This window comes from Pantoea sp. X-Soil-ISGK-355 (genome assembly GCF_059730805.1).
On the sequence record NZ_AP035971.1, the window covers coordinates 3,617,428 to 3,670,764 of the forward strand.

Consider the following 53,337-nt stretch of genomic DNA (forward strand, 5'->3'; position numbering starts at 1 on the left):
TGGCAGCACTGACGCTGGCACTGTCGATCTATACCTCGTCGTTTATTGCTGAAGTGATCCGATCCGGGATTCAGTCGGTGCCACATGGTCAGCACGAAGCTGCACGATCGCTGGGTCTGCCGAATCCGGTGACGCTGCGTCAGGTGATTATTCCACAGGCCATGCGCGTCATTATTCCGCCGCTCACCAGCCAGTATCTGAACATCGTGAAGAACTCCTCACTGGCCGCTGCTATCGGTTATCCCGATATGGTGTCGCTGTTCGCGGGATCGGTGCTGAATCAGACCGGTCAGGCTATTGAGACAATTGCTATCACAATGGGCGTTTACCTGATTATCAGTCTGCTGATATCGCTGCTTATGAACTTCTACAACCGCAAAATTGCGCTGGTTGAGCGTTAAGAGAACGGGATAACTATGTCTGTCACTACGCATGAAACGCCCCCCATCCCGACGACGCCTGTCAGTCGCGCCTGGCTTTGGGCTCGTAAGAATCTGTTTTCCAGCTGGTTTAATACGTTACTGACGCTGTTTTGCATCTTGGTCATCTGGCACGTCATTCCGCCTGCGCTGAACTGGCTGATCTTTCAGGCTAACTGGATCGGTACGACACGCGCCGATTGCACTAAAGAAGGTGCCTGTTGGGTCTTTATCCATGCTCGTTTCGGTCAGTTCATGTATGGGCTTTATCCACATGAGCTGCGCTGGCGTATTAACCTGGCGCTGGTGATTGGCCTGCTGTCGATTGTGCCGATGTTCCTCAAAAGCCTGCCCTACCGTGGACGCTACATTGCGGCCTGGGCCGTCATCTATCCGGTGATTGTCTGGTTCCTGCTGTATGGCGGCTATCTGGGACTGGAACGTGTGGAAACACGTCAGTGGGGCGGGTTAACGCTGACGCTGATTATCGCGTCGGTGGGGATTGCTGGTGCGCTGCCGCTGGGCATCCTGCTGGCGCTTGGCCGTCGCTCACGGATGCCGGTTGTGCGTACGCTGTCGATTATCTTTATCGAGTTCTGGCGCGGCGTTCCGCTGATTACCGTGCTGTTTATGTCATCGGTGATGCTGCCGCTGTTTATGTCTGAAGGTACGACTATCGACAAGCTGGTACGTGCGCTGGTCGGTGTGATCCTGTTCCAGTCTGCTTATGTGGCGGAAGTGGTGCGCGGTGGCCTGCAGGCATTACCGAAGGGTCAGTATGAGGCTGCAGAATCGCTGGCGCTGGGCTACTGGAAAACGCAGATGTTGGTCATTCTTCCCCAGGCACTGAAGCTCACCATCCCTGGCCTGGTTAACACCATCATCGCGCTGTTTAAAGATACCAGCCTGGTCATCATCATTGGTCTTTTCGATCTGTTCAGCAGCGTCCAGCAGGCAACGGTCGATCCAACCTGGCTGGGCATGTCGACTGAAGGTTATGTCTTTGCTGCACTGGTCTATTGGATTTTCTGTTTTAGCATGTCGCGCTACAGCCAGTATCTGGAAAAGCGCTTTCACACCGGGCGTACATCGCACTGAGGTTTTACATGACTGACTCTATAACACACTCTTCCGACGCGTTGATGATTTCGCTTGAGAACGTGAATAAATGGTACGGGCAGTTTCACGTACTGAAAGACATCAACCTGCAGGTTAAACCCCGTGAGCGCATCGTGCTGTGCGGCCCTTCCGGCTCCGGCAAATCGACCACGATCCGCTGCATCAACCATCTGGAAGAGCATCAGCAGGGACGCATTATTGTTGACGGTATCCATCTTAATGACGACGTACGTAACATTGAGCGCGTACGCACAGAAGTGGGGATGGTATTTCAGCACTTCAATCTCTTCCCGCATCTGACTGTTTTGCAAAACTGCACGCTGGCACCTTCCTGGGTGAGAAAGATTCCAAAGAAGGAAGCGGATGAACTGGCCATGCACTATCTGCAACGCGTGCGCATTGCAGAGCATGCACATAAGTTTCCGGGTCAGCTTTCCGGCGGACAGCAGCAACGCGTCGCTATCGCTCGCTCACTCTGTATGAAACCAAAAATTATGCTGTTTGATGAGCCAACCTCAGCGCTGGATCCGGAGATGGTTAAAGAGGTGCTGGACACGATGATTGGTCTGGCGGAGGATGGGATGACCATGCTTTGCGTCACCCACGAAATGGGCTTTGCCCGAACGGTTGCTGACCGGGTGATCTTTATGGATCGGGGTGAGATCGTCGAAGTTGCCCCACCGCAGGAGTTCTTTTCTAATCCAAAATCGGAGCGTACCCGGGCGTTTTTATCGCAGGTTATTCACTGATTACCGACCCCGTTATCTTACCACCCGGCCTGGTGCCGGGTTTTTTATGGCATTTATACACTTTAATCAGCTGAATGAGCCGATGCGGTGATAAAGGCACAGAAAACCGGGCTGATATGAGGGAGTTTTAGTGCGGATTATCGGATTGCCACAACGAAAAAAGCCCTTCGCATACGCGAAGGGCTCTCTCTTATTTGATGCCTGGCAGTTCCCTACTCTCGCATGGGGAGACCCCACACTACCATCGGCGCTACGGCGTTTCACTTCTGAGTTCGGCATGGGGTCAGGTGGGACCACCGCGCTACAGCCGCCAGGCAAATTCTTTTATTTACCGAACTCGTGTCTTAACTGGTGCTGATACCCAGAGTCGAACTGGGGACCTCACCCTTACCAAGGGTGCGCTCTACCAACTGAGCCATATCAGCACACTAAATTTGATGCCTGGCAGTTCCCTACTCTCGCATGGGGAGACCCCACACTACCATCGGCGCTACGGCGTTTCACTTCTGAGTTCGGCATGGGGTCAGGTGGGACCACCGCGCTAAAGCCGCCAGGCAAATTCTGTCTCCGCGCCGCCCGTAAGGCCACGCAGAATATCCGGAACAGGGCTGAAAATCGTGTCTCTCAAAAACGCCTCTGGCGTTGTAAGGTTAAGCCTCACGGGTCATTAGTACCGGTTAGCTCAACGCATCGCTGCGCTTACACACCCGGCCTATCAACGTCGTAGTCTTCAACGTCCCTTCAGGACTCTCAAGGAGTCAGGGAGAACTCATCTCGGGGCAAGTTTCGTGCTTAGATGCTTTCAGCACTTATCTTTTCCGCACTTAGCTACCGGGCAGTGCCATTGGCATGACAACCCGAACACCAGTGGTGCGTTCACTCCGGTCCTCTCGTACTAGGAGCAACCCCCCTCAATTCTCCAGCGCCCACGGCAGATAGGGACCGAACTGTCTCACGACGTTCTAAACCCAGCTCGCGTACCACTTTAAACGGCGAACAGCCGTACCCTTGGGACCTACTTCAGCCCCAGGATGTGATGAGCCGACATCGAGGTGCCAAACACCGCCGTCGATATGAACTCTTGGGCGGTATCAGCCTGTTATCCCCGGAGTACCTTTTATCCGTTGAGCGATGGCCCTTCCATTCAGAACCACCGGATCACTATGACCTGCTTTCGCACCTGCTCGAGCCGTCACTCTCGCAGTCAAGCCAGCTTATGCCATTGCACTAACCTCACGATGTCCGACCGTGATTAGCTGACCTTCGTGCTCCTCCGTTACTCTTTAGGAGGAGACCGCCCCAGTCAAACTACCCACCAGACACTGTCCGCAGCCCGGATAACGGGCCTACGTTAGAACATCAAACATTAAAGGGTGGTATTTCAAGGTTGGCTCCACGCAGACTGGCGTCCGCGCTTCAAAGCCTCCCACCTATCCTACACATCAAGGCTCAATGTTCAGTGTCAAGCTGTAGTAAAGGTTCACGGGGTCTTTCCGTCTTGCCGCGGGTACACTGCATCTTCACAGCGAGTTCAATTTCACTGAGTCTCGGGTGGAGACAGCCTGGCCATCATTACGCCATTCGTGCAGGTCGGAACTTACCCGACAAGGAATTTCGCTACCTTAGGACCGTTATAGTTACGGCCGCCGTTTACCGGGGCTTCGATCAAGAGCTTCTCCTTGCGGATAACCCCATCAATTAACCTTCCGGCACCGGGCAGGCGTCACACCGTATACGTCCACTTTCGTGTTTGCACAGTGCTGTGTTTTTAATAAACAGTTGCAGCCAGCTGGTATCTTCGACTGGCTTCGGCTCGGGGAGCAAGTCCCTCCACCTACGCGCCAGCGTGCCTTCTCCCGAAGTTACGGCACCATTTTGCCTAGTTCCTTCACCCGAGTTCTCTCAAGCGCCTTGGTATTCTCTACCTGACCACCTGTGTCGGTTTGGGGTACGATTCTGTGTTACCTGATGCTTAGAGGCTTTTCCTGGAAGCTGGGCATTTATCACTTCAGCACCGTAGTGCCTCGTCGTCACGCCTCAGCGTTAATAAGGGACCGGATTTACCTGGACCCTCCGCCTACACGCTTAAACCGGGACAACCGTCGCCCGGCTGATATAGCCTTCTCCGTCCCCCCTTCGCAGTAACACCGAGTACAGGAATATTAACCTGTTTCCCATCGACTACGCCTTTCGGCCTCGCCTTAGGGGTCGACTCACCCTGCTCCGATTAACGTTGAACAGGAACCCTTGGTCTTCCGGCGAGCGGGCTTTTCACCCGCTTTATCGTTACTTATGTCAGCATTCGCACTTCTGATACCTCCAGCATGCCTCACAGCACACCTTCGACGGCTTACAGAACGCTCCCCTACCCAACAACACATAAGTGTCGCTGCCGCAGCTTCGGTGCATGGTTTAGCCCCGTTACATCTTCCGCGCAGGCCGACTCGACCAGTGAGCTATTACGCTTTCTTTAAATGATGGCTGCTTCTAAGCCAACATCCTGGCTGTCTGTGCCTTCCCACATCGTTTCCCACTTAACCATGACTTTGGGACCTTAGCTGGCGGTCTGGGTTGTTTCCCTCTTCACGACGGACGTTAGCACCCGCCGTGTGTCTCCCGTGATAACATTCTCCGGTATTCGCAGTTTGCATCGGGTTGGTAAGCCGGGATGGCCCCCTAGCCGAAACAGTGCTCTACCCCCGGAGATGAATTCACGAGGCGCTACCTAAATAGCTTTCGGGGAGAACCAGCTATCTCCCGGTTTGATTGGCCTTTCACCCCCAGCCACAGGTCATCCGCTAATTTTTCAACATTAGTCGGTTCGGTCCTCCAGTTAGTGTTACCCAACCTTCAACCTGCCCATGGCTAGATCACCGGGTTTCGGGTCTATACCCTGCAACTTAACGCCCAGTTAAGACTCGGTTTCCCTGCGGCTCCCCTATACGGTTAACCTTGCTACAGAATATAAGTCGCTGACCCATTATACAAAAGGTACGCAGTCACCCCCGTAAAGAGGGCTCCCACTGCTTGTACGTACACGGTTTCAGGTTCTGTTTCACTCCCCTCGCCGGGGTTCTTTTCGCCTTTCCCTCACGGTACTGGTTCACTATCGGTCAGTCAGGAGTATTTAGCCTTGGAGGATGGTCCCCCCATATTCAGACAGGATACCACGTGTCCCGCCTTACTCATCGAGCTCACAGCACGTGTGCTTTTGTGTACGGGAGTATCACCCTGTACCCTGCGACTTTCCAGACGCTTCCACTAACACACATGCTGATTCAGGCTCTGGGCTGCTCCCCGTTCGCTCGCCGCTACTGGGGGAATCTCGGTTGATTTCTTTTCCTCGGGGTACTTAGATGTTTCAGTTCCCCCGGTTCGCCTTGCAGCACTATGTATTCATGCTGCAATGATGCACAGAGTGCACCGGGTTTCCCCATTCGGACATCGACGGCTGTAGCGGTTCATATCACCTTACCGTCGCTTTACGCAGATTAGCACGTCCTTCATCGCCTCTGACTGCCTGGGCATCCACCGTGTACGCTTAGTCGCTTAACCTCACAACCCACAGGCGTTTTGCAACGCTGCAGACTGCAGGGATTTGAGAGACTCGAACGTGCCGCATTTTTCATTCTTATTACGGAGAATGAAAGCGACACGTCGTTTCAATTTTCAGCTTGTTCCGGATTGTTAAAGAGCAATATCTTAAACATGACTCGTAAGTCATCTTTAAGATATGTGGGCAACATCTTTCACCTGTCACCAAGCTTTGGCGTCCCCTAGGGGATTCGAACCCCTGTTACCGCCGTGAAAGGGCGGTGTCCTGGGCCTCTAGACGAAGGGGACAATTAAGTCTGTCTTCGAAAGACACTTTGCTCGTTATTTTCTATCAGACAATCTGTGTGGACACTGCGCGGGAAGGTATCTTCAGGTAAGGAGGTGATCCAACCGCAGGTTCCCCTACGGTTACCTTGTTACGACTTCACCCCAGTCATGAATCACAAAGTGGTAAGCGCCCTCCCGAAGGTTAAGCTACCTACTTCTTTTGCAACCCACTCCCATGGTGTGACGGGCGGTGTGTACAAGGCCCGGGAACGTATTCACCGTGGCATTCTGATCCACGATTACTAGCGATTCCGACTTCACGGAGTCGAGTTGCAGACTCCGATCCGGACTACGACGCACTTTGTGAGGTCCGCTTGCTCTCGCGAGGTCGCTTCTCTTTGTATGCGCCATTGTAGCACGTGTGTAGCCCTACTCGTAAGGGCCATGATGACTTGACGTCATCCCCACCTTCCTCCGGTTTATCACCGGCAGTCTCCTTTGAGTTCCCGACCGAATCGCTGGCAACAAAGGATAAGGGTTGCGCTCGTTGCGGGACTTAACCCAACATTTCACAACACGAGCTGACGACAGCCATGCAGCACCTGTCTCACGGTTCCCGAAGGCACTAAGGCATCTCTGCCAGATTCCGTGGATGTCAAGAGTAGGTAAGGTTCTTCGCGTTGCATCGAATTAAACCACATGCTCCACCGCTTGTGCGGGCCCCCGTCAATTCATTTGAGTTTTAACCTTGCGGCCGTACTCCCCAGGCGGTCGACTTAACGCGTTAGCTCCGGAAGCCACTCCTCAAGGGAACAACCTCCAAGTCGACATCGTTTACGGCGTGGACTACCAGGGTATCTAATCCTGTTTGCTCCCCACGCTTTCGCACCTGAGCGTCAGTCTTTGTCCAGGGGGCCGCCTTCGCCACCGGTATTCCTCCAGATCTCTACGCATTTCACCGCTACACCTGGAATTCTACCCCCCTCTACAAGACTCAAGCCTGCCAGTTTCAAATGCAGTTCCCAGGTTAAGCCCGGGGATTTCACATCTGACTTAACAGACCGCCTGCGTGCGCTTTACGCCCAGTAATTCCGATTAACGCTTGCACCCTCCGTATTACCGCGGCTGCTGGCACGGAGTTAGCCGGTGCTTCTTCTGCGGGTAACGTCAATCGGCGCGGTTATTAACCGCACCGCCTTCCTCCCCGCTGAAAGTACTTTACAACCCGAAGGCCTTCTTCATACACGCGGCATGGCTGCATCAGGCTTGCGCCCATTGTGCAATATTCCCCACTGCTGCCTCCCGTAGGAGTCTGGACCGTGTCTCAGTTCCAGTGTGGCTGGTCATCCTCTCAGACCAGCTAGGGATCGTCGCCTAGGTGGGCCATTACCCCGCCTACTAGCTAATCCCATCTGGGTTCATCCGATAGTGAGAGGCCCGAAGGTCCCCCTCTTTGGTCTTGCGACGTTATGCGGTATTAGCCACCGTTTCCAGTGGTTATCCCCCTCTATCGGGCAGATCCCCAGACATTACTCACCCGTCCGCCACTCGTCACCCAAGGAGCAAGCTCCTCTGTGCTACCGTCCGACTTGCATGTGTTAGGCCTGCCGCCAGCGTTCAATCTGAGCCATGATCAAACTCTTCAATTTAAGTTTGATTTGCTTAAACAAGTTAAGCGGTGCTCATCTGTAAAACGTCATAATGAATTTCATTATGTGTTCACTCGTGAGGCTTTGATATTTTTGTGCGTCCAAAGACGCTGATATCAATCCTGCGAGTGCCCACACAGATTGTCTGATAAATTGTTAAAGAGCAGTGCGAACAGTGCGTTAGCGTCCTGTCGCGAGGTGGCGTATATTACGCTTTCCTCCTGCAGAGTCAACCTCTATTTCAGAAGTTTTCTCCGGCGGGTCAGTCTCCTGAACCTTCAACCCGTTTCCCGTTGCCGGTGTGCCGTGTCGATGGAGGCGCATTATAGGGATATCCCGTTTCAGAGCACAACCCTTTTTTAGGATCTTTTATCTGAACGGTTATAAATGATCCAGATTGATGAGATCGCCAGCGATCCGGGTCAGAATTGGCTTGTCAGCTGGCTAAAATGGCATCAGGCTGCAGTGAAAACAGAACAAAGGAGAACAAGATGACTTCCGCCCTACGTCCCTATAAAAATCTTTTCCCGCAAACTGGCCAGCGCGTGATGGTCGATCCAAGCAGTGTTGTCATCGGTGATGTGATTATGGAGGATGATGTGAGCATCTGGCCGCTGGTTGCGATCAGGGGTGATGTGAATCAGGTCCGCATTGGTGCCCGTACTAATGTGCAGGACGGCAGTGTTCTGCACGTCACACATAAATCAGCCGCCAACCCCCTGGGCTTTCCTCTTATTATTGGCGAGGACGTCACCGTCGGGCATAAAGCGATGCTACACGGCTGTACCATTGGCGATCGCGTGCTGGTCGGAATGGGATCGATTCTGCTGGATGGCGTAATAGTAGAAGAAGAGGTGATGATTGGTGCCGGAAGCCTGGTGCCGCCCGGTAAAAGACTGGAGAGCGGCTATCTCTATCTGGGTAGCCCGGTAAAGCAGGTCAGGCCGCTGAATGACAGTGAGAAGGAAGGTCTGCGCTATTCCGCCAATAACTATGTTGGCTGGAAAGAGGATTATCTGGCGGGAGATAGCCAGACCCAGCCCTGAGCATCCACGTTATCCTGACGAACAGCCGCTTCGGCCTCATCTTCCAGATCCCAACGATGGTGCCGAAACAGCGCCATCGCCTCCCCTTTACCAAAACGTGAAGCCAGCGAATCGCGGCTGATTGCACAATTCAGCCGCATGCCATTGACCAGTACTGGAAAACAGACTGCGTTTAGTTCAGCGTCATAGGTTTCCTCATCCGGGAACTGTATCGCCTGATTCATGGCTGCATGTTCTGCTTAAGCTGAGCAATCACCGGCGTGATTTCCGGCATCACACCGTGCCATAGATAGAAGGAATGCGCAGCCTGCCCCACCAGCATCCCCAGTCCATCGGCCAGATGACGAGTCCCCTGCGCCTGACACCCGCGTAAAAAAGGCGTTAGCCCGCTTTGGTAAAACATGTCATAACAGCGCACATCTGAATGGATTACTTCTGCAGGTAAAGGAGGCGTTTCTCCATTCACACCACTTGACGTGGCGTTGATGATCAGATTAAAGCGCTGATCCGTCAGTTGCTCAAAACCAGATGCCCGGATACTCCCGCTCGCGCTAAACAGGTTCGCCAGCTCTTCAGCGCGCGCGGCTGTACGATTGACGACGGTAAGCGTCACGCCTGCTGAAAGCAGCGGCAGAATGACACCGCGAGCGGCCCCGCCCGCTCCCACCAGCAAGACATTATCGCCAGCGTTGATCATATTTAGCCGTTCAAGATCGCTTAACAAGCCGATACCATCCGTGTTGTCTCCCAGGATTTGCCCATCACTGAGCTTTTTGACGGTGTTTACCGCACCGGACAGAGCTGCACGTTCGCTGAGCTGATCGGCAAATTCCCATGCCTGCTGTTTGAAAGGTAATGTCACGTTGGCACCACGACCTCCCTGCTCGAAAAAAGCAGAAAGCGATTGAGGAAAACCATCAACCGGGGCACAGATGCGACCATAGCGATGTTCAATGCCCGTCTGCTCAGCAAAAGCCTGATGGATTAGCGGCGATTTACTGTGGCTGATCGGATTACCGAAAACGGCGAAGTGATCCATAAATTAACCCTGACGTATAAGTTCGCCGCTGATGACATCGCGGATTTCAGAAGGATTGAGTCGTCCACCCGTTTTACCCGCCAGAACCGGGAACGGCTCACCAAACTGCTGCTTCACTTCTTCTGCTGTGCGGCAGGGAGGGAGGCCTGACAGATTTGCGCTGGTCGAGACCAGCGGTTTGCCAAACGCGCGGCATAGCGCCTGAACATCCGGATGATCACTGACGCGAATGGCCAGTGAATCAAACTGTCCGGTAAGCCAGCGAGGCGTTTGTGGCGGTACCGGTACGACAAAAGTCACCGGGCCGGGCCAGCGGGCAAACATCCGCTCCCGCTGGATTACAGAAAGTTCGCGCGCCGAGATGTAAGGCTCAAGCTGACTGTAATCAGCCGCAATGAGGATGAGCCCCTTCTCTACCGGGCGCTGTTTGAGTGCCAGCAGGGCCATAACGGCAGATTCACTGTCAGGGTCACAGCCCAGACCAAATACGGCTTCCGTAGGATAGGCGATGACCGCCTGACGATTCAGATGCTCTAAACAGGTCTCAAGTGAATCGGCGAGGTGTTGATTTTCCATGGTCTATGAATTCTCTTCAGCGATGGCTTTGCCACAACTCTTACTGGCGCAGAAGCGCTTAACGCCCTGAGCCGTCTTTTTCTCAACTAACAGCGGATACTCACAATAAGGACAGATTCCGGCAACGGGTGTCAGATTGACGACAAACTGACAGGCCGGATAACGATCACAGGAGTGAAACGTTTTGCCATAACGGGAACGCCGCTGAACTAACCGGCCTTCATGGCACTGTGGGCAGGCCAGCGAGGTTTCATCCGGTTTATCGATGGTTTCTGTGTATCCGCATTCCGGATAGAGGCTGCAGCCGATGAACATGCCAAAACGCCCCTGCCGCAACACTTTATCCGCACCGCATTCAGGACAGGCATGGCCTTGCAGCACTTTGACCACATGGCCATCGGCCTGACCTTTTAAAGGTCGGATGTAGTCACAAGCCGGGTAGTTCGTGCAGCCCAGAAAAGGACCGTGTTTACCGGAGCGGATAACCAGTTCTGCCCCGCAAGCGGGGCAGGGATCCTGTTTACGCACGGTGAAGAGTGCAGCTTTACTCATAGCGATCAATGCATGAAAGGAAATTTAATGCAGCATACCTTCATTGGCGTCGAATAGCAGTTCTTCCATCTGCTGATAGGCATTTTCACATCCCGGGATGTTGAACAACACCATCAGCACCACCCATTTGAGATCCTCAAGGTCAAACTCAGAGGTATCCAGCGCCATGATACGTTCGATGACCATTTCACGGGTTTCCAGGTTCAGCACCTGAATCTGCTCCAGGAACAGCAGGAAACCACGGCTGTCAGCATCTAAACGTTTGCTCTCTTCATCGGTATAAATACGCATGGAGAGCGGATCATTTGTCAGTAAAATTGGTTCTACCAGTCCTTCCTGATAGTCAGCCAGTCTTTCTAACCAGTTCAGCGCACTGTAAACATCTTCACGATGGAACCCGGCATCCGTCAGGTCGTCTGTCAATCTGTCCTGATCAACACCCATTTCTGCTTCGTTGTGGATATATGTTTCAAACAAGTACATCAGTACGTCGAACATGGCATGCCCTCCTCAATCGGACATAGCCGCCGGGTACAGCTGCGATCCATCCTGCTAACTCCAGTTCCAGCAACTGAGCTGAGATAACTGGCACAGATTGGCCGGCACGTTCAGCGACAACGTCAACAGGTGTAACATCATCTCCTACGTTAGCCAACACATCAGCAAATGGCAATGGAGCATCGTCCCTCACCTCAGAATAAATTTCATCCGCCTGAGCCACAGGTAGCCAGTTAAGTGCATTTGCCAGATCTTCTACGATGTTATTGGGATGAGCCACCAGCAGCGCGCCCTGCTGAATCAGCCAGTTTACGCCTTCGCTTAACGGGTTGCCGAGTGCGCCAGGTAAAGCATAGACATTGCGATTTTGCTCCAGCGCATAACGGGCCGTCACCAGTGAGCCACTTTTCAGCGAGGCTTCTACCACCAGCACACCGTGGCTCAGGCCGCTAATGATACGATTGCGGCGTGGAAAATTAAGGGGATGCGGTATGGTCGTCAGTGGAAACTCAGAAACGATAGCACCGCCCTGCTCGACGATCTCGGCGGCAAGGCCTGTATGGTTTTTGGGATAGAGACGCTGCAATCCGCTTCCTAACACTGCCACCGTTTTACCGCCCACGTTGAGTGCGGCCTGATGTGCAACGCCATCAATACCCCGCGCCAGTCCGCTGGTGATAGTCAATCCGCCCGCGCTTAAATGCTGGGTAAACCAGTCACACCAGTAACGACCATAGTGGGAGCTGTTTCGGCTCCCCACAATGGCTAACTGTGGTGTAGTGATAACGGCAGGATCGCCATCAATATAGAGCAGGGGCGGAAAACGATTGGTTTCTTTAAGACGGGCTGGATAAGCTGCATCCAGAGCGGTAATCAGATGATGAGCCGGACTCTGCGCCAGCCAGGAACAGACTTGCTCAATATTTTTTTCATTAAATTCATAATATTGCTGCCGCTGGCTGGCGTCTAACCCAAGCCGGATAAGCTGCTCATCGTCTGCCGGTCCGGCACCTGTCTGCTGCGCCACGTCAACCCAGCGTTTCCCTGTCATTCCGGTGACGGCAGCCAGCCGCACATACTGCCCTATTTTGTCCATCTCCTGCTCCCTGATCGCCCTTGCTTCCTGCCGCACAATGCTGTCAATCAGGCCTCGAAAAGTCTACAATATGAGGCAGTAATCTTTTCTTAACCGAATACAGATCTGGATATTTATGTCAGTTTTGCAGGTATTACATTTCCCTGACGAGCGTCTTCGCAAAGTCGCCGCGCCCGTTAAAGAAGTTAACGCAGACATTCAGCGTATCGTTGATGATATGTTCGAGACGATGTATGCCGAAGAAGGTATAGGTCTTGCGGCTACGCAGGTCGATATTCATCAGCGCATTATCGTGATTGATGTCTCTGAAAGTCGTGAAGAGCGTTTAGTCCTGATCAACCCTGAGCTGCTTGAAAAAAGCGGCGAAACCGGTATTGAAGAGGGTTGCCTCTCTATTCCGGAACAGCGCGCATTTGTTCCACGTGCCGAGCGGGTAAAGGTTCGCGCCCTTGATCGTGACGGTAAAAGTTTCGAGCTGGAAGCCAGCGAGTTACTGGCCATCTGCATCCAGCATGAGATTGATCATCTGGAAGGCAAACTGTTTATTGATTATCTGTCGCCTCTGAAGCGGCAACGAATCAAAACTAAATTAGAGAAACTGGCGCGTCAGAACGCGCAGGCTTCCTGAGAGCTTAAGAAGGGATAAACGTGTCTGCCCCGCTAAAAATCATCTTTGCCGGCACACCTGACTTCGCAGCGCGTCATCTTGACGCGCTGCTTGCTTCTGAACATCAGGTTATCGGCGTATTCACCCAACCTGATCGTCCTGCGGGTCGCGGTAACAAACTCACCCCAGGCCCGGTCAAAACGCTGGCGCTGTCACATGACATTCCGGTTTATCAGCCGAAGTCTCTGCGACCTGAAGAAAATCAGCGACTGGTCGCTGATCTGAAGGCCGATGTGATGGTAGTTGTGGCCTACGGATTGATTCTGCCCAAGGCCGTGCTGGATATGCCACGTCTCGGCTGTATCAACGTTCATGGTTCGCTGCTGCCGCGCTGGCGCGGAGCCGCGCCTATTCAGCGCGCTCTGTGGGCTGGCGACAGTGAAACCGGCGTGACCATTATGCAGATGGACGTCGGTCTGGATACTGGCGATATGCTGCATAAGCTCGCTTGTCCGATTACTGCCCACGATACCAGTGCAACGCTCTATGACAAGCTCGCGCAGCTTGGTCCACAGGGGCTGCTGGATACGCTGACCTTACTGAGCACACAGCAGGCTTCACCTGAAAAACAGGATGAGACTCTGGCCAACTATGCTGAGAAGCTTAGTAAAGAGGAGGCGCGTCTTGACTGGACACTCTCAGCAGAACAGCTCGAGCGCTGTATTCGCGCGTTTAACCCGTGGCCGATGAGCTTTTTCACCATTGATGATCAACCCGTGAAAGTCTGGCAGGCAAGTGTCCTGCCTCACTGCGATCGTTCGCTGGGTGAAATAATCAGTGCGGATAAGCATGGCATACAGGTAGCGACGGCTCAGGGTGTACTTAATCTGCTGCAGTTACAGCCCGCCGGTAAAAAGCCGATGTCGGCTCAGGATCTTCTCAACTCGCGCCGGGAATGGTTTGAACCTGGAACCCTTCTGGACTGACTCTCAGGCCCGGTCACTCACCGGGCCTTTTGTTTGATGACAAAACCTTATGACTAAATCAATCAACCTGCGTAGCCTCTCCGCTCAACTTATTGAGCGCGTTGTCGACAAGGGCGAATCCCTGAATACGGCACTCCCCGCCGCCCAGAAAAAACTCTCTGACAAAGATAGCGCGTTAGTGCAGGAAATCTGTTTTGGCGTATTGCGCACATTGCCGCAGCTGGAAGCGCTAATCGGCAAACTGATGGAGCGTCCACTGACAGGCAAACAGCGGGTTCTGCACTATCTGATGATGGTCGGTCTTTATCAGCTGGAATATACCCGCGTACCTGCCCATGCCGCACTGGCAGAAACCGTCGCGGGCGCCGAAGTCCTGAAGCGTACCAGCCTGAAAGGCTTATTAAATGGTGTATTACGCCAGTTTCAGCGCCAGCGGGAAGAGCTGCTCGCCAGCATTCAGGATGGCCCACAGCGTTATCTGCATCCGGGATGGCTGCTAAAGCGATTGCAGCATGCCTGGCCGGAACAGTGGCAACAGATTGTGGAAGCCAATAATCTGCGTCCGCCGATGTGGCTGCGGATTAACCGTCAGCACCAGGATCGTGACGCGTGGCTGCACAAGCTGGTTGAAAGTGGCAGGAATGCACAACCGGCTGACGACGTGCCGGATGCGCTGCGGCTTGACGCCCCTGCCCCCGTCAGTCAGTTACCTGGGTTTGATCGGGGTTGGGTAACCGTGCAGGATTTGTCCGCTCAGCGCTGTGCGTTACTGCTTGAACCGCAAAACGGCGAACAGATCCTGGATTTATGCGCGGCTCCCGGCGGCAAAACGACCCACATCCTTGAAATCGCGCCGGAAGCCCATGTAATGGCCGTCGACGTGGATGCGCAACGCCTTAAACGCGTGGAGGAGAATCTGCAGCGACTGGGCATGAAAGCAGACATTAAACAGGGTGATGGACGGACGCCGCAGCAGTGGTGCGGTGATCGTCAGTTTGACCGGATTCTGCTGGATGCGCCCTGCTCTGCAACCGGTGTTATCCGACGCCATCCCGACATTAAGTGGCTGCGTCGCGATCGTGATATCGCTGAGCTGGCAAAGCTTCAGAGCGAAATTCTTGATGCTATCTGGCCACACCTTAAACCCGGCGGTACGCTGATTTATGCGACCTGCTCTATCCTGCCAGAAGAGAATCATCAGCAGATAGACGCTTTCCTGCAACGCCAGCACGACGCCCAGGCGGAACCGTTGTGGGATGCGTCCGCTAACGGGTTGCAGGTATTCCCGGAAGCCGAGGGCGGAGATGGTTTCTTCTACGCTAAGCTGATAAAGAAATCGGGTACAAACTGAGATGAGTATTGATAAGCGATGAAAATAATCATTCTGGGTGCAGGACAGGTTGGCGGAACCCTGGCAGAAAATCTGGTAGGTGAGAACAACGACATCACGGTTGTCGATACTGACTCTTCGCGCCTGCGTCATCTGCAGGACAAATTCGATCTGCGCGTGGTTCAGGGTCATGGTTCCCATCCGAGAATTTTGCGTGAGGCGGGTGCAGAAGATGCCGACATGCTGGTTGCTGTAACCAACTCGGATGAAACCAACATGATCGCCTGCCAAATTGCTTATTCGCTTTTCAATACGCCGAATCGCATCGCCCGTATCCGTGCGGCCGACTATCTGCGTGATGCAGACAAGTTGTTTATACCTGAAGCAGTGCCTATCGATCATCTGATCTCCCCTGAGCAGCTGGTCATCGACAACATTTACCGTCTGATTCAGTATCCTGGCGCATTGCAGGTGGTTAACTTTGCTGAAGGAAAAGTCAGTCTGGCAGTGGTAAAAGCCTATTATGGCGGGCCGCTGGTGGGAAATCCGCTATCGATCATGCGTGAGCACATGCCACACATTGATACGCGCGTAGCCGCTATATTCCGCCAGGATCGCCCTATTCGTCCGCAGGGTTCAACCATCGTAGAAGCCGGTGATGAAGTGTTCTTCATCGCTGCCAGCCAGAACATTCGTGCGGTGATGAGTGAAATGCAGCGGCTGGAGAAACCTTATAAACGGATTATGCTGGTCGGTGGCGGCAACATCGGTTTCGGTCTGGCGCAGCGGCTTGAGAAGCACTACAGCGTTAAGCTGATTGAGCGGAATCCCCAGCGCGCAGCGGAACTCGCAGAACATCTGCATGACACCGTGGTGTTTTATGGCGATGCGTCCGATCAGGAGCTGCTCGCTGAAGAACACGTTGAGCAGGTCGATCTGTTTATCGCCGTCACCAACGATGATGAAGCCAACATCATGTCTGCCATGCTGGCGAAAAAGATGGGTGCAAAAAAAGTGATGGTACTGATTCAGCGCCGCGCTTACGTCGATCTGGTCCAGGGCAGCGTCATCGATATCGCTATTTCCCCTCAGCAAGCCACGATCTCGGCTCTGCTGGGTCATGTGCGCAAAGCGGATATCGTGGGCGTTTCATCTTTACGACGCGGTATTGCAGAGGCGATCGAAGCGATAGCGCATGGTGACGAGTCGACGTCACGCGTTGTGGGTCGTTCGATTGATGACATCAAACTGCCGCCAGGGACCATTATTGGCGCTGTTGTTCGTGGTGATGATGTGATGATTGCCAATGATAACCTGCGTATTGAACAAGGCGATCATGTCATCATGTTCCTGACCGACAAGAAATTCGTGTCAGATGTGGAACGTCTCTTCCAGCCGAGTCCGTTTTTCCTTTAAATGCCGCGTTTACAGGCTGACTCAGCATACGGCATACAAAACCGCTGCTTAATTGGCTGTGTTGATGGCAAAAACAGTGAGGTTTGTTAGACTTTATGGCGTTAGCTTGGGCAAGGAGAGAAGTATGAGTTTAATCAAAGAGTTTCGTGATTTCGCAATGCGCGGCAACGTAATGGATTTAGCCGTGGGTGTTATCATCGGTGCGGCATTCGGCAAAATCGTTTCATCATTAGTCGCTAATATCATCATGCCACCATTAGGCCTGCTGATCGGTGGAGTCGATTTCAAATCATTCGCCTGGGTTCTTAAGCCCGCAACTGGCGATGCGCCAGCTGTTGTTATGCAGTACGGTATCTTCCTTCAGACCATCTTTGATTTCGTCATTATCGCTTTCGCGATCTTTATGGCGATTAAGTTGATGAATCGTCTGTACAAGAAAAAGGAAGTGGAGAAGCCGGTTGCTAAACCGTCAAATGAAGAAGTTTTACTGACTGAAATCCGCGATCTGCTGAAACAGCAGAACACCCGGGTATAGTGAATAAGCCGCCTCAACGGCGGTTTTTTTACTGAAAAAGTAGAAGGGCAGTGATAAGACGCTTTCTTATCACTGCCCTCCCATCCCGTCCCCTTACCATGTTTCTCTTTCCGCTTAAAACTGCCCTTACCCTTTTGCTTCTGTTCAATACGTTGTCGAAATAACGGGTCGTGCAGCAGAGCCTGAATCGCGTTATCGCGTATTTGCCCTTTAGTGTGCTGATATTTACTCATGACGCCTCCTGTTGAGATGGTCTGATACTCTATTCCTTTGCAGCAAAATAACAAGATGCTTATTTACTCAACGCCTCTCCCCGCTCAAGTGCCTCAAGAATTGAGCACGAAATGCTACTGTGACTGTCACCACAACACGCGTCCGAGAGGTGACGCAGAGAACGTTGCATCGTTTCCAATTCTGCGATCATCTGAGCCACTTCACTTAGCCGTTTTTCAACGATCGCTTTCGATTCCTGACAGGTATGATGCGCAGGATCGACCCTTATAGAAAGTAGCTCTCTGATGGCTTCAAGGCTAAATCCGAGTTTACGACCGTAGCGAATAAATTTCAGACGCTGAAGATCGGCCTCGGTATAAAGGCGAAATCCCCCTTCCGTACGACCGTCATGATCCATCATCTGCTGTTTTTCATAAAAACGGATGGTGTCTGGCGTCACCTCTGCAAGCTTAGCTAACTGACCGATGCGAAACATTTACTCCTCCTCGCGGAAACGATGCTGAATAGCAGTAGAATAACTGCCATGAAGAAAATCGGTACTGATACCCGCCTGGCGTAATCTTAGCTCCAGCACCTGAAGCCGATGACAATGATCCTGATAGTGTTGATCCGCAGGATCGAGGTTGCGAATAAGATCGTTAACTTCCAAGGCTTCACGTCTGAGCTCAAGCTCCGGCGGCAGAAAGCCCGAATTTTTCAGCAACCGGTAGCCCGCTCTTAACTCAGGCGGAACATGACTGTCATCATCCAGCTGCAGTGGCTTACCAGAGCCGGGAAGATTACTCAGCTCGCCTTTTTCCAGCGCCGCTTTGATGTGCTGTTCAGCAAGTTCATCAACCAGCCACATAGTTAGCTCCTTTGAACATGAAAAGAGTAAGTTCTAAGGTAGTAAATTTCAGGCAATAAAAAACCCGCCGAAGCGGGTTTTTTACGTTGCTACAGATTACTCTGCGGCTGCTTCTGCTTGAGCTTCTGGACGATCAACCAGCTCGATGTAAGCCATCGGAGCGTTGTCACCAGCACGGAAGCCACACTTCAGAATACGAGTGTAACCACCGGCACGGCTCGCGAAACGCGGGCCCAGCTCATTAAACAGTTTTGCCACGATCTCGTTATCACGAGTACGGGCGAATGCCAGACGACGATTAGCTACGCTGTCGGTCTTGGCAAGAGTAATCAGCGGCTCAACTACGCGACGCAGTTCTTTGGCTTTCGGCAGAGTCGTTTTGATGATCTCATGACGAACCAGAGAACCGGCCATGTTGCGGAACATAGCCTGACGATGGCTGCTGTTGCGGTTCAGTTGACGACCACTCTTACGATGGCGCATGACCTTATCCTTCTCAGTGAAACCTTAACCTGTGATCTGATTATTCATCAGCAATGCTTGCTGGCGGCCAGTTCTCAAGGCGCATACCCAGAGAAAGACCACGCGAAGCCAGCACATCTTTAATCTCAGTAAGAGATTTTTTACCAAGGTTAGGCGTTTTAAGCAGCTCAACCTCGGTACGCTGTACCAGATCACCGATGTAGTGGATAGCTTCTGCCTTAAGGCAGTTAGCAGAGCGGACAGTCAATTCCAGATCGTCAACAGGGCGCAGCAGGATCGGATCGAATTCTGGTTTCTCTTCTTTAACTTCCGGCTGACGTACATCACGTAAGTCAACGAAAGCTTCAAGTTGTTCTGCCAGAATGGTTGCCGCACGACGAATCGCCTCTTCAGGATCGATTGTGCCGTTGGTTTCCATTTCGATGACCAGCTTGTCCAGGTCGGTGCGCTGCTCTACTCGCGCTGCTTCAACATTGTAGGCGATACGGTCTACAGGGCTATAGCAAGCGTCAACTAACAGGCGGCCGATTGGGCGCTCATCTTCTTCCGAATGAATTCGGGCAGAAGCCGGCACATAGCCACGTCCACGCTGAACTTTGATACGCATGCTGATAGCCGCGTTCTCATCGGTCAGATGGCAAATGACATGCTGAGGCTTGACGATTTCGACATCACCATCATGGGTAATGTCGGCTGCAGTCACAGGGCCAATGCCAGATTTATTCAGGGTCAGAATAACTTCATCTTTACCCTGAACTCTTACCGCCAGCCCTTTCAGGTTGAGCAGGATTTCCAGGATATCTTCCTGTACGCCCTCTTTGGTGCTGTACTCATGAAGTACACCATCAATTTCAACCTCGGTCACCGCGCAACCCGGCATGGATGAAAGCAGAATACGGCGCAGTGCGTTACCAAGAGTATGGCCAAAGCCACGCTCTAAAGGCTCAAGGGTCACCTTGGCGTGCGTCGAACTCACTTGCTCGATATCTACCAGGCGCGGTTTTAGAAACTCTGTCACAGAACCCTGCATTGTGTCCTCTCTTTGGTACTAAGCTTTACTTGGAGTAAAGCTCGACGATCAGGTGTTCGTTAATGTCCGCAGACAGATCAGTACGTTCAGGAATACGCTTGAACACACCTTCCATCTTAGTCGCATCAACTTCCAGCCAGGTTGGCTTTTCACGCTGCTCAGCCAGCTCCAGAGCGGCCTTCACGCGAGATTGCTTTTTGGCTTTCTCACGGATGCTAACGACATCATTCGGAGATACCTGATAAGAAGCGATGTTAACAACGCGGCCATTTACCAGAACAGACTTATGGCTTACCAGCTGACGTGCTTCCGCACGAGTGGCACCAAAGCCCATACGATAAACTACGTTGTCCAGACGACCTTCCAGCAGAGCCAACAGGTTTTCACCGGTGTTGCCTTTCAGACGAGCTGCTTCTTTATAATAGTTACGGAACTGACGCTCCAGCACGCCGTAGATACGACGAACTTTCTGCTTTTCACGTAACTGACCGCCGTAATCAGACAGACGCGGTTTACGCGCACCATGCTGACCAGGGGCTTGTTCAATCTTACACTTGGAATCAATCGCGCGAACGCCAGACTTAAGGAATAAGTCAGTGCCCTCACGACGGCTCAGCTTGAGCTTAGGACCCAAATATCTTGCCATTTTCTTTCTCCAACTATCCTAAAAAAACGGGCGTTATACGCGACGTTTTTTCGGCGGACGACAACCGTTATGAGGGATCGGAGTCACATCAGTAATATTAGTGATGCGGAAACCAGCGGCGTTCAAAGCACGAATCGTAGATTCGCGACCTGGACCCGGACCCTTTACCATAACTTCCAGGTTCTTAATTCCGTAATCTTTTACCGCTTCTGCACAGCGCTCTGCAGCGACCTGAGCAGCAAACGGAGTGGATTTACGTGAACCGCGGAAACCGGAACCACCGGCGGTTGCCCAACCCAGTGCGTTACCCTGACGATCAGTAATGGTAACGATGGTGTTGTTAAAAGAAGCATGGACATGAGCCACGCCATCTGAGACTTGTTTTCTTACACGCTTGCGTGCACGAACTGGTGCCTTTGCCATTATTTACTCACCCCGATTATTTCTTGATCGGTTTACGCGGACCCTTACGGGTACGTGCGTTGGTCTTAGTACGCTGACCGCGAACCGGAAGACCACGACGATGGCGCAAACCACGGTAGCAACCAAGGTCCATAAGACGCTTGATGCTCAGGGTGATTTCACGGCGCAGATCACCTTCTACAACGAATTTCGCAACTGCATCACGCAGCTGATCAATTTGTTCTTCAGACAGCTCACTGATCTTAACATTTTCAGCAATACCCGTAGAAGCGCAGATGGCTTTTGAACGGGTTTTACCAATACCGAAGATCGAAGTTAATGCGATAACGGTATGTTTTTGATCAGGAATGTTAATGCCTGCTATACGGGCCACTATGCACTCCTATAATTAAACAAGCACGTCCCATGCTGAAAAGCCCGTTTTCAGGATACTCAAATGGAAACGTACTGACATACAAAAGATTGGCTGGCTAATCTAGCCAGCTCAACCCGACTTTGCAAGAAAAATATGTGACAAAATCAGCCTTGGCGCTGTTTATGCTTTGGCTCGGCGCTGCAGATCACACGTACGACACCGTCGCGACGAATGATTTTGCAGTTACGACATAATCTCTTGACGGAAGCACGAACTTTCATTTTTACTCTCCGTAACTTCTCAACCAACTGAATTAACGGCCGTAGCCTTTCAGGTTAGCTTTCTTCAGTGCCGACTCATACTGACTAGACATCATCAGAGTTTGCACTTGAGCCATAAAGTCCATGATGACGACAACTACGATGAGCAGTGAAGTACCGCCAAAGTAGAAGGGAACCTTCATCGCATCACGCATGAACTCCGGGATAAGGCAGATAAAAGTAATATACAGCGCGCCGATTAAGGTCAGTCGCGTCATCACTTTATCAATATACTTCGCCGTTTGCTCTCCCGGACGAATTCCCGGTACGAATGCACCAGACTTCTTCAGGTTATCTGCTGTTTCACGTGGGTTGAAAACCAACGCCGTATAGAAGAAACAGAAGAAGATGATTGCAGTCGCATAGAGTAGCACATAAAGCGGCTGTCCTGGCTGCAAATACAGCGAAATTGTTGTCAGCCAGTTCCAACCGGTACCGCCCCCAAACCACGATGCAATCGTTGCCGGGAACAGAATAATGCTGGAAGCAAAGATGGCTGGAATAACACCCGCCATATTCACTTTCAACGGTAAATGTGTGCTCTGTGCAGCGTAAACGCGACGACCCTGCTGACGTTTTGCGTAGTTCACCACAATGCGGCGCTGACCACGTTCAACGAAGATAACAAAGAAGGTCACTGCGAATACGAGTACTGCAACCAACAGCAACAGAAGGAAGTGCAGGTCGCCTTGCCGCGCTTGCTCGATGGTATGGCCAATGGCCGGCGGAAGACCCGCAACAATACCTGCGAAGATAATGATCGAAATACCGTTACCGATACCACGCTCAGTAATCTGTTCGCCCAGCCACATCAGGAACATTGTTCCTGAGACCAGACTCACAACAGCGGTAAAGTAGAAAGCAAAGCCTGGATTCATGACCAGGCCTTGCATCCCTGGCATATTCGGCAGACCGGTAGCAATACCGATCGACTGAAATATGGCCAATACCAACGTACCGTATCGGGTGTACTGGCTAATCTTACGACGGCCAGCCTCACCTTCTTTCTTAATTTCCGCTAACGCTGGATGAACCACCGTTAATAACTGAATGATAATTGATGCCGAAATATACGGCATGATACCCAGTGCGAAAATAGAAGCACGGCTGAGAGCACCACCAGAGAACATGTTAAACATTTCAATGATGGTGCCACGCTGTTGCTCAAGCAGTTTGGCAAGTACAGTGGCATCAATACCAGGGATTGGAATAAAAGAGCCAATACGGAAGACAATGAGTGCGCCGATTACAAACAGCAGTCTGCGTTTCAGCTCACCAAAGCCACCTTTGGCACTTTGAAAATCTAATCCCGGTTGTTTAGCCATCTGCTACTTATTCCTCGATTTTACCGCCAGCAGCTTCGATTGCAGCACGAGCACCTTTGGTGACACGCAGGCCGCGAACCGTTACCGGTGTAGATACTTCACCAGACAGAATTACTTTAACGAATTCAATCTGAACACCGACAATGTTGGCTGCTTTCAGCGCGTTCAGGTCGACGATACCGCCTTCAACTTTCGCCAGATCAGACAGACGAATCTCTGTGGTGATCATTGCTTTGCGAGAGGTGAAACCGAACTTCGGCAGACGACGGTACAGAGGCATCTGACCACCTTCGAAACCGCGACGTACGCCACCGCCAGAACGTGAGTTCTGACCTTTGTGACCACGACCACCGGTTTTTCCGAGGCCAGAACCGATACCACGACCCAGACGCTTGGTAGCGTGCTTAGACCCTTCGGCCGGAGACAGAGTATTTAAACGCATCTCTTACTCCTCCACTTTAACCATATAGGAAACCGCGTTAACCATACCGCGTACTGCAGGCGTGTCTTCACGCTCAACGGTGTGGCCAATACGACGCAGACCCAGGCCAACCAGAGTGGCTTTATGCTTAGGCAAGCGGCCGATTGAACTACGGGTTTGAGTGATTTTAATAGTCTTAGCCATCGTGATTACCCCAGAATTTCTTCAACGGATTTACCACGCTTAGCAGCGACCATTTCCGGAGATTTCATATTGCCCAGGCCGTCGATAGTTGCACGAACCACGTTAATCGGGTTAGTAGAACCATAGGCTTTTGCCAGTACGTTATGAACTCCAGCGACTTCCAGAACGGCGCGCATTGCACCACCGGCGATGATACCGGTACCTTCTGAAGCCGGCTGCATGAACACGCGGGAACCCGTGTGTGCACCTTTAACAGGGTGCTGCAGGGTGCCGTTGGTCAGCGCGACGTTAACCATGTTGCGACGGGCTTTCTCCATCGCTTTCTGGATCGCTGCTGGAACTTCACGCGCTTTACCGTAACCAAAACCTACGCGACCATTACCATCGCCTACCACAGTCAGTGCTGTGAAGGAGAAGATACGACCACCTTTAACAGTTTTAGAAACACGGTTTACCGCGATCAGTTTTTCCTGCAGTTCGCCAGCTTGTTTCTCGATGTGTGCCATCTTAGACCTCTACCTTAGAACTGAAGGCCAGCTTCACGGGCAGCATCTGCCAGTGCCTGGACGCGACCATGATATTGGAAACCGGAACGGTCGAAAGAAACACCAGTGATGCCTTTTTCGATTGCGCGTTCTGCGATAGCTTTACCTACTGCAGCTGCGGCTTCTTTATTACCGGTATACTTCAGTTGTTCAGTGATAGCTTTTTCTACAGTAGAAGCAGCGACCAGAACTTCGGAACCATTCGGGGCGATTACCTGTGCGTAAATATGACGCGGGGTACGATGTACCACCAGGCGAGTAGCACCCAGCTCTTTGAGCTTGCGACGTGCACGGGTCGCACGACGGATACGAGCAGATTTCTTATCCATAGTGTTACCTTACTTCTTCTTAGCCTCTTTGGTACGCACGACTTCGTCGGCGTAACGGACACCCTTGCCTTTATAAGGCTCAGGACGACGGTAGGCGCGCAGGTCCGCAGCAACCTGACCAATCAGCTGTTTATCAGCGCCTTTCAGCACGATCTCAGTCTGAGTTGGACATTCTGCAGTGATACCCGCGGGCAGCTGGTGATCGACTGGATGAGAAAAGCCCAGAGACAGGTTTACCACGTCGCCTTTAACGGCTGCACGATAACCTACACCAACCAGCTGCAGCTTCTTAGTGAAGCCTTCGGTAACACCGATAACCATTGCGTTCAGCAGCGCGCGAGAAGTACCCGCCTGCGCCCAGCCGTCAACGAAACCTTCGCGCGGAGCGAAAGTCAGAGCGTTGTCAGCATGCTTAACTTCAACAGCATCATTGATAGTACGAGTCAGCTCGCCGTTTTTACCTTTAATCGAAATTACCTGACCGTCGAGTTTTACCTCTACGCCGGCAGGAACAACGACAGGTGCTTTAGCAACACGAGACATATGTATCCTCCGATTACGCTACGTAGCAGATAATTTCGCCACCAAGACCTGCCTGGCGCGCTGCACGATCAGTCATGACACCTTTAGATGTAGAAACTACAGCGATGCCCATACCAGCCATTACCTTTGGCAGCTCATCTTTTTTCTTATAGATGCGCAGGCCAGGACGGCTTACTCGCTGAATGCTTTCTACAACAGCTTTGCCCTGGAAATACTTGAGAGTAAGTTCCAGTTCCAGCTTGATGTCGCCTTCGATTTTGAAATCTTCAATATATCCTTCTTCCTTCAGAACGTTGGCAATTGCCAATTTCAGCTTGGAGGAAGGCATGGTGACCGCAACTTTGTTCGCGGCCTGACCGTTACGGATACGGGTCAGCATATCCGCGATCGGATCTTGCATGCTCATCTGTGTTACTCCCGTGATTCAATTGGTGACAATTACCAGCTAGCCTTTTTCAGACCCGGAATTTCACCGCGCATGGCGGCTTCGCGGACCTTGATACGGCTCAACCCAAACTTCCGCAGGAAACCGTGCGGACGACCTGTTTGACGGCAGCGGTTACGCTGACGTGAAGGGCTGGAATCACGCGGCAGACTCTGCAGCTTCAGAACAGCATCCCAACGGTCTTCGTCGGAAGCGTTCACATCAGAGATGATCGCTTTCAGTTCAGCGCGTTTAGCGAAGAATTTGTCTGCTAATTTTGCACGCTTAACTTCGCGTGCTTTCATAGATTGCTTAGCCATTAAGTAACCCTACCTTACTTACGGAACGGGAAGTCAAAGGCAGCCAGCAGAGCACGGCCTTCATCATCAGATTTCGCAGTAGTGGTAATGGTGATATCCAAACCACGAACGCGATCGACTTTGTCGTAGTCGATTTCTGGGAAGATGATCTGCTCACGTACACCCATGCTGTAGTTGCCACGACCATCGAATGACTTAGCGGACAAGCCACGGAAGTCACGGATACGTGGAACTGCAATGGTGACCAGACGCTCAAAGAACTCCCACATGCGCTCGCCACGCAGAGTTACTTTACAGCCGATCGGATAGCCCTGACGGATTTTGAAGCCTGCAACTGATTTGCGTGCTTTGGTGACCAGCGGTTTTTGACCGGAGATTGCTGCCAGGTCTGCTGCTGCATTATCCAGCAGTTTCTTGTCAGCGATCGCTTCACCAACACCCATGTTCAGGGTGATCTTCTCGACCCGAGGGACTTGCATGACAGAATTGTAGCCAAACTCTGTCATGAGTTTCTGGACTACTTCGTCTTTGTAGTAATCATGCAGTTTCGCCATCGTACTACTCCAAATTACTTGATAGTTTCGCTGTTAGACTTGAAGAAACGGACTTTTTTGCCGTCTTCGAATCTAAAGCCTACACGGTCAGCCTTACCAGTTGCCGCGTTGAACAGTGCAACGTTAGAAACCTGAATAGCAGCTTCTTTTTCAACGATGCCACCTGGTTGGTTCAGAGCCGGAACCGGCTTCTGATGTTTCTTAACCAGGTTGATACCTTCAACGATGACCTTACCAGAAGACAGGACATTCTTAACTTTACCGCGCTTACCTTTATCTTTACCGGTTAACACGATAACTTCGTCGTTACGACGGATTTTAGCTGCCATTGTTCGCTCCTTAGAGTACTTCTGGTGCCAGAGAGATAATTTTCATGAACTTTTCAGTACGAAGTTCACGAGTTACCGGCCCAAAAATACGCGTACCGATAGGCTGCTCACTGTTATTGTTCAGAATAACGCATGCATTACCATCGAAGCGAATGACAGAACCGTCCGGGCGACGAACACCCTTCCTGGTGCGCACCACTACCGCCTTCAGGACATCACCTTTTTTGACTTTACCACGAGGAATTGCTTCCTTGATGGTAACTTTGATGATGTCACCGACGCCTGCGTAGCGACGGTGCGAGCCACCCAGAACCTTGATACACATTACGCGACGTGCACCGGAGTTGTCGGCGACGTTCAGCATAGTCTGTTCTTGGATCATTTTAGTGCTCCGCTAATGTCAACTACTACTTCGGGACCTAAACCTCAGGTCGTTAGAAAGCCCCATAATTGAGGGCGCGGCATTGTAACACCGGTTCTCACAGATGGGTAGAAAAAATAAACGGCTCTCAATCGAGCCGCTGATTTTCCCTGATGACAGGGAGGGCGTATTCTAGGGAATAGTGCGAACAGTAGCAAATGTAATCTGCCTTATTTTTCGTCGCCTCCCTAATAAAGTGCCCTTATGACTCAACTAACCAGTTTTCTGGCCAGTTGGTTATGCTGATGCAGCACGGCTGGCAGTTCAATTCCGGCCAGTTGTCCGTTTCGCACCCTGACTTTTCCGTTGATGATGCTGTAAGCGACCTGCCCCGGATTACAGAACACCAGGGCGGCGACAGGATCGTGCCCCGCCCCGGCAAGACCAATGCGATTCAAATCAAAGATGGCCAGATCAGCCATCATGCCCGGCGCAATGGCGCCCACGTCATCGCGATTCAGCACTTTTGCTCCACCCAGCGTCGCCAGCTCCAGAGCCTGACGAGCCGTCATCGCATCCGGGCCGAAACCCACGCGTTGTAACAGCATTGCCTGACGTACCTCCGCTATCATGTCTGAGCTGTCATTGGAGGCTGACCCATCTACGCCCATACCGACATGGACACCGGCATCGCACATGTGGCGTATTGGTGCAATGCCCGAACCGAGCCGCATGTTTGAACAGGGACAGTGTGCGACGCCGGTTCCGGTGCGTGCAAAGAGCTCCATACCATACTGATCCAGTTTAACGCAGTGTGCATGCCAGACATCCGGCCCTACCCAGCCGAGGTCTTCAACGTACTGTGCTGGCGTCATGTGGAACTTTTCGCGGCTATATCGGATATCGTTGTCGTTCTCCGCCAGATGAGTATGCATCGAGACGTTGAAGCTGCGTGCCAGTGCAGCGGATTGTTTCATCAGTTCACGACTGACTGAGAACGGTGAACATGGGGCCACCACGATGCGTAACATCGAGCCGTGGCTGTCATCGTGATAGCGTTCAATCACACGCTGCGTATCCTTGAGGATGGCGGCTTCATTCTCAACCAGCGAATCGGGCGGCAGGCCTCCGAGGGATTTGCCCACACTCATGCTGCCCCGGCTGGCATGGAAACGCATGCCCATCAGTGCTGCAGCCTCAATGCTGTCGTCAAGCTTACAGCCGTTAGGGTAGACATAGAGATGGTCACTGGTGGTGGTGCAACCGGAGAGCATTAACTCAGCCATCGAAATCTGCGTTGAGATATGAATCATCTCAGGCGTCAGGTTCTGCCACAGTGGGTAGAGGTGGGTCAACCAGTTGAACAGTTCGCCGTTTTGTACCGCAGGAATAGCCCGGGTCAGGCTCTGATACATGTGATGATGCGTATTGATCAGCCCGGGGATAACAATGTGTCCCTGAAGGTCAATCATTTCATCCGCGCTATCAGGTAACGATCCTGCTTCCCCGACCGCAACGATTTGGTTCCCTTTAATCAGAATACTGGCGTTACGTATTTCCCGACGCTCGGCATCCATGCAGACCACGCATTCAGCGTTCTTTAGTAATAACGTTCGTTCCATGCTATTGCCTGTGGGTTGTGGGTGTGTACTACCCGATAATAGCGGCAGGCTTTTGGCAGAGCTAATAGCTGGTAACGCAGCTAACAGTGGTAATTTTAACAGTGACCGGCGTAAGCGATCATGATTCTCCATTTCCACGGCACATTTCCTTGTACAGTTATGATAACTCCGGCCTCAACAGACTGGAGCTTTCAGGTCACATCGCCTGAAGAGTCGCAGCTTAATCCTCGCCATTCCCTAAATTTGTGAGCGCCATCAAATCTGCTCTGCCGCAGGCACAAATGGATCAAGTCAGAATAAAAGGTAAAAAAAAACCCCCTGCCGAAGCAGAGGGTTTCCTCAGAAAAAACAATTCTTATTACAGAACCGCTTTCTCGATTACGCGAACCAGGGTCCAGGATTTAGTCTTGGACAGTGGACGGCATTCGCGGATTTCTACCACGTCACCAATTCCACATTCATTGTTCTCGTCATGGATGTGCAGCTTGGTCGTACGTTTGATGAATTTGCCGTAGATCGGGTGTTTCACGAAACGTTCGATAGCGACAACTGCAGATTTCTGCATTTTGTCACTTACTACACGACCCTGCAGAGTACGGATTTTATCGGTCATTACGAACCCGCCTTCTCAGTCAGTAAAGTCTTAACGCGTGCAACATCACGGCGAACCTGTTTCAGCAGATGAGTCTGCTGCAGTTGGCCAGATGCTGCCTGCATGCGCAGGTTAAATTGCTCACGCAGCAGATTAAGCAGCTCAGTGTTCAGCTCTTCAACGCTTTTTTCACGCAGCTCAGTTGCTTTCATTACATCACCGTCTTAGTTACAAAGGTGGTTTTGATAGGCAGTTTTGCTGCTGCCAGCTTGAATGCTTCACGGGCCAGCTCTTCTGGTACGCCGTCCATTTCATACAGGACTTTACCAGGCTGGATCAGGGCAACCCAATACTCTACGTTACCCTTACCTTTACCCATACGCACTTCCAGCGGCTTCTCGGTGATCGGTTTGTCCGGGAATACTCGGATCCAGATCTTACCTTGACGCTTAACTGCACGGGTCATAGCACGACGTGCTGCTTCGATCTGACGAGCAGTCAGACGACCACGGCCAACAGCTTTCAGACCGAAAGTACCGAAGCTGACATCCGTACCCGCAGCCAGACCGCGGTTACGGCCTTTGTGCACCTTACGGAATTTCGTACGCTTTGGTTGTAACATCAGCGACTCTCCTTACTTACGGCCTTTACGCTGCTGCTTTTTAGGTTGAGCAGCCGGTTCCGGTTGTTCAACAGCAGCCATACCACCCAGGATCTCACCTTTGAAGATCCATACCTTAACGCCGATTACACCATAAGTGGTGTGCGCTTCAGAGGTGTTGTAGTCAATGTCAGCACGCAGTGTGTGCAATGGCACGCGACCTTCACGATACCATTCGGTACGTGCGATCTCAGCGCCACCCAGACGGCCGCTAACTTCAACTTTAATACCCTTCGCGCCAAGACGCATGGCGTTCTGAACTGCACGCTTCATAGCACGACGGAACATCACACGACGCTCCAGCTGTGAAGTAATGCTGTCAGCTACCAGTTTCGCGTCCAGTTCCGGTTTGCGGACTTCGGCGATATTGATCTGTGCAGGAACGCCAGCGATTTTCGCGACGACCGTGCGCAGTTTTTCTACATCTTCGCCTTTCTTACCGATAACGATGCCCGGACGAGCGGTGTGAATAGTCACACGGATGCTCTTCGCTGGACGCTCGATAACGATACGAGAGACAGATGCTTTAGCCAGTTCTTTAGTCAGGAACTGACGTACTTTAAAATCGCTGTCCAGGTTGTCAGCGAATTCGTTGGTGTTCGCAAACCAGGTAGAGTTCCATGGTTTTACAATACCCAGGCGAATACCATTAGGATGTACTTTCTGACCCATTGCTAGTCTCCAGAGTCTCAGCGATCGGACACAACCACAGTAATGTGGCTGGTGCGCTTCAGGATGCGATCTGCACGACCTTTGGCACGCGGCATAATGCGTTTCATGGTCGGACCTTCATCAACGAAAATTTTCGTGATTTTCAGATCGTCGATATCAGCGCCATCGTTGTGTTCGGCGTTAGCAATGGCAGATTCCAGAACTTTTTTGACCAGTACAGCCGCTTTCTTGTTGGTGTAGGTCAAAATGTCCAGTGCCTGCGACACTTTCTTACCGCGAATCAGGTCAGCAACAAGGCGAACCTTCTGAGCAGAAGAACGAGCGTGGCGATGTTGAGCTAAAGTTTCCATCTCTTCCTCCTACTTATTTCTTCTTGGCTTTTTTATCAGCCGCGTGACCGCGATAAGTACGTGTCGGCGCGAATTCACCCAGTTTGTGACCAACCATTTCGTCGGAAACAAAGACAGGAACGTGCTGACGACCATTATGGACAGCGATGGTCAAACCGATCATGTTAGGAAAGATCGTTGAACGACGGGACCAAGTGCGCAAAGGCTTCTTGTCACCGCTTTCCACCGCTTTCTCTACCTTCTTCAGCAAGTGCAGGTCAATAAAAGGACCTTTCTTGAGAGAACGTGGCATGGCTTATCCTCTAATATTATTTGCTACGGCGACGTACGATAAATTTATCAGTACGCTTGTTGCTACGGGTCTTCTTACCTTTGGTCTGAACGCCCCACGGAGTTACCGGGTGCTTACCAAAGTTACGACCTTCACCACCACCGTGCGGGTGATCAACTGGGTTCATCGCGGTACCACGAACGGTCGGACGAACACCACGCCAACGGGCTGCACCAGCTTTACCCAGAACGCGCAGCATATGCTCAGCGTTGCCGACTTCGCCCAGTGTTGCGCGGCAGTCAGACTCGACTTTACGCATTTCACCTGAACGCAGACGCAGGGTAACGTAAGAACCTTCACGCGCAACGATCTGCACGTAAGCACCAGCTGAGCGAGCAATCTGACCGCCTTTGCCTGGTTTCATTTCTACGTTATGCACGGTTGAACCCACCGGGATGTTACGCATCGGCAGAGTGTTACCTGCTTTGATCGCAGCATCAACGCCAGATTGGATCTGGTCGCCGGCTTTCAGGCCTTTAGGGGCCAGGATGTAACGGCGCTCGCCGTCTTTGTACAGAACCAGTGCGATGTTCGCAGAGCGGTTCGGATCGTACTCAAGACGTTCAACAACTGCCGGGATACCATCTTTGTTGCGTTTGAAGTCAACAATACGGTAAGCCTGCTTGTGACCACCACCGATATGACGGGTAGTGATACGACCATTGTTGTTACGGCCACCGGATTTGCTGTTTTTTTCTACCAGCGGGGCAAATGGTTTGCCCTTGTGCAGCTCCGCGTTTACCACTTTAACTACATGGCGACGACCCGGAGATGTCGGTTTACATTTAACAACTGCCATTGTCTTTCTCCTCCGACTTACTCAGCGCCGCCAGCGAAGTCCAGATTCTGGCCTTCTTTCAGGGTGACGTAAGCTTTTTTCCAGTCGCTACGACGACCGATACGCTGTCCTTGACGCTTAACTTTGCCCTTAACTACCAGGGTGTTTACGTCTTTAACTTCTACTTCGAACAGTTTCTCAACAGCAGCAACGATCTCTGCTTTGGTCGCGTCATTAGCAACTTTGAGAACGATGGTATTGGTTTTTTCCATCGCGCTAGATGCTTTTTCAGATACGTGCGGCGCGCGCAGTACTTTCAGCAGACGTTCTTCACGGATCATGCCAGCATCTCCTCAACTTGCTTAACTGCATCAGCAGTCATAACGACTTTGTCGAAGGCGATCAGGCTAACTGGATCGATACCGGATGCATCACGCACGTCAACCTTGTACAGGTTACGCGCAGCCAGGAACAGATTCTCATCCAGTTCACCGGTGATGATCAGCACGTCTTCCAGAGCCATGTCTTTCAGTTTCTGTACCAGCAGCTTGGTTTTCGGTGCTTCTACAGCAAATGATTCGACAACGATCAGACGATCTTGACGTACCAGTTCGGACAGGATGCTTTTCAGCGCGCCGCGGTACATCTTTTTGTTAACTTTTTGACTGTGGTCCTGCGGCTTCGCAGCAAAGGTCACGCCACCTGAACGCCAGATTGGGCTCTTTACAGAACCTGCACGCGCACGGCCGGTGCCTTTTTGACGCCATGGCTTTTTGCCTGAACCGGTTACTTCGGCGCGAGTTTTCTGCGCACGAGTACCCTGGCGGGCGCCAGATGCGTAAGCAACAACAACCTGGTGAACCAGCGCTTCGTTGAAATCACGACCGAAGGTAGTTTCGGAAACAGTCAGCGCGCTCTGCGCGTCTTTCAATACTAATTCCATTGCTATCCCCTTACGCCTTCACAGCTGGTTTAACGATCAGGTCGCTACCGGTAGCACCGGGAACTGCACCTTTAACCAGCAGCAGGTTGCGCTCAGCGTCAACACGTACTACGTCCAGACTCTGAACGGTTACGCGCTCATTACCCAGCTGACCTGCCATTTTCTTGCCTTTGAACACTTTGCCCGGAGTCTGGTTCTGACCGATAGAACCCGGAACGCGGTGAGACAAGGAGTTACCGTGAGTAGCGTCCTGGGTACGGAAGTTCCAGCGCTTAACGGTACCGGCGAAACCTTTACCTTTAGAGGTACCGGTTACGTCAACTTTCTTAACTTCAGCGAAAATCTCAACGCTGATGCTCTGACCTACAGAATACTCTTCACCTTCAGCGGTGCGGAATTCCCACAGGCCACGGCCAGCTTCAACGCCAGCTTTAGCAAAATGACCAGCTTCAGGTTTGGTCACACGGTTTGCTTTTTTAGCACCGGTGGTAACCTGAATTGCCTGGTAACCGTCGTTTTCCAGGCCTTTGACCTGAGTAACGCGGTTCGCTTCAACTTCGATTACGGTGACGGGGATAGAAACGCCATCTTCAGTGAAGATGCGGGTCATGCCCACTTTTTTACCGACTAAACCAATCATTGTTTCAACCTCTCAATCGCTCGATGACCTGATTAACCCAGGCTGATCTGCACGTCAACACCGGCAGCCAGATCCAGACGCATCAGAGCATCAACCGTTTTTTCAGTTGGCTCAACGATGTCTACCAGACGCTTGTGAGTGCGGATTTCGTACTGATCACGCGCATCTTTGTTAACGTGCGGAGAGATCAGAACAGTAAAACGCTCTTTGCGGGTTGGCAGCGGGATTGGACCACGAACCTGCGCACCAGTGCGCTTGGCGGTCTCAACGATTTCCGCGGTTGATTGATCGATCAGACGATGATCAAACGCTTTAAGACGGATACGGATTCTTTGGTTCTGCATGAGACCAGAGCTCCAAACTTTTTATAGACGAAAAAAATTACTACTCGAACCCATTACGATTGATGGGAGAGTGTAATCGTTCAGCATATAACTCCCCAATTGGGAGTATTGTCAGGCGGCCTATATTTCAGCCGTCTGCGATTCTGCTCGAATCGCGCCTGCAATATCTGCAGGCCCGCGCATTATACGTAAATCTGTTCAGGAAGCAACCCGTGTTGCGGTTTTCCCTGTTAAATAGTGGCCGGTTCTTGCGGCACGCGTCGCGTCGCAGTGCTGCAGAGCGGTTAAGTCACAAATTTTTTTGTGAGCACTTTTCCGCCGTTATTTATCCATAGGTGACACAGAATGAGAAGCCGATGAAAGTGCTTTTAACTTCTCATCCGGAGCAACATCATGTCACTGATTACTCAATTCGTAGCACTTGCTGGCGGAGGCGCACTGGGAAGCTTTCTTTCGCTGGCCTGGGTACGCTTCTCACCCGCCCTCTCACCCGCTCAGTGGTTTATCGCACTCTGCTTTCCCGGTTCACGGTGTGATTGTTGTCAGCAACGCCTGCTATGGCGTGATGCGCTGCCACTGATTAGCTGGCCACGGTTAAGAGGTTGGTGCCGCTTCTGTCATCATCCGTTCGGTGCGGAAAGCTTTATCAGTGAATGGCTAGTTGCAATGCTTTGCCTGCTGGTACTGAATAGTTTTGACAGGGCTGCAGACGCTACTTTTGTTATCACTGCCTCCAGCCTGCTGCTACTGATAGCGGTTATTGACCGTCAGCACTTCTGTATACCTGACCCGCTCAGCTATCTGCTGCTCTGGCTGGGGTTACTACATGCAGCCATCTTTGGGACAGAGAGTGCGGCGATATGGGGTGCCTTGTCGGGCTACTGTACATTGTGGCTGCTCGCCTGGAGTTATCGGCAGGTTCGGGGGCATGAAGGATTAGGTTATGGTGATATGAAGCTTTTCGCGGCATTGGGCGCATGTTGTGGATGGCAGGCGCTACCCTGGATTGCACTGGGTGCCACTTTTCTGGCGCTGACGGCAATCGTGATGCTGAAACTACGCGGTTTAATTCAGGTGAACAGCCCGCTGCCGTTTGGCCCTTTCCTGGCCATTGCGGGCTGGGTAATGATCGTGTTGCAGACCCGATTCACTCTTCTTTGATTTGAGCCTGCAGATAGTTCTGGATACCCATCTTCTGGATTAGCTCAAGTTCCGTTTCAATCCAGTCGATGTGATGCTCTTCATCAGCCAGGATTTCAATCATCATGTCACGACTGACATAGTCATGTACCTTGTCAGCATAGGAAATGGCCTCACGCAGATCTTTAGCGCCTTCCAGCTCCAGATTCAGGTCTGAACTTAGCATCTCCTCAACGTCTTCGCCGATACGCAGACGTCCCAGATCCTGAAGATTTGGAATTCCCTCAAGAAAGAGAATGCGTTCAATGTACTTGTCCGCATGCTTCATCTCGTCGATCGATTCGTGGTACTCCACATCGTTGAGGCGCGTTAGCCCCCAGTTTTTAAACATGCGTGCATGCAGAAAATACTGATTGATGGCAACCAGTTCATTTCCAAGCAGTTTATTGAGATGACTGATAACTTTGATATCGCCCTTCATTGTTAACCCTCCGCGTCTGATTTATTAGAGCGTAGATGTGGTTAAAAAGAAGTCAAAAAAACGCGACAGATATTGTGGGTATTCACACATCCAGGGTCAGTCAGGCTATCTCTTTATAGAGCGGGGCATGCTGCATCTCTTCATCCATAATCTCGCGCGCAGCACGAACGCATTTGCCACACTGTTTGCCTACCGGTACAAACTGGCGCAGTTGCTGAATAGATTTGGGCTGATAGCGACGCACAACTTCACGAAGGGTTTTATCACTGATGGCATTACACAGGCAGACGTACATTGATTCATCACTCGGGTACATTTTCTGTACACAGTGTAAATGCGAATCGTTTTTATTTCAAACCCACGCTTTACAGGGTTATGTCGATTTCTGAGCAAAAAAAAGAGCACCGAAGTGCTCTTTTTACTGTGTTGCAGTGGCCGTTTGCACGACCACAGCAGATAGCACAATTAAGCGATAACTTTAGCAACAACACCCGCGCCAACGGTACGGCCACCTTCGCGGATTGCGAAGCGCAGACCTTCGTCCATCGCGATTGGGTGGATCAGGGTAACAACCATTTTGATGTTGTCGCCTGGCATGACCATTTCAACGCCTTCTGGCAGCTCTACTGAGCCGGTTACGTCAGTTGTACGGAAGTAGAACTGTGGACGATAGCCTTTGAAGAACGGAGTATGGCGACCACCTTCGTCTTTAGACAGAACGTAAACTTCTGACTCGAACTGGGTGTGTGGCTTGATTGAGCCTGGCTTAGCCAGAACCTGACCACGCTGGATGTCTTCACGCTTGATACCGCGCAGCAGAACACCACAGTTTTCGCCTGCCTGACCCTGGTCCAGCAGCTTACGGAACATCTCAACACCGGTACAGGTTGATTTCGCAGTATCTTTGATACCTACGATTTCAACTTCGTCGCCGACTTTAACGATGCCGCGCTCAACACGACCGGTAACAACAGTACCACGGCCAGAGATTGAGAAGACGTCTTCGATTGGCAGCAGGAACGGCATGTCGATCGCACGCTGTGGTTCTGGGATGTAGTTGTCCAGATGCTCAGCCAGTTCGATGATTTTCGCTTCCCACTCAGCTTCGCCTTCCAGCGCTTTCAGCGCAGAACCACGAACGATTGGGGTGTCGTCGCCTGGGAAGTCATATGCTGACAGCAGGTCACGAACTTCCATCTCTACCAGTTCCAGCAGCTCTTCATCATCAACCATGTCACATTTGTTCAGGAACACGATGATGTAAGGAACGCCAACCTGACGACCCAGCAGGATGTGCTCACGGGTCTGTGGCATCGGGCCATCAGTCGCAGCAACAACCAGGATCGCGCCGTCCATCTGCGCAGCACCGGTGATCATGTTTTTCACATAGTCGGCGTGGCCTGGGCAGTCAACGTGTGCGTAGTGACGAGTCGGGGTTTCATACTCAACGTGTGAAGTGTTGATGGTGATACCACGAGCTTTCTCTTCTGGTGCGTTATCGATCTGATCGAATGCACGAGCCTGGCCGCCGTAAGTTTTAGACAGTACGGTGGTAATAGCTGCAGTCAGGGTGGTTTTACCGTGGTCGACGTGACCGATGGTGCCCACGTTTACGTGCAGTTTGTTACGCTGAAATTGCTCTTTCGCCATGGCGATAATTCCTTACGTTGTGCCTTCACCATCTGGGTGAAGGCATCAGTTCAAATTTAAACCGTAGCTTATTTGCTACGAGCTTCAATAACGGCCTGCGCTACGTTGTTCGGCGCATCGTCATACTTCAGGAACTCCATGGAGTAAGAAGCACGACCTTTGGTCAGAGAACGCAGCTGAGTTGCGTATCCGAACATCTCAGACAACGGAACTTCAGCGTGAATCTGAACGCCAGTAGCGTTAGATTCCTGCCCTTTGAGCATACCACGACGACGACTAAGGTCACCGATGACATCGCCCGTGTTCTCTTCTGGCGTTTCAACTTCAACCTTCATGATAGGCTCAAGCAGAACAGGTGTCGCTTGTTTAAAGCCTTGTTTGAAGGCAATAGACGCGGCCAGTTTAAACGCCAGCTCTGAGGAGTCGACATCATGGTAAGAACCGAAGTGCAGACGCACGCCCAGATCCACCACCGGATAACCCGCCAGAGGGCCTGATTTCAGCTGCTCCTGGATACCTTTGTCAACCGCAGGGATGTATTCACCAGGAATCACACCACCTTTGATGTCGTTGACAAATTCATAGCCTTTCGGATTCGAACCTGGCTCCAGTGGGTACATGTCGATAACAACATGACCGTACTGACCACGACCACCAGACTGCTTGGCGTGTTTACCTTCAACATCGGTAACTTTGTTACGAATCGCTTCACGGTAAGCAACCTGTGGTTTACCCACGTTTGCTTCAACGTTGAACTCACGCTTCATGCGGTCAACGATGATGTCGAGGTGCAATTCACCCATACCGGCGATGATGGTCTGGTTAGATTCTTCATCAGTCCATACACGGAATGATGGGTCTTCTTTCGCCAGACGGCCCAGAGCCAGACCCATTTTTTCCTGGTCAGCTTTGGTTTTTGGTTCAACGGCGATAGAGATTACCGGCTCCGGGAATTCCATGCGCTCAAGGATGATGACGTTCTCTGGGTCACACAGGGTGTCACCAGTGGTCACATCTTTCAGGCCGATTGCAGCTGCGATATCACCCGCACGGACTTCTTTGATCTCTTCACGCTTGTTAGCGTGCATCTGAACGATACGGCCCAAACGCTCACGGTTTGACTTAACCGGGTTGAACACGGTGTCACCCGTATTAACAACACCAGAGTAAACGCGGAAGAAGGTCAGGTTACCTACAAACGGGTCAGTAGCGATTTTGAACGCCAGTGCAGCAAACGGCTCGTTGTCGTCTGAGTGACGAACAGCCGGCGTGTCTTTACCGTCGTCCAGCATACCGTTGATCGCGGTTACGTCAGTCGGTGCTGGCAGATATTCAACAACTGCATCCAGCATCGCCTGAACACCTTTGTTCTTAAATGCAGAACCACAGGTTACCAGGATGATTTCGTTGTTCAGAACACGCTTACGCAGAGAGGTTTTGATCTCTTCTTCAGTCAGTTCTTCACCACCGAAGAATTTCTCCATCAGCTCATCAGAGCCTTCAGCAGCGGCTTCAACCAGCTTTGCACGCCATTCTTCAGCCAGTTCCTGCATATCAGCTGGGATATCTTCGTAAACGAAGGTCACACCCTGATCTTCGTCGTTCCAGTTGATTGCTTTCATTTTCACCAGGTCAACAACACCGGTGAATTTCTCTTCTGCGCCAATAGCCAGCTGCAGAGGAACTGGAGTTGCGCCCAGACGAACTTCCATCTGGTTAACAACTTTCAGGAAGTTAGCACCCATGCGGTCCATTTTGTTAACGAACGCAATGCGTGGAACTTTATATTTGTTAGCCTGACGCCATACGGTCTCAGACTGTGGCTGAACGCCACCAACTGCACAGTAAACCATTACCGCGCCATCAAGCACACGCATAGAACGTTCAACTTCGATGGTGAAGTCAACGTGTCCTGGGGTGTCGATGATGTTGATGTGGTGTGGTTCAAACTGCTTGGCCATACCAGACCAGTAACAGGTGGTCGCAGCGGAAGTGATGGTAATACCACGTTCCTGTTCCTGCTCCATCCAGTCCATGGTTGCTGCGCCGTCATGTACTTCACCGATTTTGTGGTTTACACCGGTGTAGAACAGAACGCGTTCGGTAGTGGTAGTCTTACCGGCGTCGATGTGCGCACTGATACCGATGTTACGGTAGCGAGCAATGGGTGTTTTACGAGCCATTTGATTCCTCGGTTTTTCGGACGTTCAAAATTAGTCAACCCCAGCGGGTTGGCCCTCTGGGCGCCCGCTGGTTTAACAACTACGCGACTGTTACCAGCGGTAGTGTGCGAACGCCTTGTTGGCTTCAGCCATACGGTGAACGTCTTCACGTTTCTTAACTGCAGTACCTTTGTTCTCTGCAGCATCAGAAAGTTCGTTCGCCAGGCGAAGAGCCATTGATTTATCACCGCGTTTACGAGCAGCATCTACGATCCAGCGCATTGCCAGGGCATTACGACGAACCGGACGGACTTCAACTGGTACCTGATAAGTAGAACCACCAACGCGACGTGACTTAACTTCGACAGTCGGACGCACGTTTTCCAGCGCTACTTCAAAGGCTTCCAGGGAGTTTTTACCTGAACGCTGAGCCAGGGTCTCAAGCGCGGTATAAACGATTGATTCTGCAGTAGATTTTTTACCATCTACCATCAGGATATTTACAAATTTGGCCAGCAGCTCTGATCCGAACTTAGGATCTGGCAGAATTTTACGCTGACCAATGACGCGACGACGTGGCATGGAAATACTCCGTTGTTAATTCAGGATTGTCCAAAACTCTATGAGTTTATTATGACATTTAATTTAAAACGTTTGGCCTTACTTAACGGAGAACCATTAAGCCTTTGGCTTCTTCACGCCGTACTTGGAGCGAGCCTGCTTACGGTCTTTAACACCTGAGCAGTCCAGCGCGCCACGAACGGTGTGGTAACGCACACCTGGCAGGTCTTTTACACGACCGCCACGGATCAGGATCACGGAGTGTTCCTGCAGGTTATGACCTTCACCGCCGATGTAGGAGGTAACTTCAAAACCGTTGGTCAAACGCACACGGCAGACTTTACGCAGTGCGGAGTTTGGTTTCTTAGGAGTGGTGGTGTACACACGAGTACAAACGCCACGTTTTTGCGGGCAAGCTTCCAGCGCCGGCACGTTGCTCTTTGCAACTTTGCGGACGCGTGGTTTGCGAACCAGCTGGTTAACTGTTGCCATTAAATAGCTCCTGGATTTGCTTTTGCTTCGTAAACACGTAATAAATCGCCTCGTAGAATTACGAGGAGGCAGAATTTTAGGGCTGAGTCAAAGGGGTGTCAAGAAATAACCAGGTTTTAGCCGATTACCAGACCATTTGTTGCTGATGCCTGATCGTTAGCGTGACAAAGCCAGTATAGTCTATTGACTGCACACTGGTCGAAATTTGTCCAGCAAGACCGCGAGCCTGAACATCTTCATCCAGCACCCACAGCGTGGCTTCACATTCTGACAGCCGCATCAGTGCGCGACTGCCCGCTAAGGCAGCCAGCACGCCATCCTGCAGCAGCAGCAGGTCATCACCCTCACCCGCGATTAAAAGCAGGGTTTCGAGGTCACAGTATGCGGGTGAATGCATTAAGGTGTGCAGCATTAACGTCTCTTAAAAAGTCAGAATGCGATCGTAGCTGGCCAGCGTCTGCCGCAGCTCCGGCGCGTCCAGTAGCGTAACATCCAGCAACCGGTCAGCGTCAACCGCTAATCCACGCGCTATCAGCGATGCCCGGCAGAGATAGCACTGTTCAATGTCATACAGCGTCAGCACGCCAAAGGTCGCGGCATAGTGACGACTCTTAATCGCCTCAGGCTGCTGGTGCAGATTGAGCTGCAGCACGCCATCACCAATAAAAAACAGGCCGATATCTTCACTGAGTGCACCCGTAGCCAGCGCGGCATCCAGCCCTTCGCGCCCTGCACTGCTGCCATGCGGCGCCTGGGTAAAGACAAATGCGACACGATTCATCAGAACTGCACCACGCGTTCACAGCTTAGCGCCGCTTCCGCCAGCGCACCCAGGCCACTCAGCGTAAAGCCTGGCTGCAGGTTACTGCCCGCCAGCTGGAGTCGGGCCGCTTCCTGCTGATCGCTGACGCCACGCCGCAGCGCAGCCGCTACACAGATGTTCAGTGCCACACCCTGCTCCTGATGTAATGCCTGCCACGCGCGCACCAGATCAAACTCATCACTGGCCGGTGCGGTCAGCTGATTAGCGTTCAACACGCCTTCGCGATAAAAGAAAACGCTGTCAAGCTGATGACCTGCCGTCAGCAGTGCACGGGCAAACAGATATGCACTGGTCGCCTGTTGCGTACCGTAAGCCGGGCCGGTGACCAGCAGGGTATAGCGCATTACCGATCCTGTCCCTGAAAGTCGCCATTTTTAAACTGGCGGATGTAGAGATAAACGGTGTGCTTCGAAATGTTCAGCCGATCGGCCACCTGGTTGATGGCATCTTTGATATCGAAGATTCCCTTCTCATACAGGTTGAGCACAATCTGGCGATTCTTGGCATTGTTCGACACATTGCGATCAGCGCTGACTTCTTCAATGGTGAACTCCAGTGTCTGCATCACCAGATCATCGACCGAACTGGCAAAGTTGACGTTGGAGTCAACCTGCTGCATCTCGGGCGGCATAAAGGTCGACATGATCTGTGAGAACGGCACATCAAGATTCATGTTGATGCAAAGCAGGCCAATAACCCGTTGCTGACGGTTGCGAATCGCAATGGTGACTGACTTCATCAGCACGCCGCTTTTGGCACGCGTGAAATAGGCACGTGACACGTTGCTGTCCGCGCCATGCATATCATGCAGCATACGCAGGGCCAGGTCGGTAATCGGCGAACCGACTTTACGACCCGTGTGCTCACCATTGGCGATACGCACGGCCGAACACTTCAGATCTTCCAGCGAATGCAGGACGATTTCACAATGCGAGCCGATCAACATCGCCAGGCCATCCACGACAGCCTCGTACGATTTCAGAATATCGTAATCAGTTTCTTCGAACGGGCGCTGCTCCAGAAGATCGAAGTCGCTCAGTTCACCCGGATTGAATGGATTAGACATTGAAGAGTATCACCCTGAATGGCTGGAGCCTGTCACAGCGGCTTATGGGCAGACTCAATATTGGGATAATTAGGCAGGCATTAGTCTGGCAAATGTCGTCGGCTTATGCCAGAGGTTTGTCGTGAAGCTAAAATGAAACCGCCGCCCTGAGGCGGCGGTCAGCAGATTACTGCGCTTTTTCTGCAGCAGCAGGCGCAGGGGCCTGTGCTTTTTCATCTGCTTTAGGCGCGGGTTTGATATCAAGCAGTTCAACATCAAAGATCAGAGTGGAGTTAGCCGGAATGCCCGGAACGCCATTTTTGCCATAAGCCAGATTCGGTGGGATCACCAGCTTGATCTTGCCGCCTTTCTTCACGTGCTTCAGACCTTCAGTCCAGCCTGGGATAACACCGTCCAGACGGAACGAGAGTGGCTCGCCACGGGTATAAGAGTTGTCGAATTCATTACCGTCGATCAGCGTACCTTTGTAGTTCACCACGACAGTGTCGCTGTCTTTAGGTGCGTCGCCGGTACCCTCTTTCTCAACTTTATACAACAGGCCGCTTTCGGTTTTCTTCACGCCGCTCTCTTTAGCAAATTTGGTCGCGAAAGCGTCGCCCTTTTCGGCGTTCTCTTTCGCATCTTTTTCCATTTTCGCTGAGGCTGCGCCTTTCACGCGGCCTTCAAAGGATTGCAGCGTCTGCTCAATCTCTTCGTCAGACAGTTTGCTCTTGCCACCAAACGCATCCTGAACACCCGCAATAAGCTGCTGCTTATCCAGTTTGATGCCCAGTTTTTCCTGTTCCTTCAGGGAGTTGTCCATGTAGCGACCCAGTGAAGCACCCAGTGCGTAGGCAGACTGCTGGTCTTCATCTTTGAAAGCAGCATTCTTAGGTGCCTGAGGCGCGGACTGTGGCGCGGCAGCTGGTGCAGCCTGTGGCGCCGCAGCGGTGTCTGCTGCCATTGCCATTGATGCATTCAGCGCAACAGCCATGGTGGTAGCTAACAATGTGACTTTAAACAGTGATTTCATCCATTCTCCAAAACCGAAGCGTCTAACCTCGGGAAACATTGCGGACTTCAGGGCCCACACTATAACTTTACGTGGCAGTGTCGAACACTCCCACAATGTAATTACCCGGTCTACCTCCGACCTTTATAACATCGGGAAGTTTCATCAGAGATGATGCCGCGCTGGCTTTTTTCAAGCGCAACGCCTCCGGGCGTAAAAAAAACAGGTGATTCCTGGCCTTCAGGTCGTAGAATCACGCCCCGAGTCGCACCTTAACAGAGGAACAGGTCATGCAACAATCTGAGTGGGAACAGCGTCTGGAGACGTTAGAGAGCAAACTGGCCTTTCAGGAGATGACGATAGATCAGCTGAACAGCGCAGTGGTTCAGCATGAGCTGGAGATGAATAAGATGCGTGAGCAGATGCGCATCTTAACCGACAAGCTCAAAGCGAATGCGCCCTCGATCGTCGCCTCACAGTCTGAAGAGATCCCGCCCCCGCACTACTGATCGTGGGCTATCTGGCTCCGGTTAGCCGGTCAGAACCAGAGTGACAGCCAAAAGAAAGGCCACCCGGAGGTGGCCTTTAGAGCTCTGTTGAGAGTTAGTGGCTGCAGCCGCAACCGCCAGTACCACAACCGCCTTTACCGTGGTCGTGGTCGTGATCATGGCCGTGATCGTGGTCATGATGATGACCATCTGCACCGTGAACGTGGCCATGAGCCAGTTCTTCCGGTGTGGCTTCACGGATAGCGACCACTTCAACGTTGAAGTTCAGGTTCTGACCCGCCAGCATGTGGTTACCATCAACCACGACGTGATCGTCTTCCACTTCGGTGATTTCTACCGGTACCGGACCCTGATCGGTCTCTGCCAGGAAGCGCATGCCAACCTGAAGTTCATCAACGCCCATGAAGACGTCTTTAGGCACACGCTGCACCAGGTTGTCATCGTACTGACCGTAAGCATCGTTTGCCGGGATATGCACGTCAAACTTGTCGCCGGCAACGTGATCTTCCAGCGCATTTTCCAGACCAGAAATCAGGGAACCATGACCGTGCAGGTAGTCTAACGGTGCACTCACCGGTGACTCATCAACCAACACGCCGTCTTCTGTACGTACCTGATAGGCCAGGCTTACCACCAGGTCTTTTGCTACTTTCATGATATCTCCTAACCGTTGAGAGCTGAGATCCCGTCTCATTGGTCTATTTTTGCGTGCAATAACACCAACCAGAAAGGTTCGGGGTTGAGTGCAAGAGGGGTTTCACTTTCTCTTGCGACTTCAGCCTTAATGGCGTCAATTGTAACGGAATTCAATCCCGCTGTAAGTTTAAGCGTAAAAAAAGCTGCCCGATTACGCTATTCAGGATGGAAAATGCCGATAACCTGCTCATTGGTCCGAACCTGCTCGCGCGCCTGCTTATCTGCCTCACGCATCTGGTGACCACACTTTACGCACTCCACCACATCGACATTGTTTTCACGCCACATCGCCAGCGTGTCCTTCTCCTGGCAGTGCGGGCATGTCGCACCAGCAATAAAACGTTTACGCATTAGGTTCTGCCTGTTTAAAAAGGTTATTGATCATCGTCCCAGCCGTCGATCTGCCGCTTTTCGCGCTGCATTTCGCGCTGGAAGATATCTTCCAGTTCACGCCGCGCTTCACGGACGCGTGAGGCCTGCGCCGCGCTTTCAGAGAGCGTTGGCACCAGCTCGCGCAGCATCCGCATATCAAGCCGGCGAAAATGCTGCTGAGCACGGTGCGCCTGATGAGGATGCATCCCCAGCGACATCAATGTCTTACGGCCCAGCTCCAGCGCACTGGAGAAGGTCTCACGTGAGAACTGCGTGACCCCTGCCTGTAGCAGCTCATGCGCTTCCACACGGCCCCGGGCGCGCGCCTGAATCTGCAGGTGCGGAAAATGCTGCTGGCACAGATGCACGAGAGTCATCACATCTTCCGGCTCATTACAGGTGATTACAATCGACTGGGCGCTGGCTGCACCGGCGGCACGCAGTAACTCCAGCTCGGTGGCATCACCGTAATAGACCTTGTAGCCATATTTACGCATCAGACTCACCACACTGATATCGCGCTCCAGCACGGTAATGCGTGTGTTGTTCGCCATCAGCAGGCGGCCGATCACCTGACCGAAGCGACCAAAGCCCACCACAATCACCTGCGGCTGATCATCTTCGACAAAGTGTTTCTCTGCATTTTCGTCCGGCTCATTAAAGCGGCGTGCCAGCAGTCGGTCGATACCCTTCATCAGCAACGGCGTGGTCATCATCGACAGCGTCACCGTCACCAGCAGCATCGGCAGTTGATCGCCTGAGAAGAGCTTTGCCGACGAGGCCGCTGAAAAGAGGACAAAGGCAAACTCGCCGCCCTGACTCAGCACGCCCGCGAACTGCTGACGCTCGGAACTGCGCAGGCCATAAATGCGCGCCAGCAGATAGAGCACCAGCGTTTTCACTGCCACCAGCGTCACCACGCCCAGCAGGATGGTCACAATATGGGTATAGAGCACACCGAGGTTGAGCGCCATGCCCACCGAAATAAAGAACAGGCCCAGCAGCAGACCCTTAAACGGGTCGATAGCGACTTCCAGCTCATGCCGGTATTCACTTTCTGCCAGCAGGATCCCGGCAATAAAGGTGCCCAGCGCCATCGACAGCCCGAGCGCATCCATAAACAGCGCGGAACCCAGTACCAGCAGCAGCGACGCTGCGGTAAAGACTTCGCGCACGCCTGATGCCGCGATGTAACGGAAGATCGGCCGCAGCAGATAGCGTCCGCCCACCAGCATGCCGGCAAACGCCAGCACTTTCATGCCGACCTTCATCCAGTCTATGTGACCGCTGTCGGTGCCGGCCAGCAGCGGGATCAGCGCCAGTGCCGGGATGACCGCGATATCCTGAAACAGCAGCACCGAAAAGCCCAGTTGCCCCGCTTCGCTGCGGTTCATGCCCTTATCCATCATCAGCTGCAGCGCCATGGCGGTCGAAGACATCGCCAGACCAATCCCGCCGATGATTGCCGCCTGCCAGCTAAAGTTGGTCAGCCACAATAAGCCGCCCAGAATAGCCGCTGAGAAGATCACCTGCGCCGCGCCGACGCCAAAAATGGAGCGGCGCAGCGCCCACAGCTTTGCCGGGTTCAGCTCCAGCCCGATAATAAACATCAGGAAAACCACGCCGAGCTCAGAGAAGTGGAGAATCTCATCGACGTCGCTGATAAAGCCTAATCCCCACGGGCCGATGGCGATACCTGCCACCAGATAGCCCAGAACTGCACCAATACCGAGGCGAGCCGCCACCGGTACAATCAAGACCGCCGCGACCAGATAAATCACCCCGGCGGTCAGCAGCGTTTGCCCTTCCATCTATACCCCTCCATTCGGCAGCGGTGCTGCCAGCCAGTCGCCATAGGCGCGGGCATAATTTTTCATTAACTCCGGACTCTGCCGACGCGCCCAGTAGACGATCATCGGTGGCATCCAGTGCATACGGCACATCTGCGCGGTCAGCTCAAAAGGACGCATAATGTCATTGAGCGAATAGCGGTTCAGACCCTGCTGTTTAAAGGCACTTTCCGGTTCCCCGGTCGTCACCACGCTGCGCCAGTACTTGCCTTCCAGCGCATTGCCATCCACACCATTGGCGAAACCGCGTGACAGAACGCGATCCAGCCACTCTTTCAGCAGCGCCGGACAGCTATAGGTATAGAGCGGATGCTGGAAAATGATGACGTCGTGTTCGCGCAGCAGCTGTTGTTCATAGTGAATATCGATAAAAAAATCCGGATAGGTCGCGTACAGATCGTGCACGGTGACGTGTTCCAGTGCCTGAGCCGGCTGTAGCAGAATCCGATTTGCGATCGAATCCTGTGATTCCGGATGAGCATAAAGCAGCAAAACTCTGGGTGGCTGCGACATCCTTTCCCTCCAAAGCGTCGTCATTGGTGCGGTTTTCCGCTACCATGCACGACGCAGCAAAATCTCATTATGTTGCCAGTAAATTAACATATTCTGACGATACGGCGCTTACATGATTGTCTTCTCAGCCTTACAAATTCGCCGCGGCATCCGCGTCCTGCTCGACAATGCCACCGCCACCATTAATCCCGGCCAGAAGGTCGGACTGGTGGGTAAAAACGGCTGTGGGAAATCCACGCTGCTGTCGCTGTTAAAAGGTGAAATCACCAGCGATGCCGGTACCGTCACGTTCCCCACACACTGGGCGCTGGCCTGGGTGAATCAGGAAACCCCTGCGCTGGATAAAGCCGCGCTGGAGTATGTGATTGATGGCGATCGCCAGTATCGCCAGCTTGAAGCAGAACTGGCGGAAGCCAATCTGCGTGACGATGGCAATGCCATTGCGCTGTTGCACGGTCAGTTGGACGCGGTGCAGGCGTGGAGCATCCATGCACGCGCCTCAAGCCTGCTACACGGTCTGGGCTTCAGTCAGGAACAATTGCAGCGTCCGGTCAGCGATTTCTCCGGTGGCTGGCGTATGCGCCTTAACCTGGCACAGGCGCTGATTTGCCGTTCCGATCTGCTGCTGCTGGATGAACCGACCAACCACCTCGATCTCGATGCGGTCATCTGGCTGGAACGCTGGCTGAAGAGTTATGAAGGCACGCTGATCCTGATCTCGCACGATCGTGACTTCCTCGATCCGGTCATCGACAAAATTATCCATATCGAACAGGAGTCGATGTTCGAATACACCGGCAACTACAGCTCCTTCGAGCGGCAGCGTGTCGCCAAACTGGCTCAGCAGCAGGCGCTGTATGAGAGTCAGCAGGAGAAAGTAGCGCATTTACACAGCTATATTGATCGCTTCCGCGCCCAGGCCACCAAAGCCAGGCAGGCGCAGAGCCGCATCAAGATGCTGGAGCGCATGGAGATGATCGCGCCGGCCCATGTCGATAACCCGTTCAGCTTCACCTTCCGCAAGCCGGAGAACCTGCCTAATCCGCTGATGAAAATGGAGAAGGTCACTGCGGGCTATGGCGACCGTATCATTCTCGACGCCATCAAACTCAACCTGGTGCCGGGATCGCGCATCGGCCTGCTGGGACGTAACGGTGCCGGTAAATCGACCCTGATCAAGCTTCTGGCGGGTGAGCTGGAAGCGATGGACGGCAAGATGGGGCTGGCGAAAGGGATCAAGCTCGGTTACTTCGCCCAGCATCAGCTGGAGTACCTGCGGGCTGATGAGTCGCCGCTGCAGCATCTGTCGCGCATAGCACCTAAAGTGCTGGAACAGCAGCTGCGTGACTATCTGGGCGGCTTCGATTTCCGCGGCGATAAAGTCACTGAAAACACCGAACGCTTCTCCGGCGGTGAGAAAGCGCGACTGGTGCTGGCGCTGATTGTCTGGCAGCGCCCTAACCTGCTGCTGCTGGATGAACCGACCAACCACCTGGATCTCGATATGCGCCAGGCACTGACCGAAGCACTGATCGACTTCGAAGGTGCGCTGGTCGTGGTCTCGCACGACCGTCACCTGCTGCGCGCCACCACCGACGATCTCTATCTGGTTCATGATGGCAAAGTGGATGTGTTTGAGGGCGACCTTGATGATTATCAGCAGTGGCTGAGCGATCTGCAGAAACAGCAGGCGCAACAGGATGCCGCGCCGAAGCAGGATAACGGCAACAGCGCCCAGGCGCGTAAAGACCAGAAGCGCCGTGATGCCGAACTGCGGACCCAGACGCAGCCGTTACGCAAAGAGATAGAGAAGCTGGAAAAGCAGATGAGCAAATGGCAGAGCCAGCTGGCCGATGCTGAAGCGCAGCTCTCAGACAGTGCGATTTATGATCAGAGCCGTAAAGCGGACCTGACCGCCGCGCTGCAGCGTCAGGCGGAGAGTAAATCTGCGCTGGAAGAGGTTGAGATGGCATGGCTGGAAGCCCAGGAACAGCTCGAACAGATGATGGCCTCATAAAAACAATCTCCCCGTTCGCGAGGAGATTGAGATTGTTGACAAAGTCTGCCCCGGCCAGCGGTGAGATCGAGCATGCGAAGGGAAAACGCGCCGTTCGGAAAGTCGCTTAAACCCTCCATGGCCGCTCGGCCCGCGCGATTACGCACCTCATCCCTGAGGTGCGCCCGTAGCCGGGCCAACGCGTTGCGTTGTTCAAAAACGCCTGGCGTTTTTGTCCCAGGCGCGGGACGCTTGCCTCCTCTGTCCGTTCTCCCTGCGCTTTTAGCTAATGCGTTACTGGCAGGGCAACCCTGACTGGGTTTGTCAGCAGTCTGAGATTCTTATTTAACGGGGTTTATCCCCCAGCACGGTTGCCCGCTGCATGATCCGCCGGGCAGGATAGTAGTCGGCATTGGCGTAATGCTGCGTGACCCGATTATCCCAGATTGCCAGATCGTCTGGCTGCCAGCGCCAGCGCACCTGGAACTCCGGTTTAGTCGCATGCGCAAACAGGAAGCCCAGCAGCGCATCACTCTCCTTCTCGCTTAACTCCACAATCCGCGTGGTAAAACCCTCATTCACAAACAGCGCTTTTTTGCCGCTGACCGGATGCGTACGGATCACCGGATGCTGCACCGGTGGATGCTTAGCCACCGCCTGCTGCCAGCGCTGATGCTCCTCTTCGGTTTTGCGGTACTTGTACTCCTGAAATGACTTTTTGAAATCATGCTCGGCGTTTAACCCGGCCAGCAGTTGCTTAAAAGGTTCCGAAAGCGCCTCGTAAGCCGCAATGCCACTGGTCCAGAGTGTGTCACCGCCCGCTTCCGGCAACACTTTTGAGGCCAGTAAAGCGATAGCCGGTGGCGTGTCGATAAAGGTGACATCGGTGTGCCAGTTGTCGTTATCTGGCGGATTATCCCGATGCGTATCCAGCACGATTATCTCCTCAACGCCTTCTGCGTGGGGATAGACCGGATGGATATGCAGGTCGCCAAAGCGAATCGCCAGTGCGCGGTGCTGTTCCGGCGTCATCTTCTGGTCACGCAGAAACAGCACCTGATGACGCAGCAGGCCATGGTAAAGCTGTTCAAACTGCGCATTACTTAATGGCCGGGAAACATCCAGGTTAGAGACCTGCGCGCCGATATAGGGGCCAAGCGGGGTAAAACTGAGACGTTCATTCATGACTGTTCTCCACTCCAGGGCGTCAGACGGCGCTGTAACGCGCGGAGCCCGAGTTCTAAGCTAAAAGCGATAAAGGCGATCACTGCGATACCCGCCAGTACCACATCGGTGGCGAGAAACTCTCCCGCTGACTGCACCATGAAACCGAGGCCGCGCGTGGCGGCAATCAGCTCCGCTGCCACCAGCGTTGACCAGCCCACTCCCAGCCCGATGCGCAGACCGGTCAGAATCTCTGGCAGCGCGCCCGGCAGGATCACCCAGCGCAGCAGCTGCCAGCGGTTAGCCCCCAGCGAGCGAGCGGCGCGAATCCGTACCTGCTGCGTGTTACGCACCCCGGCCAGGGTAGAGAGTGTTACGGGCGCGAAGATCGCCAGATAGATCAGCAGGATTTTCGACGTCTCACCAATGCCGAACCAGATCACCATCAGCGGCAGATAGGCGAGTGGCGGAATCGGGCGATAGAGCTCGATCAGCGGATCGAGCAGGCCGCGAGCGACCGGGCTGAGGCCCATCAGAATCCCCACCGGAATACCGATAGCGGCAGCAGCCGTCAGCGCAATCAGCATCCGCGTCAGGCTGGCAGCCAGATGCTGCCACAGCGTGGCATCCATAAAGCCCTGCGCGCTGGCAATCACCAGCAGCTTGCTGAACACCTGCTGCGGCGACGGCAGGAACAGCGGAGCAATCAGGCCCAGCGCGGTGACGCCCCACCAGAGCAGTAACAGCAGAGAGAGGCTCAGCACGCTCAGCGTAAAGGCGGTTGAAAATGGCCAGCGCAGCCTGCGGCGCATCGGCAGAGACTTATCGTGGATTAACGCGCTCATGCAAACGCCTCCCGCTGATCAAACACCCGGCTCAGCACATATTCGCGCTGAGCGATAAACTGCGGATCGGATTTGATGCTGCGGCACGACTCTCCGGCGGCAAAACGGCGGCCAAATTCGGGCCGCAGCCGCTCCACGATGCGGCCCGGTCCAGGCGACAGCAGAATCAGTTCGCTGGCGAGGAAAATCGCCTCTTCTATATCGTGTGTAATCAGCAGGATCTGTTTACCGCTGTCGCGCCACAGCGTCAGCAGCAGTGTCTGCATCTGCTCACGGGTAAAAGCATCCAGTGCGCCAAACGGCTCATCCAGCAACAGCAGTTGCGGATCGGTGGCCAGCGCGCGCGCAATACCTACCCGTTGACGCTGACCGCCGGACAACTGCCAGATGGCGCGCTTTTCCGCCCCTTCCAGCCCGACCTGCCTGATAAGTTTCCGCGCTATGACCTCACGTGCCTGGCGCGGCATCCCCGCCAGTTGCAGTCCAAAGGAAACGTTATCCAGTACGTTGCGCCACGGCAGTAACCCTTCATGCTGAAACACCACGCCGCGCTCCGCGCCTGGCCCGATCACCGGCTGGTTATCCAGCGTGATGCTGCCCGACTCCACCGGCAGGAATCCGGCCACCAGATTCAGCAGCGTGGTTTTGCCACAGCCGGAGGGGCCGAGCACGACCAGCAGTTCCTGGCTGTCCAGGTGCAGATTGATATCCTGCAACACCGGCTGTCCGGCATAACGGGCATTAAGGTGAGCGATACGCAGCATAGTGCCTCCTTATGGTTTAACTAATGGCGCGACGAAGCGGGAGGTTACATAACTGCTGTAGTCGTTATCTGCCTGCGGCACCCGGCCCTGCGCTTTCAGGAACTGCGCGGTATCGACGATCGCCTTATTGACCGGTTTACCCAGCTGCTCAACCTGCTGCTGCGCCGTCAGGTAGGTATTGCCCTTCACCAGACCGGGAACCTGCGCTTCCGGCACGCCACTGAGGCGTGAGAGTTTGCTGAGGTTATCGGGCTGCTTCAGCCAGCTGTCGGGACTGTTAAGATAGGCCTGCTGCGCATCGATCGCGCTGCGGGCAAAAGCGGTGACGATCTCGGGATGCTGTTCGGCAAAATCTTTGCGTACTACCCAGACGTCCAGCGTCGGCGAACCCCAGCTCCCCACTTCCGCAGAGTCGGTTAACACTTTGCCCTCTTTCTCCAGCTCATTGACTGCAGGGGCCCAGACATAGGCACCATCAATATCGCCACGCTGCCAGGCCGCGATAATCGCAGGCGGCTGCAGGTTCACCAGCTGCACCTGCGACGGCGTAATACCCCAGTGCTTCAGTGCGGCCAGCAGGCTGTAGTGGGTGGTGGAGATGAACGGCACCGCGATGCGTTTGCCGATAAGATCTTTGGGAGTAGTAATGTTCTTTTTCACCACCAGCGCTTCAGAGTTACCCAGCTGAGAGGCGAGTAAGAATGCTTCAATCGGCAGCTTCTGCGCCGCCGCAACCGCTAACGGGCTGGAACCGATGTTGCCAATCTGCACGTCGCCGGAAGCCAGTGCGCGTAAGACGCCTGCGCCGCTGTCAAACTTACGCCAGTCAACGCTGGCCCCGCTCTCTTTCGCAAAACTGTTGTCAGCCTGCGCCACTTTCGCGGGTTCGGCGGAGGTCTGGTACGCCACGGTGACATTGACCGCATCAGCCTGAAACGCCAGCAGCGCCAGCGCTGCGGCTAAAAAAGTTAAACGTGTTGCTGCCATGATCCTTACCCCACCGTTTTTATCGTGGAGGCAGTGTCTATGGCCCCTATAGTTTCATAAAGGAATTAAAAATTATCCCTAATAGAAATAAGTTCTTAGATCACTATCTGCAAAACTAAGTCAAAAATCGCAAATGCTGAAAATAGCTAAAGTAAGCAAAAATGTCAGGCGCTCACATTGTCCCTGTGCTATTGATATGCGTTACCAATT

Annotated in this window: 68 protein-coding genes, 2 tRNA genes, 4 rRNA genes and 1 pseudogene (1 of these 75 only partly in view); 12 read left to right on the top strand and 63 right to left on the bottom strand. The window is 52.8% G+C overall.

The window, feature by feature from the left end:
* The 3 genes in view from AC6I8J_RS16555 to AC6I8J_RS16565 are tightly spaced (at most 15 nt apart) and all read left to right on the top strand, a layout consistent with a single transcriptional unit that may run on beyond the window.
* Positions 1–401 carry the end of an amino acid ABC transporter permease gene (locus tag AC6I8J_RS16555; protein WP_033784127.1) on the top strand. The gene continues 778 nt to the left of window position 1, outside the view, so only the last 401 of its 1,179 coding nucleotides appear in the window; its start codon lies off the left edge, out of view; it ends in the stop codon at positions 399–401.
* A 15-nt stretch (positions 402–416) separates the two neighbouring features.
* Positions 417–1,517, top strand: a complete 1,101-nt coding sequence (locus AC6I8J_RS16560; RefSeq protein WP_497825581.1) for an amino acid ABC transporter permease — start codon at positions 417–419, stop codon at positions 1,515–1,517.
* An 8-nt stretch (positions 1,518–1,525) separates the two neighbouring features.
* Positions 1,526–2,287 carry an amino acid ABC transporter ATP-binding protein gene (locus tag AC6I8J_RS16565; protein WP_161735976.1) on the top strand — a complete coding sequence of 254 codons (762 nt, stop codon included), beginning with the start codon at positions 1,526–1,528 and terminating at the stop codon, positions 2,285–2,287.
* A gap of 199 nt (positions 2,288–2,486) precedes the next feature.
* Here the strand turns inward: AC6I8J_RS16565 and rrf (AC6I8J_RS16570) are convergent.
* The 6 genes from rrf (AC6I8J_RS16570) to AC6I8J_RS16595 form a co-directional block, all read right to left on the bottom strand.
* Positions 2,487–2,602 (bottom strand): 5S ribosomal RNA (gene rrf / locus AC6I8J_RS16570).
* Positions 2,603–2,636: 34 nt separating this feature from the next.
* Positions 2,637–2,712, bottom strand: a tRNA-Thr gene (locus AC6I8J_RS16575).
* A 14-nt stretch (positions 2,713–2,726) separates the two neighbouring features.
* A 5S ribosomal RNA gene (gene rrf / locus AC6I8J_RS16580) occupies positions 2,727–2,842 on the bottom strand.
* Between the two features lie 91 nt (positions 2,843–2,933).
* Positions 2,934–5,842, bottom strand: a 23S ribosomal RNA gene (locus AC6I8J_RS16585).
* A 212-nt stretch (positions 5,843–6,054) separates the two neighbouring features.
* Positions 6,055–6,130 (bottom strand) — tRNA-Glu (locus tag AC6I8J_RS16590).
* 86 nt (positions 6,131–6,216) lie between these two features.
* Positions 6,217–7,758: ribosomal RNA gene (locus AC6I8J_RS16595) — 16S ribosomal RNA — on the bottom strand.
* Together the 16S, 23S and 5S rRNA genes with 2 tRNA genes alongside form the textbook arrangement of a ribosomal RNA operon.
* Before the next feature lie 491 nt (positions 7,759–8,249).
* Between AC6I8J_RS16595 and AC6I8J_RS16600 the strand changes: the two genes are divergently transcribed.
* Positions 8,250–8,804: a gamma carbonic anhydrase family protein gene (locus tag AC6I8J_RS16600; protein WP_161736883.1), complete on the top strand. Its 555-nt coding sequence runs from the start codon at positions 8,250–8,252 to the stop codon at positions 8,802–8,804.
* Here AC6I8J_RS16600 and AC6I8J_RS16605 read toward each other — a convergent pair.
* From AC6I8J_RS16605 to dprA, 6 genes are read right to left on the bottom strand one after another with little or no spacing between them, the layout of a single operon-like run.
* A complete protein-coding gene (locus tag AC6I8J_RS16605; RefSeq protein WP_161736882.1) occupies positions 8,771–9,028 on the bottom strand; it encodes a DUF1488 family protein in 258 nt (85 codons plus the stop codon). The two genes, AC6I8J_RS16600 and AC6I8J_RS16605, sit on opposite strands and share 34 nt — an antisense overlap.
* Positions 9,025–9,843, bottom strand: a complete 819-nt coding sequence (gene aroE, locus AC6I8J_RS16610; RefSeq protein WP_497825582.1) for a shikimate dehydrogenase — start codon at positions 9,841–9,843, stop codon at positions 9,025–9,027. Before aroE ends, AC6I8J_RS16605 begins: the two co-directional genes overlap by 4 nt.
* 3 nt (positions 9,844–9,846) lie before the next feature.
* Positions 9,847–10,419, bottom strand: coding sequence for an L-threonylcarbamoyladenylate synthase type 1 TsaC (tsaC, locus tag AC6I8J_RS16615; RefSeq protein WP_161736880.1), 573 nt, complete (start codon positions 10,417–10,419; stop codon positions 9,847–9,849).
* A 3-nt stretch (positions 10,420–10,422) separates the two neighbouring features.
* Positions 10,423–10,971, bottom strand: a complete 549-nt coding sequence (locus tag AC6I8J_RS16620; RefSeq protein ID WP_161736879.1) for a DNA topoisomerase family protein — start codon at positions 10,969–10,971, stop codon at positions 10,423–10,425.
* 24 nt (positions 10,972–10,995) lie between these two features.
* Entirely contained in the window at positions 10,996–11,469 is a 474-nt protein-coding gene (smg, locus tag AC6I8J_RS16625; RefSeq protein WP_013359228.1) for a DUF494 family protein Smg, read from the bottom strand.
* Positions 11,441–12,565: a DNA-protecting protein DprA gene (dprA, locus tag AC6I8J_RS16630; RefSeq protein ID WP_222924927.1), complete on the bottom strand. Its 1,125-nt coding sequence runs from the start codon at positions 12,563–12,565 to the stop codon at positions 11,441–11,443. Before dprA ends, smg begins: the two co-directional genes overlap by 29 nt.
* 115 nt (positions 12,566–12,680) lie before the next feature.
* On the opposite strand from dprA, the gene def reads away from it, so the two are divergent.
* From def to mscL, 5 genes are all read left to right on the top strand, one after another.
* Positions 12,681–13,193, top strand: a complete 513-nt coding sequence (def, locus tag AC6I8J_RS16635) for a peptide deformylase (RefSeq protein WP_013359230.1) — start codon at positions 12,681–12,683, stop codon at positions 13,191–13,193.
* A 20-nt stretch (positions 13,194–13,213) separates the two neighbouring features.
* Complete coding sequence (gene fmt, locus AC6I8J_RS16640; protein ID WP_161736877.1) at positions 13,214–14,158, top strand: methionyl-tRNA formyltransferase; 945 nt, start codon at positions 13,214–13,216, stop codon at positions 14,156–14,158.
* Positions 14,159–14,207: 49 nt separating this feature from the next.
* Positions 14,208–15,509: a 16S rRNA (cytosine(967)-C(5))-methyltransferase RsmB gene (rsmB, locus tag AC6I8J_RS16645; RefSeq protein WP_480344070.1), complete on the top strand. Its 1,302-nt coding sequence runs from the start codon at positions 14,208–14,210 to the stop codon at positions 15,507–15,509.
* An 18-nt stretch (positions 15,510–15,527) separates the two neighbouring features.
* Positions 15,528–16,904, top strand: a complete 1,377-nt coding sequence (gene trkA, locus AC6I8J_RS16650; protein WP_013359233.1) for a Trk system potassium transporter TrkA — start codon at positions 15,528–15,530, stop codon at positions 16,902–16,904.
* 124 nt (positions 16,905–17,028) lie between these two features.
* Entirely contained in the window at positions 17,029–17,439 is a 411-nt protein-coding gene (gene mscL / locus AC6I8J_RS16655; RefSeq protein ID WP_033734108.1) for a large-conductance mechanosensitive channel protein MscL, read from the top strand.
* 158 nt (positions 17,440–17,597) lie between these two features.
* Here mscL and arfA read toward each other — a convergent pair.
* The 32 genes and pseudogenes from arfA to rpsJ all read right to left on the bottom strand — a co-directional run.
* Positions 17,598–17,672 (bottom strand): annotated as a pseudogene (gene arfA / locus AC6I8J_RS16660) (alternative ribosome rescue factor ArfA); the annotation flags it as partial.
* Between the two features lie 59 nt (positions 17,673–17,731).
* The gene (gene zntR, locus AC6I8J_RS16665) at positions 17,732–18,148 is read right to left on the bottom strand and encodes a Zn(2+)-responsive transcriptional regulator (RefSeq protein ID WP_161736567.1); all 417 of its coding nucleotides are present in this window, start codon (positions 18,146–18,148) and stop codon (positions 17,732–17,734) included.
* Positions 18,149–18,520: a DnaJ family domain-containing protein gene (locus tag AC6I8J_RS16670; RefSeq protein WP_161736568.1), complete on the bottom strand. Its 372-nt coding sequence runs from the start codon at positions 18,518–18,520 to the stop codon at positions 18,149–18,151. It lies immediately after the preceding gene.
* Between the two features lie 96 nt (positions 18,521–18,616).
* On the bottom strand, positions 18,617–19,003 hold the full coding sequence (gene rplQ, locus AC6I8J_RS16675; RefSeq protein WP_003850180.1) for a 50S ribosomal protein L17: 387 nt from the start codon (positions 19,001–19,003) through the stop codon (positions 18,617–18,619).
* A gap of 40 nt (positions 19,004–19,043) precedes the next feature.
* The gene (locus tag AC6I8J_RS16680) at positions 19,044–20,033 is read right to left on the bottom strand and encodes a DNA-directed RNA polymerase subunit alpha (protein ID WP_003850179.1); all 990 of its coding nucleotides are present in this window, start codon (positions 20,031–20,033) and stop codon (positions 19,044–19,046) included.
* A gap of 25 nt (positions 20,034–20,058) precedes the next feature.
* Positions 20,059–20,679 carry a 30S ribosomal protein S4 gene (rpsD, locus tag AC6I8J_RS16685; protein WP_008927131.1) on the bottom strand — a complete coding sequence of 207 codons (621 nt, stop codon included), beginning with the start codon at positions 20,677–20,679 and terminating at the stop codon, positions 20,059–20,061.
* 33 nt (positions 20,680–20,712) lie between these two features.
* Positions 20,713–21,102: a 30S ribosomal protein S11 gene (gene rpsK, locus AC6I8J_RS16690; protein WP_004160563.1), complete on the bottom strand. Its 390-nt coding sequence runs from the start codon at positions 21,100–21,102 to the stop codon at positions 20,713–20,715.
* A 16-nt stretch (positions 21,103–21,118) separates the two neighbouring features.
* A complete protein-coding gene (rpsM, locus tag AC6I8J_RS16695) occupies positions 21,119–21,475 on the bottom strand; it encodes a 30S ribosomal protein S13 (protein WP_003850176.1) in 357 nt (118 codons plus the stop codon).
* A 146-nt stretch (positions 21,476–21,621) separates the two neighbouring features.
* The gene (gene rpmJ, locus AC6I8J_RS16700; RefSeq protein WP_010252805.1) at positions 21,622–21,738 is read right to left on the bottom strand and encodes a 50S ribosomal protein L36; all 117 of its coding nucleotides are present in this window, start codon (positions 21,736–21,738) and stop codon (positions 21,622–21,624) included.
* A gap of 32 nt (positions 21,739–21,770) precedes the next feature.
* On the bottom strand, positions 21,771–23,102 hold the full coding sequence (gene secY, locus AC6I8J_RS16705) for a preprotein translocase subunit SecY (protein WP_003850175.1): 1,332 nt from the start codon (positions 23,100–23,102) through the stop codon (positions 21,771–21,773).
* Positions 23,103–23,109: 7 nt separating this feature from the next.
* A complete protein-coding gene (gene rplO, locus AC6I8J_RS16710) occupies positions 23,110–23,544 on the bottom strand; it encodes a 50S ribosomal protein L15 (RefSeq protein WP_003850168.1) in 435 nt (144 codons plus the stop codon).
* 3 nt (positions 23,545–23,547) lie between these two features.
* Positions 23,548–23,727: a 50S ribosomal protein L30 gene (gene rpmD / locus AC6I8J_RS16715; RefSeq protein WP_003850166.1), complete on the bottom strand. Its 180-nt coding sequence runs from the start codon at positions 23,725–23,727 to the stop codon at positions 23,548–23,550.
* Positions 23,728–23,732: 5 nt separating this feature from the next.
* On the bottom strand, positions 23,733–24,233 hold the full coding sequence (gene rpsE / locus AC6I8J_RS16720; protein WP_003850164.1) for a 30S ribosomal protein S5: 501 nt from the start codon (positions 24,231–24,233) through the stop codon (positions 23,733–23,735).
* A gap of 14 nt (positions 24,234–24,247) precedes the next feature.
* Positions 24,248–24,601: a 50S ribosomal protein L18 gene (gene rplR / locus AC6I8J_RS16725; RefSeq protein ID WP_003850163.1), complete on the bottom strand. Its 354-nt coding sequence runs from the start codon at positions 24,599–24,601 to the stop codon at positions 24,248–24,250.
* 9 nt (positions 24,602–24,610) lie between these two features.
* Entirely contained in the window at positions 24,611–25,144 is a 534-nt protein-coding gene (rplF, locus tag AC6I8J_RS16730; RefSeq protein WP_013359237.1) for a 50S ribosomal protein L6, read from the bottom strand.
* Positions 25,145–25,157: 13 nt separating this feature from the next.
* Positions 25,158–25,550 (bottom strand): 30S ribosomal protein S8, encoded by a 393-nt coding sequence (gene rpsH / locus AC6I8J_RS16735; RefSeq protein WP_003850158.1) that lies wholly within the window; start codon positions 25,548–25,550, stop codon positions 25,158–25,160.
* Positions 25,551–25,582: 32 nt separating this feature from the next.
* Positions 25,583–25,888: a 30S ribosomal protein S14 gene (rpsN, locus tag AC6I8J_RS16740; RefSeq protein WP_008927132.1), complete on the bottom strand. Its 306-nt coding sequence runs from the start codon at positions 25,886–25,888 to the stop codon at positions 25,583–25,585.
* Between the two features lie 14 nt (positions 25,889–25,902).
* Positions 25,903–26,442, bottom strand: coding sequence for a 50S ribosomal protein L5 (gene rplE / locus AC6I8J_RS16745; protein WP_003850155.1), 540 nt, complete (start codon positions 26,440–26,442; stop codon positions 25,903–25,905).
* A 14-nt stretch (positions 26,443–26,456) separates the two neighbouring features.
* A complete protein-coding gene (gene rplX, locus AC6I8J_RS16750) occupies positions 26,457–26,771 on the bottom strand; it encodes a 50S ribosomal protein L24 (RefSeq protein WP_003850150.1) in 315 nt (104 codons plus the stop codon).
* A gap of 10 nt (positions 26,772–26,781) precedes the next feature.
* Positions 26,782–27,153: a 50S ribosomal protein L14 gene (gene rplN, locus AC6I8J_RS16755; protein WP_006120590.1), complete on the bottom strand. Its 372-nt coding sequence runs from the start codon at positions 27,151–27,153 to the stop codon at positions 26,782–26,784.
* Between the two features lie 248 nt (positions 27,154–27,401).
* Complete coding sequence (locus tag AC6I8J_RS16760; RefSeq protein WP_253420216.1) at positions 27,402–28,754, bottom strand: 8-oxoguanine deaminase; 1,353 nt, start codon at positions 28,752–28,754, stop codon at positions 27,402–27,404.
* Positions 28,755–29,112: 358 nt separating this feature from the next.
* A complete protein-coding gene (gene rpsQ / locus AC6I8J_RS16765) occupies positions 29,113–29,367 on the bottom strand; it encodes a 30S ribosomal protein S17 (protein ID WP_003850147.1) in 255 nt (84 codons plus the stop codon).
* Positions 29,367–29,558 (bottom strand): 50S ribosomal protein L29, encoded by a 192-nt coding sequence (rpmC, locus tag AC6I8J_RS16770; protein ID WP_003850146.1) that lies wholly within the window; start codon positions 29,556–29,558, stop codon positions 29,367–29,369. Before rpmC ends, rpsQ begins: the two co-directional genes overlap by 1 nt.
* The gene (rplP, locus tag AC6I8J_RS16775) at positions 29,558–29,968 is read right to left on the bottom strand and encodes a 50S ribosomal protein L16 (protein WP_008927134.1); all 411 of its coding nucleotides are present in this window, start codon (positions 29,966–29,968) and stop codon (positions 29,558–29,560) included. The genes rpmC and rplP overlap by 1 nt, the downstream gene beginning before the upstream one ends.
* A 12-nt stretch (positions 29,969–29,980) precedes the next feature.
* Entirely contained in the window at positions 29,981–30,679 is a 699-nt protein-coding gene (gene rpsC, locus AC6I8J_RS16780; protein ID WP_008927135.1) for a 30S ribosomal protein S3, read from the bottom strand.
* Between the two features lie 17 nt (positions 30,680–30,696).
* On the bottom strand, positions 30,697–31,029 hold the full coding sequence (rplV, locus tag AC6I8J_RS16785) for a 50S ribosomal protein L22 (protein ID WP_008927136.1): 333 nt from the start codon (positions 31,027–31,029) through the stop codon (positions 30,697–30,699).
* A gap of 13 nt (positions 31,030–31,042) precedes the next feature.
* A complete protein-coding gene (gene rpsS, locus AC6I8J_RS16790; RefSeq protein ID WP_001138115.1) occupies positions 31,043–31,321 on the bottom strand; it encodes a 30S ribosomal protein S19 in 279 nt (92 codons plus the stop codon).
* A 16-nt stretch (positions 31,322–31,337) separates the two neighbouring features.
* A complete protein-coding gene (gene rplB, locus AC6I8J_RS16795; protein ID WP_008927137.1) occupies positions 31,338–32,159 on the bottom strand; it encodes a 50S ribosomal protein L2 in 822 nt (273 codons plus the stop codon).
* Between the two features lie 17 nt (positions 32,160–32,176).
* A complete protein-coding gene (rplW, locus tag AC6I8J_RS16800; protein ID WP_003850708.1) occupies positions 32,177–32,479 on the bottom strand; it encodes a 50S ribosomal protein L23 in 303 nt (100 codons plus the stop codon).
* Complete coding sequence (rplD, locus tag AC6I8J_RS16805; protein WP_003850711.1) at positions 32,476–33,081, bottom strand: 50S ribosomal protein L4; 606 nt, start codon at positions 33,079–33,081, stop codon at positions 32,476–32,478. The genes rplW and rplD overlap by 4 nt, the downstream gene beginning before the upstream one ends.
* Positions 33,082–33,091: 10 nt before the next feature.
* The gene (gene rplC / locus AC6I8J_RS16810; protein WP_003850712.1) at positions 33,092–33,721 is read right to left on the bottom strand and encodes a 50S ribosomal protein L3; all 630 of its coding nucleotides are present in this window, start codon (positions 33,719–33,721) and stop codon (positions 33,092–33,094) included.
* A gap of 32 nt (positions 33,722–33,753) precedes the next feature.
* A complete protein-coding gene (gene rpsJ / locus AC6I8J_RS16815) occupies positions 33,754–34,065 on the bottom strand; it encodes a 30S ribosomal protein S10 (protein WP_001181005.1) in 312 nt (103 codons plus the stop codon).
* A 393-nt stretch (positions 34,066–34,458) separates the two neighbouring features.
* Between rpsJ and AC6I8J_RS16820 the strand changes: the two genes are divergently transcribed.
* The gene (locus tag AC6I8J_RS16820) at positions 34,459–35,226 is read left to right on the top strand and encodes a prepilin peptidase (RefSeq protein WP_222924924.1); all 768 of its coding nucleotides are present in this window, start codon (positions 34,459–34,461) and stop codon (positions 35,224–35,226) included.
* Here the strand turns inward: AC6I8J_RS16820 and bfr are convergent.
* The 11 genes from bfr to fkpA all read right to left on the bottom strand — a co-directional run bounded on the left by bfr (position 35,213) and on the right by fkpA (position 43,452).
* Positions 35,213–35,686: a bacterioferritin gene (gene bfr, locus AC6I8J_RS16825; protein WP_013359241.1), complete on the bottom strand. Its 474-nt coding sequence runs from the start codon at positions 35,684–35,686 to the stop codon at positions 35,213–35,215. The two genes, AC6I8J_RS16820 and bfr, sit on opposite strands and share 14 nt — an antisense overlap.
* A gap of 100 nt (positions 35,687–35,786) precedes the next feature.
* Positions 35,787–35,981: a bacterioferritin-associated ferredoxin gene (bfd, locus tag AC6I8J_RS16830; protein WP_033784140.1), complete on the bottom strand. Its 195-nt coding sequence runs from the start codon at positions 35,979–35,981 to the stop codon at positions 35,787–35,789.
* Positions 35,982–36,151: 170 nt separating this feature from the next.
* On the bottom strand, positions 36,152–37,336 hold the full coding sequence (tuf, locus tag AC6I8J_RS16835) for an elongation factor Tu (RefSeq protein ID WP_105099977.1): 1,185 nt from the start codon (positions 37,334–37,336) through the stop codon (positions 36,152–36,154).
* Positions 37,337–37,404: 68 nt separating this feature from the next.
* On the bottom strand, positions 37,405–39,519 hold the full coding sequence (fusA, locus tag AC6I8J_RS16840) for an elongation factor G (protein ID WP_033734130.1): 2,115 nt from the start codon (positions 39,517–39,519) through the stop codon (positions 37,405–37,407).
* A 90-nt stretch (positions 39,520–39,609) separates the two neighbouring features.
* The gene (rpsG, locus tag AC6I8J_RS16845) at positions 39,610–40,080 is read right to left on the bottom strand and encodes a 30S ribosomal protein S7 (protein ID WP_009087603.1); all 471 of its coding nucleotides are present in this window, start codon (positions 40,078–40,080) and stop codon (positions 39,610–39,612) included.
* Positions 40,081–40,176: 96 nt separating this feature from the next.
* Entirely contained in the window at positions 40,177–40,551 is a 375-nt protein-coding gene (gene rpsL, locus AC6I8J_RS16850) for a 30S ribosomal protein S12 (RefSeq protein WP_003852912.1), read from the bottom strand.
* Positions 40,552–40,675: 124 nt separating this feature from the next.
* Complete coding sequence (gene tusB, locus AC6I8J_RS16855; RefSeq protein ID WP_161733620.1) at positions 40,676–40,963, bottom strand: sulfurtransferase complex subunit TusB; 288 nt, start codon at positions 40,961–40,963, stop codon at positions 40,676–40,678.
* A gap of 9 nt (positions 40,964–40,972) precedes the next feature.
* Positions 40,973–41,332 (bottom strand): sulfurtransferase complex subunit TusC, encoded by a 360-nt coding sequence (gene tusC, locus AC6I8J_RS16860; RefSeq protein ID WP_161733622.1) that lies wholly within the window; start codon positions 41,330–41,332, stop codon positions 40,973–40,975.
* The gene (tusD, locus tag AC6I8J_RS16865; protein ID WP_161733624.1) at positions 41,332–41,718 is read right to left on the bottom strand and encodes a sulfurtransferase complex subunit TusD; all 387 of its coding nucleotides are present in this window, start codon (positions 41,716–41,718) and stop codon (positions 41,332–41,334) included. The genes tusC and tusD overlap by 1 nt, the downstream gene beginning before the upstream one ends.
* Positions 41,718–42,440 (bottom strand): helix-turn-helix transcriptional regulator, encoded by a 723-nt coding sequence (locus AC6I8J_RS16870; protein ID WP_013359249.1) that lies wholly within the window; start codon positions 42,438–42,440, stop codon positions 41,718–41,720. Before AC6I8J_RS16870 ends, tusD begins: the two co-directional genes overlap by 1 nt.
* Before the next feature lie 166 nt (positions 42,441–42,606).
* Entirely contained in the window at positions 42,607–43,452 is an 846-nt protein-coding gene (gene fkpA, locus AC6I8J_RS16875; protein ID WP_253420218.1) for an FKBP-type peptidyl-prolyl cis-trans isomerase, read from the bottom strand.
* A 269-nt stretch (positions 43,453–43,721) separates the two neighbouring features.
* On the opposite strand from fkpA, the gene AC6I8J_RS16880 reads away from it, so the two are divergent.
* Positions 43,722–43,940, top strand: a complete 219-nt coding sequence (locus tag AC6I8J_RS16880; protein WP_161733626.1) for a SlyX family protein — start codon at positions 43,722–43,724, stop codon at positions 43,938–43,940.
* A gap of 94 nt (positions 43,941–44,034) precedes the next feature.
* Here the strand turns inward: AC6I8J_RS16880 and slyD are convergent, their stop codons facing one another.
* The 4 genes from slyD to kefG form a co-directional block, all read right to left on the bottom strand.
* The gene (slyD, locus tag AC6I8J_RS16885) at positions 44,035–44,595 is read right to left on the bottom strand and encodes a peptidylprolyl isomerase (protein WP_161733628.1); all 561 of its coding nucleotides are present in this window, start codon (positions 44,593–44,595) and stop codon (positions 44,035–44,037) included.
* Positions 44,596–44,792: 197 nt separating this feature from the next.
* The gene (locus tag AC6I8J_RS16890) at positions 44,793–44,987 is read right to left on the bottom strand and encodes a YheV family putative zinc ribbon protein (RefSeq protein WP_161733630.1); all 195 of its coding nucleotides are present in this window, start codon (positions 44,985–44,987) and stop codon (positions 44,793–44,795) included.
* A 23-nt stretch (positions 44,988–45,010) separates the two neighbouring features.
* On the bottom strand, positions 45,011–46,819 hold the full coding sequence (gene kefB, locus AC6I8J_RS16895) for a glutathione-regulated potassium-efflux system protein KefB (protein ID WP_161733632.1): 1,809 nt from the start codon (positions 46,817–46,819) through the stop codon (positions 45,011–45,013).
* On the bottom strand, positions 46,820–47,371 hold the full coding sequence (kefG, locus tag AC6I8J_RS16900) for a glutathione-regulated potassium-efflux system ancillary protein KefG (RefSeq protein WP_033784144.1): 552 nt from the start codon (positions 47,369–47,371) through the stop codon (positions 46,820–46,822).
* 112 nt (positions 47,372–47,483) lie between these two features.
* Here kefG and AC6I8J_RS16905 point away from each other — a divergent pair, with 112 nt between their 5' ends.
* A complete protein-coding gene (locus AC6I8J_RS16905; RefSeq protein WP_161733634.1) occupies positions 47,484–49,388 on the top strand; it encodes an ABC transporter ATP-binding protein in 1,905 nt (634 codons plus the stop codon).
* Positions 49,389–49,712: 324 nt separating this feature from the next.
* Here the strand turns inward: AC6I8J_RS16905 and tauD are convergent, their stop codons facing one another.
* From tauD to tauA, 4 genes are read right to left on the bottom strand one after another with little or no spacing between them, the layout of a single operon-like run.
* Positions 49,713–50,552 carry a taurine dioxygenase gene (gene tauD / locus AC6I8J_RS16910; protein ID WP_497825583.1) on the bottom strand — a complete coding sequence of 280 codons (840 nt, stop codon included), beginning with the start codon at positions 50,550–50,552 and terminating at the stop codon, positions 49,713–49,715.
* The gene (gene tauC, locus AC6I8J_RS16915) at positions 50,549–51,376 is read right to left on the bottom strand and encodes a taurine ABC transporter permease TauC (RefSeq protein ID WP_161733638.1); all 828 of its coding nucleotides are present in this window, start codon (positions 51,374–51,376) and stop codon (positions 50,549–50,551) included. The genes tauD and tauC overlap by 4 nt, the downstream gene beginning before the upstream one ends.
* Positions 51,373–52,140, bottom strand: coding sequence for a taurine ABC transporter ATP-binding subunit (gene tauB / locus AC6I8J_RS16920; RefSeq protein ID WP_285087319.1), 768 nt, complete (start codon positions 52,138–52,140; stop codon positions 51,373–51,375). The genes tauC and tauB overlap by 4 nt, the downstream gene beginning before the upstream one ends.
* A gap of 9 nt (positions 52,141–52,149) precedes the next feature.
* A complete protein-coding gene (gene tauA / locus AC6I8J_RS16925; RefSeq protein ID WP_161733642.1) occupies positions 52,150–53,127 on the bottom strand; it encodes a taurine ABC transporter substrate-binding protein in 978 nt (325 codons plus the stop codon).
* Positions 53,128–53,337 lie beyond the last annotated feature (210 nt).

Bases quoted from the DNA above. Each gene is read 5' to 3' on its own strand.
- AC6I8J_RS16560 (WP_497825581.1), top strand. From the start codon at position 417: ATGTCTGTCACTACGCATGAAACGCCCCCCATCCCGACGACGCCTGTC.
- AC6I8J_RS16565 (WP_161735976.1), top strand. From the start codon at position 1,526: ATGACTGACTCTATAACACACTCTTCCGACGCGTTGATGATTTCGCTT.
- AC6I8J_RS16600 (WP_161736883.1), top strand. From the start codon at position 8,250: ATGACTTCCGCCCTACGTCCCTATAAAAATCTTTTCCCGCAAACTGGC.
- AC6I8J_RS16605 (WP_161736882.1), bottom strand. From the start codon at position 9,028: ATGAATCAGGCGATACAGTTCCCGGATGAGGAAACCTATGACGCTGAA.
- aroE (WP_497825582.1), bottom strand. From the start codon at position 9,843: ATGGATCACTTCGCCGTTTTCGGTAATCCGATCAGCCACAGTAAATCG.
- tsaC (WP_161736880.1), bottom strand. From the start codon at position 10,419: ATGGAAAATCAACACCTCGCCGATTCACTTGAGACCTGTTTAGAGCAT.
- AC6I8J_RS16620 (WP_161736879.1), bottom strand. From the start codon at position 10,971: ATGAGTAAAGCTGCACTCTTCACCGTGCGTAAACAGGATCCCTGCCCC.
- smg (WP_013359228.1), bottom strand. From the start codon at position 11,469: ATGTTCGACGTACTGATGTACTTGTTTGAAACATATATCCACAACGAA.
- dprA (WP_222924927.1), bottom strand. From the start codon at position 12,565: ATGGACAAAATAGGGCAGTATGTGCGGCTGGCTGCCGTCACCGGAATG.
- def (WP_013359230.1), top strand. From the start codon at position 12,681: ATGTCAGTTTTGCAGGTATTACATTTCCCTGACGAGCGTCTTCGCAAA.
- rsmB (WP_480344070.1), top strand. From the start codon at position 14,208: ATGACTAAATCAATCAACCTGCGTAGCCTCTCCGCTCAACTTATTGAG.
- trkA (WP_013359233.1), top strand. From the start codon at position 15,528: ATGAAAATAATCATTCTGGGTGCAGGACAGGTTGGCGGAACCCTGGCA.
- mscL (WP_033734108.1), top strand. From the start codon at position 17,029: ATGAGTTTAATCAAAGAGTTTCGTGATTTCGCAATGCGCGGCAACGTA.
- zntR (WP_161736567.1), bottom strand. From the start codon at position 18,148: ATGTTTCGCATCGGTCAGTTAGCTAAGCTTGCAGAGGTGACGCCAGAC.
- AC6I8J_RS16670 (WP_161736568.1), bottom strand. From the start codon at position 18,520: ATGTGGCTGGTTGATGAACTTGCTGAACAGCACATCAAAGCGGCGCTG.
- rplQ (WP_003850180.1), bottom strand. From the start codon at position 19,003: ATGCGCCATCGTAAGAGTGGTCGTCAACTGAACCGCAACAGCAGCCAT.
- AC6I8J_RS16680 (WP_003850179.1), bottom strand. From the start codon at position 20,033: ATGCAGGGTTCTGTGACAGAGTTTCTAAAACCGCGCCTGGTAGATATC.
- rpsD (WP_008927131.1), bottom strand. From the start codon at position 20,679: ATGGCAAGATATTTGGGTCCTAAGCTCAAGCTGAGCCGTCGTGAGGGC.
- rpsK (WP_004160563.1), bottom strand. From the start codon at position 21,102: ATGGCAAAGGCACCAGTTCGTGCACGCAAGCGTGTAAGAAAACAAGTC.
- rpmJ (WP_010252805.1), bottom strand. From the start codon at position 21,738: ATGAAAGTTCGTGCTTCCGTCAAGAGATTATGTCGTAACTGCAAAATC.
- secY (WP_003850175.1), bottom strand. From the start codon at position 23,102: ATGGCTAAACAACCGGGATTAGATTTTCAAAGTGCCAAAGGTGGCTTT.
- rplO (WP_003850168.1), bottom strand. From the start codon at position 23,544: ATGCGTTTAAATACTCTGTCTCCGGCCGAAGGGTCTAAGCACGCTACC.
- rpmD (WP_003850166.1), bottom strand. From the start codon at position 23,727: ATGGCTAAGACTATTAAAATCACTCAAACCCGTAGTTCAATCGGCCGC.
- rpsE (WP_003850164.1), bottom strand. From the start codon at position 24,233: ATGGCACACATCGAGAAACAAGCTGGCGAACTGCAGGAAAAACTGATC.
- rplR (WP_003850163.1), bottom strand. From the start codon at position 24,601: ATGGATAAGAAATCTGCTCGTATCCGTCGTGCGACCCGTGCACGTCGC.
- rplF (WP_013359237.1), bottom strand. From the start codon at position 25,144: ATGTCTCGTGTTGCTAAAGCACCTGTCGTTGTTCCTGCCGGCGTAGAG.
- rpsH (WP_003850158.1), bottom strand. From the start codon at position 25,550: ATGAGCATGCAAGATCCGATCGCGGATATGCTGACCCGTATCCGTAAC.
- rpsN (WP_008927132.1), bottom strand. From the start codon at position 25,888: ATGGCTAAGCAATCTATGAAAGCACGCGAAGTTAAGCGTGCAAAATTA.
- rplE (WP_003850155.1), bottom strand. From the start codon at position 26,442: ATGGCGAAACTGCATGATTACTACAAAGACGAAGTAGTCCAGAAACTC.
- rplX (WP_003850150.1), bottom strand. From the start codon at position 26,771: ATGGCAGCTAAAATCCGTCGTAACGACGAAGTTATCGTGTTAACCGGT.
- rplN (WP_006120590.1), bottom strand. From the start codon at position 27,153: ATGATCCAAGAACAGACTATGCTGAACGTCGCCGACAACTCCGGTGCA.
- AC6I8J_RS16760 (WP_253420216.1), bottom strand. From the start codon at position 28,754: ATGGAACGAACGTTATTACTAAAGAACGCTGAATGCGTGGTCTGCATG.
- rpsQ (WP_003850147.1), bottom strand. From the start codon at position 29,367: ATGACCGATAAAATCCGTACTCTGCAGGGTCGTGTAGTAAGTGACAAA.
- rpmC (WP_003850146.1), bottom strand. From the start codon at position 29,558: ATGAAAGCAACTGAGCTGCGTGAAAAAAGCGTTGAAGAGCTGAACACT.
- rplP (WP_008927134.1), bottom strand. From the start codon at position 29,968: ATGTTACAACCAAAGCGTACGAAATTCCGTAAGGTGCACAAAGGCCGT.
- rpsC (WP_008927135.1), bottom strand. From the start codon at position 30,679: ATGGGTCAGAAAGTACATCCTAATGGTATTCGCCTGGGTATTGTAAAA.
- rplV (WP_008927136.1), bottom strand. From the start codon at position 31,029: ATGGAAACTTTAGCTCAACATCGCCACGCTCGTTCTTCTGCTCAGAAG.
- rpsS (WP_001138115.1), bottom strand. From the start codon at position 31,321: ATGCCACGTTCTCTCAAGAAAGGTCCTTTTATTGACCTGCACTTGCTG.
- rplB (WP_008927137.1), bottom strand. From the start codon at position 32,159: ATGGCAGTTGTTAAATGTAAACCGACATCTCCGGGTCGTCGCCATGTA.
- rplW (WP_003850708.1), bottom strand. From the start codon at position 32,479: ATGATCCGTGAAGAACGTCTGCTGAAAGTACTGCGCGCGCCGCACGTA.
- rplD (WP_003850711.1), bottom strand. From the start codon at position 33,081: ATGGAATTAGTATTGAAAGACGCGCAGAGCGCGCTGACTGTTTCCGAA.
- rplC (WP_003850712.1), bottom strand. From the start codon at position 33,721: ATGATTGGTTTAGTCGGTAAAAAAGTGGGCATGACCCGCATCTTCACT.
- rpsJ (WP_001181005.1), bottom strand. From the start codon at position 34,065: ATGCAGAACCAAAGAATCCGTATCCGTCTTAAAGCGTTTGATCATCGT.
- AC6I8J_RS16820 (WP_222924924.1), top strand. From the start codon at position 34,459: ATGTCACTGATTACTCAATTCGTAGCACTTGCTGGCGGAGGCGCACTG.
- bfr (WP_013359241.1), bottom strand. From the start codon at position 35,686: ATGAAGGGCGATATCAAAGTTATCAGTCATCTCAATAAACTGCTTGGA.
- bfd (WP_033784140.1), bottom strand. From the start codon at position 35,981: ATGTACGTCTGCCTGTGTAATGCCATCAGTGATAAAACCCTTCGTGAA.
- tuf (WP_105099977.1), bottom strand. From the start codon at position 37,336: ATGGCGAAAGAGCAATTTCAGCGTAACAAACTGCACGTAAACGTGGGC.
- fusA (WP_033734130.1), bottom strand. From the start codon at position 39,519: ATGGCTCGTAAAACACCCATTGCTCGCTACCGTAACATCGGTATCAGT.
- rpsG (WP_009087603.1), bottom strand. From the start codon at position 40,080: ATGCCACGTCGTCGCGTCATTGGTCAGCGTAAAATTCTGCCAGATCCT.
- rpsL (WP_003852912.1), bottom strand. From the start codon at position 40,551: ATGGCAACAGTTAACCAGCTGGTTCGCAAACCACGCGTCCGCAAAGTT.
- tusB (WP_161733620.1), bottom strand. From the start codon at position 40,963: ATGCTGCACACCTTAATGCATTCACCCGCATACTGTGACCTCGAAACC.
- tusC (WP_161733622.1), bottom strand. From the start codon at position 41,332: ATGAATCGTGTCGCATTTGTCTTTACCCAGGCGCCGCATGGCAGCAGT.
- tusD (WP_161733624.1), bottom strand. From the start codon at position 41,718: ATGCGCTATACCCTGCTGGTCACCGGCCCGGCTTACGGTACGCAACAG.
- AC6I8J_RS16870 (WP_013359249.1), bottom strand. From the start codon at position 42,440: ATGTCTAATCCATTCAATCCGGGTGAACTGAGCGACTTCGATCTTCTG.
- fkpA (WP_253420218.1), bottom strand. From the start codon at position 43,452: ATGAAATCACTGTTTAAAGTCACATTGTTAGCTACCACCATGGCTGTT.
- AC6I8J_RS16880 (WP_161733626.1), top strand. From the start codon at position 43,722: ATGCAACAATCTGAGTGGGAACAGCGTCTGGAGACGTTAGAGAGCAAA.
- slyD (WP_161733628.1), bottom strand. From the start codon at position 44,595: ATGAAAGTAGCAAAAGACCTGGTGGTAAGCCTGGCCTATCAGGTACGT.
- AC6I8J_RS16890 (WP_161733630.1), bottom strand. From the start codon at position 44,987: ATGCGTAAACGTTTTATTGCTGGTGCGACATGCCCGCACTGCCAGGAG.
- kefB (WP_161733632.1), bottom strand. From the start codon at position 46,819: ATGGAAGGGCAAACGCTGCTGACCGCCGGGGTGATTTATCTGGTCGCG.
- kefG (WP_033784144.1), bottom strand. From the start codon at position 47,371: ATGTCGCAGCCACCCAGAGTTTTGCTGCTTTATGCTCATCCGGAATCA.
- AC6I8J_RS16905 (WP_161733634.1), top strand. From the start codon at position 47,484: ATGATTGTCTTCTCAGCCTTACAAATTCGCCGCGGCATCCGCGTCCTG.
- tauD (WP_497825583.1), bottom strand. From the start codon at position 50,552: ATGAATGAACGTCTCAGTTTTACCCCGCTTGGCCCCTATATCGGCGCG.
- tauC (WP_161733638.1), bottom strand. From the start codon at position 51,376: ATGAGCGCGTTAATCCACGATAAGTCTCTGCCGATGCGCCGCAGGCTG.
- tauB (WP_285087319.1), bottom strand. From the start codon at position 52,140: ATGCTGCGTATCGCTCACCTTAATGCCCGTTATGCCGGACAGCCGGTG.
- tauA (WP_161733642.1), bottom strand. From the start codon at position 53,127: ATGGCAGCAACACGTTTAACTTTTTTAGCCGCAGCGCTGGCGCTGCTG.